The 57,671-nt window shown below is 63.6% G+C and carries 40 protein-coding genes, 2 rRNA genes and 1 pseudogene (1 of these 43 running past the window's edge); 12 read left to right on the top strand and 31 right to left on the bottom strand.

The annotated features are described in order from the left end of the window. From pgaA to A9971_RS11250, 8 genes are all read right to left on the bottom strand, one after another. Positions 1 to 1,284 carry the 5' portion of a poly-beta-1,6 N-acetyl-D-glucosamine export porin PgaA gene (gene pgaA / locus A9971_RS11285; protein ID WP_053155822.1) on the bottom strand. 1,203 nt of this gene lie to the left of the window's left edge, so only the first 1,284 of its 2,487 coding nucleotides appear in the window; its start codon is at positions 1,282 to 1,284; its stop codon lies beyond the left edge, outside the window. A gap of 275 nt (positions 1,285 to 1,559) precedes the next feature. Then, positions 1,560 to 3,062, bottom strand: coding sequence for a YdgA family protein (locus tag A9971_RS11280; protein WP_011058542.1), 1,503 nt, complete (start codon positions 3,060 to 3,062; stop codon positions 1,560 to 1,562). 223 nt (positions 3,063 to 3,285) lie between these two features. Continuing rightward, the gene (locus tag A9971_RS11275; RefSeq protein WP_015633693.1) at positions 3,286 to 3,921 is read right to left on the bottom strand and encodes a hypothetical protein; all 636 of its coding nucleotides are present in this window, start codon (positions 3,919 to 3,921) and stop codon (positions 3,286 to 3,288) included. Positions 3,922 to 4,014: 93 nt separating this feature from the next. Next, the gene (locus A9971_RS11270; protein ID WP_011058540.1) at positions 4,015 to 5,463 is read right to left on the bottom strand and encodes an efflux transporter outer membrane subunit; all 1,449 of its coding nucleotides are present in this window, start codon (positions 5,461 to 5,463) and stop codon (positions 4,015 to 4,017) included. Continuing rightward, on the bottom strand, positions 5,460 to 6,350 hold the full coding sequence (locus tag A9971_RS11265; protein ID WP_011058539.1) for an HlyD family secretion protein: 891 nt from the start codon (positions 6,348 to 6,350) through the stop codon (positions 5,460 to 5,462). Before A9971_RS11265 ends, A9971_RS11270 begins: the two co-directional genes overlap by 4 nt. Continuing rightward, entirely contained in the window at positions 6,347 to 6,556 is a 210-nt protein-coding gene (locus A9971_RS11260) for a DUF1656 domain-containing protein (RefSeq protein WP_011058538.1), read from the bottom strand. The genes A9971_RS11265 and A9971_RS11260 overlap by 4 nt, the downstream gene beginning before the upstream one ends. Continuing rightward, positions 6,553 to 8,640: an FUSC family protein gene (locus A9971_RS11255; RefSeq protein ID WP_183000610.1), complete on the bottom strand. Its 2,088-nt coding sequence runs from the start codon at positions 8,638 to 8,640 to the stop codon at positions 6,553 to 6,555. Before A9971_RS11255 ends, A9971_RS11260 begins: the two co-directional genes overlap by 4 nt. Then, positions 8,637 to 9,065, bottom strand: a complete 429-nt coding sequence (locus A9971_RS11250; RefSeq protein WP_011058536.1) for a MarR family winged helix-turn-helix transcriptional regulator — start codon at positions 9,063 to 9,065, stop codon at positions 8,637 to 8,639. The genes A9971_RS11255 and A9971_RS11250 overlap by 4 nt, the downstream gene beginning before the upstream one ends. 197 nt (positions 9,066 to 9,262) lie before the next feature. Between A9971_RS11250 and A9971_RS11245 the strand changes: the two genes are divergently transcribed. Both A9971_RS11245 and A9971_RS11240 read left to right on the top strand, forming a co-directional pair. After that, a complete protein-coding gene (locus A9971_RS11245) occupies positions 9,263 to 9,541 on the top strand; it encodes a hypothetical protein (protein ID WP_015633690.1) in 279 nt (92 codons plus the stop codon). Further along, a complete protein-coding gene (locus tag A9971_RS11240; RefSeq protein ID WP_015633689.1) occupies positions 9,538 to 9,819 on the top strand; it encodes a type II toxin-antitoxin system RelE/ParE family toxin in 282 nt (93 codons plus the stop codon). Before A9971_RS11245 ends, A9971_RS11240 begins: the two co-directional genes overlap by 4 nt. Here A9971_RS11240 and A9971_RS11235 read toward each other — a convergent pair. The 3 genes from A9971_RS11235 to A9971_RS11225 form a co-directional block, all read right to left on the bottom strand. Then, positions 9,816 to 10,061 carry a DUF2789 domain-containing protein gene (locus tag A9971_RS11235; protein WP_011058533.1) on the bottom strand — a complete coding sequence of 82 codons (246 nt, stop codon included), beginning with the start codon at positions 10,059 to 10,061 and terminating at the stop codon, positions 9,816 to 9,818. The two genes, A9971_RS11240 and A9971_RS11235, sit on opposite strands and share 4 nt — an antisense overlap. A 14-nt stretch (positions 10,062 to 10,075) precedes the next feature. Next, positions 10,076 to 10,537, bottom strand: a complete 462-nt coding sequence (locus A9971_RS11230; RefSeq protein ID WP_011058532.1) for an aminoacyl-tRNA deacylase — start codon at positions 10,535 to 10,537, stop codon at positions 10,076 to 10,078. 109 nt (positions 10,538 to 10,646) lie between these two features. Further along, positions 10,647 to 12,257 (bottom strand): glycosyltransferase family 39 protein, encoded by a 1,611-nt coding sequence (locus A9971_RS11225; protein ID WP_183000609.1) that lies wholly within the window; start codon positions 12,255 to 12,257, stop codon positions 10,647 to 10,649. A 331-nt stretch (positions 12,258 to 12,588) separates the two neighbouring features. Here A9971_RS11225 and A9971_RS11220 point away from each other — a divergent pair, with 331 nt between their 5' ends. The 3 genes from A9971_RS11220 (at position 12,589) to A9971_RS11210 (ending at position 16,461) form a co-directional block, all read left to right on the top strand. Further along, positions 12,589 to 14,781, top strand: coding sequence for an outer membrane assembly lipoprotein YfiO (locus A9971_RS11220; protein ID WP_183000608.1), 2,193 nt, complete (start codon positions 12,589 to 12,591; stop codon positions 14,779 to 14,781). Further along, positions 14,751 to 15,509 carry a DUF3142 domain-containing protein gene (locus tag A9971_RS11215; protein WP_183000607.1) on the top strand — a complete coding sequence of 253 codons (759 nt, stop codon included), beginning with the start codon at positions 14,751 to 14,753 and terminating at the stop codon, positions 15,507 to 15,509. Before A9971_RS11220 ends, A9971_RS11215 begins: the two co-directional genes overlap by 31 nt. A gap of 262 nt (positions 15,510 to 15,771) precedes the next feature. Beyond that, positions 15,772 to 16,461 (top strand): NYN domain-containing protein, encoded by a 690-nt coding sequence (locus A9971_RS11210; RefSeq protein ID WP_015633685.1) that lies wholly within the window; start codon positions 15,772 to 15,774, stop codon positions 16,459 to 16,461. Between the two features lie 17 nt (positions 16,462 to 16,478). Here the strand turns inward: A9971_RS11210 and A9971_RS11205 are convergent, their stop codons facing one another. From A9971_RS11205 to A9971_RS11140, 14 genes are all read right to left on the bottom strand, one after another. Further along, positions 16,479 to 18,944 (bottom strand): TonB-dependent siderophore receptor, encoded by a 2,466-nt coding sequence (locus tag A9971_RS11205; RefSeq protein ID WP_053148377.1) that lies wholly within the window; start codon positions 18,942 to 18,944, stop codon positions 16,479 to 16,481. Between the two features lie 98 nt (positions 18,945 to 19,042). Next, a complete protein-coding gene (locus A9971_RS11200) occupies positions 19,043 to 19,996 on the bottom strand; it encodes a FecR domain-containing protein (protein ID WP_015633683.1) in 954 nt (317 codons plus the stop codon). Next, entirely contained in the window at positions 19,993 to 20,502 is a 510-nt protein-coding gene (locus tag A9971_RS11195) for a sigma-70 family RNA polymerase sigma factor (protein WP_011058526.1), read from the bottom strand. Before A9971_RS11195 ends, A9971_RS11200 begins: the two co-directional genes overlap by 4 nt. Positions 20,503 to 20,572: 70 nt before the next feature. Then, positions 20,573 to 22,054: an efflux transporter outer membrane subunit gene (locus A9971_RS11190; RefSeq protein ID WP_015633681.1), complete on the bottom strand. Its 1,482-nt coding sequence runs from the start codon at positions 22,052 to 22,054 to the stop codon at positions 20,573 to 20,575. After that, positions 22,051 to 23,121 (bottom strand): HlyD family secretion protein, encoded by a 1,071-nt coding sequence (locus A9971_RS11185; RefSeq protein ID WP_011058524.1) that lies wholly within the window; start codon positions 23,119 to 23,121, stop codon positions 22,051 to 22,053. The genes A9971_RS11190 and A9971_RS11185 overlap by 4 nt, the downstream gene beginning before the upstream one ends. Positions 23,122 to 23,135: 14 nt before the next feature. Further along, entirely contained in the window at positions 23,136 to 24,680 is a 1,545-nt protein-coding gene (locus tag A9971_RS11180; RefSeq protein WP_053148371.1) for an MFS transporter, read from the bottom strand. A 176-nt stretch (positions 24,681 to 24,856) separates the two neighbouring features. Continuing rightward, a complete protein-coding gene (locus A9971_RS11175; RefSeq protein WP_011058522.1) occupies positions 24,857 to 25,783 on the bottom strand; it encodes a LysR family transcriptional regulator in 927 nt (308 codons plus the stop codon). Between the two features lie 215 nt (positions 25,784 to 25,998). After that, positions 25,999 to 26,865 carry an ABC transporter permease gene (locus tag A9971_RS11170; protein ID WP_011058521.1) on the bottom strand — a complete coding sequence of 289 codons (867 nt, stop codon included), beginning with the start codon at positions 26,863 to 26,865 and terminating at the stop codon, positions 25,999 to 26,001. Positions 26,866 to 26,898: 33 nt separating this feature from the next. Continuing rightward, on the bottom strand, positions 26,899 to 27,759 hold the full coding sequence (locus A9971_RS11165) for an ABC transporter ATP-binding protein (protein ID WP_183000606.1): 861 nt from the start codon (positions 27,757 to 27,759) through the stop codon (positions 26,899 to 26,901). Positions 27,760 to 27,764: 5 nt separating this feature from the next. Then, complete coding sequence (locus A9971_RS11160) at positions 27,765 to 28,802, bottom strand: ABC transporter substrate-binding protein (protein ID WP_015633677.1); 1,038 nt, start codon at positions 28,800 to 28,802, stop codon at positions 27,765 to 27,767. A 27-nt stretch (positions 28,803 to 28,829) separates the two neighbouring features. After that, positions 28,830 to 29,717: a TauD/TfdA family dioxygenase gene (locus tag A9971_RS11155; RefSeq protein ID WP_183000605.1), complete on the bottom strand. Its 888-nt coding sequence runs from the start codon at positions 29,715 to 29,717 to the stop codon at positions 28,830 to 28,832. Between the two features lie 282 nt (positions 29,718 to 29,999). Then, complete coding sequence (locus tag A9971_RS11150; protein WP_011058517.1) at positions 30,000 to 31,367, bottom strand: HlyD family type I secretion periplasmic adaptor subunit; 1,368 nt, start codon at positions 31,365 to 31,367, stop codon at positions 30,000 to 30,002. Beyond that, positions 31,357 to 33,510, bottom strand: coding sequence for a type I secretion system permease/ATPase (locus A9971_RS11145; protein ID WP_011058516.1), 2,154 nt, complete (start codon positions 33,508 to 33,510; stop codon positions 31,357 to 31,359). The genes A9971_RS11150 and A9971_RS11145 overlap by 11 nt, the downstream gene beginning before the upstream one ends. A 38-nt stretch (positions 33,511 to 33,548) precedes the next feature. Continuing rightward, positions 33,549 to 34,901 (bottom strand): TolC family outer membrane protein, encoded by a 1,353-nt coding sequence (locus tag A9971_RS11140; RefSeq protein ID WP_011058515.1) that lies wholly within the window; start codon positions 34,899 to 34,901, stop codon positions 33,549 to 33,551. 361 nt (positions 34,902 to 35,262) lie between these two features. Between A9971_RS11140 and A9971_RS11135 the strand changes: the two genes are divergently transcribed. Further along, positions 35,263 to 45,237 (top strand): retention module-containing protein, encoded by a 9,975-nt coding sequence (locus A9971_RS11135; protein ID WP_183001971.1) that lies wholly within the window; start codon positions 35,263 to 35,265, stop codon positions 45,235 to 45,237. Between the two features lie 161 nt (positions 45,238 to 45,398). Next, positions 45,399 to 45,737 carry a hypothetical protein gene (locus tag A9971_RS11130; RefSeq protein WP_011058513.1) on the top strand — a complete coding sequence of 113 codons (339 nt, stop codon included), beginning with the start codon at positions 45,399 to 45,401 and terminating at the stop codon, positions 45,735 to 45,737. Between the two features lie 93 nt (positions 45,738 to 45,830). Here A9971_RS11130 and lapD read toward each other — a convergent pair whose 3' ends face one another. Together lapD and lapG are read right to left on the bottom strand one after the other, a co-directional pair. Beyond that, positions 45,831 to 47,777: a cyclic di-GMP receptor LapD gene (gene lapD / locus A9971_RS11125; RefSeq protein ID WP_053155799.1), complete on the bottom strand. Its 1,947-nt coding sequence runs from the start codon at positions 47,775 to 47,777 to the stop codon at positions 45,831 to 45,833. A gap of 14 nt (positions 47,778 to 47,791) precedes the next feature. Beyond that, positions 47,792 to 48,484: a cysteine protease LapG gene (gene lapG, locus A9971_RS11120; protein ID WP_011058511.1), complete on the bottom strand. Its 693-nt coding sequence runs from the start codon at positions 48,482 to 48,484 to the stop codon at positions 47,792 to 47,794. 290 nt (positions 48,485 to 48,774) lie between these two features. Between lapG and A9971_RS11115 the strand changes: the two genes are divergently transcribed. Further along, on the top strand, positions 48,775 to 49,539 hold the full coding sequence (locus tag A9971_RS11115; RefSeq protein ID WP_011058510.1) for a thioesterase II family protein: 765 nt from the start codon (positions 48,775 to 48,777) through the stop codon (positions 49,537 to 49,539). 65 nt (positions 49,540 to 49,604) lie between these two features. Here the strand turns inward: A9971_RS11115 and A9971_RS33130 are convergent, their stop codons facing one another. Together A9971_RS33130 and A9971_RS33125 are read right to left on the bottom strand one after the other, a co-directional pair. Next, positions 49,605 to 50,390, bottom strand: coding sequence for a methyl-accepting chemotaxis protein (locus A9971_RS33130; protein WP_370059459.1), 786 nt, complete (start codon positions 50,388 to 50,390; stop codon positions 49,605 to 49,607). Between the two features lie 69 nt (positions 50,391 to 50,459). Then, a pseudogene (locus tag A9971_RS33125) lies at positions 50,460 to 51,485 on the bottom strand (cache domain-containing protein); the annotation flags it as partial. A 314-nt stretch (positions 51,486 to 51,799) separates the two neighbouring features. Between A9971_RS33125 and A9971_RS11105 the strand changes: the two are divergent. The 4 genes from A9971_RS11105 to A9971_RS11090 all read left to right on the top strand — a co-directional run bounded on the left by A9971_RS11105 (position 51,800) and on the right by A9971_RS11090 (position 57,155). Next, positions 51,800 to 52,300 carry a sigma-70 family RNA polymerase sigma factor gene (locus A9971_RS11105; RefSeq protein WP_053148356.1) on the top strand — a complete coding sequence of 167 codons (501 nt, stop codon included), beginning with the start codon at positions 51,800 to 51,802 and terminating at the stop codon, positions 52,298 to 52,300. Between the two features lie 5 nt (positions 52,301 to 52,305). Then, positions 52,306 to 53,310: a FecR domain-containing protein gene (locus A9971_RS11100; protein WP_019093128.1), complete on the top strand. Its 1,005-nt coding sequence runs from the start codon at positions 52,306 to 52,308 to the stop codon at positions 53,308 to 53,310. Between the two features lie 99 nt (positions 53,311 to 53,409). Further along, positions 53,410 to 55,902 carry a TonB-dependent siderophore receptor gene (locus A9971_RS11095; RefSeq protein WP_183000603.1) on the top strand — a complete coding sequence of 831 codons (2,493 nt, stop codon included), beginning with the start codon at positions 53,410 to 53,412 and terminating at the stop codon, positions 55,900 to 55,902. Positions 55,903 to 55,973: 71 nt separating this feature from the next. Next, on the top strand, positions 55,974 to 57,155 hold the full coding sequence (locus A9971_RS11090; RefSeq protein ID WP_152685855.1) for a PepSY domain-containing protein: 1,182 nt from the start codon (positions 55,974 to 55,976) through the stop codon (positions 57,153 to 57,155). Positions 57,156 to 57,309: 154 nt separating this feature from the next. On the opposite strand, the gene rrf (A9971_RS11085) is transcribed toward A9971_RS11090, so the two are convergent. Both rrf (A9971_RS11085) and rrf (A9971_RS11080) read right to left on the bottom strand, forming a co-directional pair. After that, a 5S ribosomal RNA gene (rrf, locus tag A9971_RS11085) occupies positions 57,310 to 57,425 on the bottom strand. 115 nt (positions 57,426 to 57,540) lie between these two features. Continuing rightward, positions 57,541 to 57,656: ribosomal RNA gene (gene rrf / locus A9971_RS11080) — 5S ribosomal RNA — on the bottom strand. Positions 57,657 to 57,671: the final 15 nt, after the last annotated feature.

Below are 57,671 nucleotides of genomic sequence, written 5' to 3'. Positions count from 1 at the left end.
GGCCGTGCCGTCGGCACCGGCCTGGGCCGCCAGCAGTTGGGCATCGACCCAGTCGTCATTGGGGTCGCCCACGGTTTGCCCGGTGAGCTGAATTCGCTGCGGCACACTGTCGGCCAGGTCATTGGCGAGTTTCAGCGCCTCTTCCGGGCGTTCACTTTCCAGCAGCGCGTAATACAGCGCGGTGGTGTCTTCCAGGCGGTGGTCGGCATCACCGTCCGGTGCCGAAAACACACGCCGATACAGGTCCGCGGCGATTTCCGGCTGGCGCTGGTCGAGGTAGGAAGCCGCCACCCAGCGCAGGGCATACGGGGGAATGGCCACGCCGGCAGCGGTGAGCTGCTCGTATTCGCTGATCACCTCTGCGGTGCGCGCCCGGGACTTGAGGGCGCCCAGGCGGTCGATGCGCCAGCGGGTCAGGTCGTCCTGGGCTTGAGGGTCCTTGCCCCAGGCGGCGAACAGGGTGTCGTAGTCGGCCAGGGCACGGTCGGCCACCACAAAGCGCTCTTTCTCACTGCGGCTGGCCAGCTCCGAGAGGCGCACCCGTTCGGCGGCGAGGTCGGCCTGGATGCGCCGCTGGATCACCGGGTCGATCAGCCCGGGGTGCTGCCGGGCCAGGCGCAGGGCCGGTTCCGGCAGGCGCGCCCGCTGCAGGGCGTAGATGTATTCGCGGATGACTTCGGGCTTGTCGCCAGCGCGGATAAACGCCTGGTCGTATGCGGCCAGGGCGTCATAAGGCTGGTTGGCGCGGGTCAGCGCGTAGCCCAGGGCCAGGCGCCGGTTCGGGTCATCGGGCTTGGCCGCCACCAGGGCCTTGGCCCGGGCCACGGCTTCGGCCGGCTGGCCGGCATCGGCCTGGGTCAGGGCCAGCCCCAGCTGCAGGTCGGCGTTCTGCGGGTCGCGCTGCAGGGCCAGGCGATAGATCTGGGTGGCGTTGTCCCACTGCTTGAGGTTGCGATAGGCACGGGCCGTGGCGGCCAGCGCCTGCGCCGGCAGCACCCGGTTGCGGCCCTGGGTCTCGTAGACCTTCACCACCTCGGCATCGAGGCCCGCCCAGCTGGCGATCTGCAGGTGGTCGCTGACCAGCCCGTTGTTCAACCGGTCCGCCGGCACTTGGCGCAAATGGTTCAGCGCCGGGGCGTAGCTGCCGGCCCGGGCCTGGATGATCAACTGGTCATAGGCCGCATCGGCGAACGCCAGGCCCGGCCATAACAGTTGGCTGCACAATGCCAGGCGAAACAGCGGACGAAGGCCGTAGCGGCGAGCGGGATGAACAGTGCGTTGCATTTCGTCAGCATCCTTACGTGGCTAGCCGGAGTTATGCGCCCCGCCCTTACGCCCCAGCCCGGACGATCAGAAGATCGACAGAGCGTCTGGGAGAATTCTTCCACGAAGGTTAGTTCAGAATTTGCAGCGCCATATTTATTCAGAATCAGATTCTGCGGGGCCTGCAGCCGCCCTCACCGCCTTGCTCCAGACAGCACAACGCCCGACCTGTGGGCTGCACAGGCCGGGCGTCAGGGGTTGCACAAGAAGGGCCGCGCAAAGCGGCCCGTGCACCTTTACTGCTGGGCGCCTACGCCCCCCAGCTTGCTCATGACCAAACCGATGAACTGCTCAACGGTCATTTTCTGGCCGTTGAAGTTCACTTCGTTATTGGCATAGTGCAGGGCCGACACCACGTCATTGCCTTCCAGCTTGGCCAGTTGGGTGGACAGGGCCATGGCACTGAGCATTTCTGCAGTGGCCGCGCTTTGCTCGGCGATCAGCTTGGCATCGGTCTGGCCTTCGACCTGGGCCTGCAGGGCGGCGATGTCTGCCACCATCGGCTTGGACAGCGACAGCTTGGCATCCAGCTGGCTGACCAGTTGCTTGCCCAGCTCAGCCGGCGGCAGCTCCAGGCTCTGCGGCTTGGCCAGATCCAGGCTCAGGCTGAAACGGCTTTCACCACCGGCGGTCTTGAATGCCAGGCTTTCCAGGGCGATCTGCGGCTTGGCTTCCAGGACCTTGTTCACGGCAGCCCGTACCTTGACCTGCTCGGCGTCGGACATTTGCAGTTCCGGAGCCGGTTCACCCTCGGCAGAGGCCTCGGTGGCGGCCTTCTGATACGGCTGCAGCACGTTCTGGTAGACCTGGACCAGATCGAGCATGCCCTGGCTGTCGAGGCTCTTCATGCTCCAGAGCATCTCGGCCGAACCCACGGTCTTGCCGTCGAAGGCGATTTCGCCCACTCGGTAATCCGCACGGCCCGCCACTGTGCTGCCGGTTTCTTCGCTGAAGGTCTTCTGCTCGAAGTGCTTCAGGGTCAGCACCGACTGCTTGTCGCCGAAGGTGGCCTTCAGGCCGCTGAGCTCCAGGGTGTTCTGGCCCAGGAAGTAGTCGAAGCTGCTCTTCTGCAGGTTGCTGGCCAGGGTCAGGCCGTTGATTTCCAGTTTGAGCGGGGCCTTGTCCGGCGAGCTGAGGAACAGGCTCAGGCTGTCCATATAGCCATCGACCTTGGCCTTGCGGCGATTGTCGCCGACGCTGAAAGTGGCATTCAGGCCGGAGAACTTGAGGTTGTTCAGCTCATCCAGGGCCAGTTCCATCGGAGCGAAATCCAGGGTGCCCTCCGCGGACAGGTCATAGCCGACATTGACCACGCCCTTGAACGGTGCAGCACCCTTGGTGGCGGCAAACCACTTGTCGGTCTGCCCGTTGTTCTCCAGCTCGTAATGACTGGACGCCATGACTGGCAGCCACTTGAGGCGGATCAAGCGCGAGAAAGGCAGCGGGCCGTGTTCGATATGGTCGGCGATCATCAGTTCCAGCCCACCGTTGAACACCTCGCCCTGGGTCTTGAGGCGGTAGCGGGCATTGCTGCTGAACACGCCACGCTCCAGGGACACCAGCTCCAGAGTGGCGGTGGCGTCATAGCCGATCAGCGCCGCTTGCAGCTCCTTGTTGCTTTCAATCACCTGCTGCTGCAGGACCCCTTCCAGCTTGGTGCCGGTGTACCAGGCGCCGCCGGCACTGATGGCACCTACTGCGACGACGATTCCTAACAGTACGCCTGCTGATTTATTCATGTCTGACCCGATCAATATCCGTTGTTTGAAGGTGTGGTCGTCTTCCCTGAACCCATGACGGGTTGCGGCTCGACTCCGCGTAAAACCGGCGCAGATTACCACTGGCGGCTAGGGCGAGCCCAATCTTTGAATGTGAAAAACCGTGGAGCGCGGGGAGATGGCCACGGCAGCGGCTACCGCAAACCGGCAGCCGCCGCTGTTACAGGGCCAGGGGAAGGGGCTTTTAGGAGTATTCGATTTCCAAGGCATCGAGCTGATGATCGAAGCTCTTGAGCCGGGCGCTCCAGGTGTACACCAGAACCTCGAAATCCCGGTCGATCACCGCGCTGTTGCCCCGGGATTCGCCCCGCGGGTCGCAGAAATCCAGCTGGTAGCGCTCCCGCGCCATGGCGGTGGCGACATCCGACAGCTCCCGGGCATTGCTCAGCCAGTGGTGACCGTCCTCGGCTTGCTTGTCCAGCAGCATGCACTGCTTCTTCAGGGCCTCCAGGCTCTTTTCCAGCGGGGTGCCGGTGAGTTCGCCCATGACTTCGGCGAAGGTCCGCCCCGGTTGCCAGTAACTGCCCCAGAAGTAGCGGTCGAATACGGTTTCGACCCGGCGCAAGGCCACCTTGGTGTCCCAGATGACCACCAGGGTCTTGCTCTGTTCGAGCTGTTTCTTCTTGATTTTCTGGCCCTGAAAGGAGGCCCAGGCCACCACACCGATGGCCATCACCGCGATCAACGCGCTGGCGCTGTCGAGGAACACCAGGGCCTTGTCGATCTGATGGGCCAGCATGATGCCGTAGAAGTAGGTGGCAGACAGCAGCACCAGGGCGCAGAGCGCGCACCAGAAGCCCGGAGCATAAGGGTTTTTCATTATTGGAATCCCCATGACCATCACATGCTTTGATCGGTTGGAAGGCACGTTGCACAAGGCACTTTTCCAACTGATCAAAGCATAGCAACCGCCTCAGGGTTTCGCGTGTTCCGGGCCTTGCGTTCGTCCGCTTTCCCAACCGCCGCCCAGGGCCAGGAACAGATCGATCTGGCTCATGGCTACCTGGGTGTTGGCCGCCGCCAGTTGCGCGCGCATATCGGTGTAGGTGCGGGTAGCCTGCAGGTCGGCGAGGAAGGACGCGCGCCCGGCCTGGAAGAAGCGGTGGGTCTGGTCCGCCGCCAGTTGCGCCGACTGCTCGGCATCCGCCAGGGCATCGCGGCGCTGCAGCTGCGCGCTGTACTGGGCCAGGCCGGTCTGGGTTTCGCGGATGGCGTTGAGCACCACCCCATCGAAATGCGCCAGGGCGCCCTGGCTGGCGGCCTCGGCTTCATGAATGCGCTCGCGGGCGCCATTGGCCGGCACCGTCCAGCTGATCAGCGGGCCGAAGCCCCAGCGATTGGTGGAAGGCTTGCCGAGGTTGTCGAGGATGCCCACGGTGCCGACGGTCGCGCCGATGCTGATATCCGGATACAGGGCCCCGGTGGCCACGCCGATTCGCGCGGTGGCGGCGGCCAGCTGGCGCTCGGCCTGCCGTACGTCGGGGCGGCGCTTGAGCAACGCCGCGCCATCGCCCACCGGCAACAGCTGGGTGATATGCGGCAACTGGGCGCAACTGTCGGTGCCGGCGGGCAATTGATCCAGCGGCTTGGCCAGCAGCATCGACAGGCGGAACAGGCCCGATTGGCGCGCCGCCTCATAGCGCGGCAGTTCGGCACGCAGGGATTTGAATTGGGTCTGGGAACGGGTGACCTGGGTTTCGTCGCCGCGCCCGGCATCGCGCAGGCGCTGGGTCAGCTCGGTGCTCTGGGCTTGCAGGCTCAGGGAGTGCTCGGCGATTTCCCGTTCTTCGTTGGCCGCGCAAACCTGGGTGTAGGCCCGCACCACGTCCGCCACCAGGGTGATGCGCGCGGTATCCGCCGCAGCCTGGGTCGCGTCGGCATTGGCCTGGGCCGCCTCGATGCCGCGCTGCAAGGTGCCGAACAGGTCGAACTGGTAGGAGGTGCTGATGGACAGGTTGCCGACGTTGGCCACTGGCACCTTTTCCGGCAGCAGGAAGGCTTCGCCGGATTCCTGCAGGCGCTCGACCCCGGCCTTGACCCCACCGCTCCAGCCACCGGCGGCCTGGGCTTCATCCACTTGGGCACGGGCCCGAGCCAGGTTGGCCGCCGCCACCCGCAGGTCGGTGTTGGAAGCCAGGGCCTGCTGCACCAGCTGGTCCAGGCGCGGGTCCTGGTACAGCCGCCACCAGTCGGCAGGCACCGGCGCCGACACCACGTTGGCACCCTTGGCGCTCAACTGGCCCTGCAAATCCTTGCGCTGCACCGCAGCATCCCCGGGCACCTGGTAATCCGGCCCGACCATCTGGCAGGCCGAGAGCAGCAGGCCGAGCCCGGCCAGGGCCAAACGCGCGCCGTTGTTCATTGGCCGGGCTCCTGCTTGGCCTGGTCGTCGAGGATCGACACCGTGGCGGTGCGCCCGGCGATCATGCGAAAGTCCGCCGGCACATCGTCGAAGGCGATGCGCACCGGAATCCGTTGCGCCAGGCGCACCCAGCTGAAGGCCGGGTTGACGTTGGGCAACAGGTTGGAGCCGCTGCTGCGATCACGGTCCTCGATCCCGGCGACGATGCTTTCCACATGCCCGCGCAGCCGCGCACGGTCGCCGATCACGCGGATATCCACGGCCTGGCCGACATGGATGCCATCGAGCTTGGTCTCTTCGAAATAGCCATCGATGTGGAAGGAGTTGCTGTCCACCACCGATAGCACCGGGCGCCCGGCGGTGACGAATTCCTGGGTGCGCGGTGCACGGTCGTTGACGTAGCCGTCCACCGGGCTGCGTACCACCGAGCGGTCGAGGTTGAGCTGGGCGCTGTCCACCGCCACCTGGGCCTCGGCCAGGGCCGACTGGGCACGGGCCTCGCGGGACTGGCTTTCTTCCAGTTGCTCGCGCGGCACCAGGTTGCCCAGGCCACGGTTGCGCTTGGCCTCGCGCTGGGCCTGGGCCAGGGTTTCCTGGCGGTCGGCCAGGGCCGCCTTGGCCTGGCGCAGGGCCAGCTTGAAGCGGTCCTGGTCGATGCTGAACAGCACCTGGCCGCGCTGCACCAGTTGGTTGTCACGCACCTGCACTTGCTGGATCAGCCCGGACACGTCCGGAGCGATCTGCACGATATCGGCGCGGATATGCCCGTCCCGGGTCCAGGGTGCGAACATGTAGTACATCACCATGCGCCAGACCACCACGACCGCGAAGGTCACCACCAGTAACGTCAGGACCACACGGCCAATGGTCAATAAAGGTTTTTTCATGTCATCAGGTATCGACTGAGAGAGTCCACGGCGCCCAGTAGCAGAGCGTAGAGACCCACGTTGAACAGCGCCCGGTGCCAGACCAGACGATAAAAGTGCAAGCGCGTCAGCACCCCGTGCACCAGCAGGTACAAGCCATAAGTGATGCCCATCAGCACCAGCAGCGTGGGCAGGAACACCCCGCTGATATCCAGATCACCGATCATAGGGGCGCTCCATCGATGCCATGGGGAAGGGGTTCTTCAAGCTCGCCGGTGGCGACGAATTCCACCCCCGGCAACAGCGCCAGGCGCAGGCCGCTGAGGGCGTGCAGCAGGTGCAGGCGGGTTTCGTGGTCGCCTTGCAGGCCCTGGCTGCCGAGGGCGCGGCGGGTACGGTCGAGGGTCATCAGCAGCCCGCTGGGGGCCGGCAGGCGTTCGCCGGCCTTGAGGCAGGCCTTGAAGTACTCGCCCACCTCGGCCACCACCTGGCGCAGCAGGCTCTGGGCCACGCCCTGCACCCGCGGTGCGTAGGCCAGCAGGTCCAGCATATTGAGCGCCACGCGCAACTCCCGCAGGGCTATGCCGGTGTCCTGCCCGGTCATGGCCAGGCGCGGCAGGTGCTGCATCAGGCGGTCGAGCATCTGTGCACCCATGTGCCGGTGTTCGGCCAGGGTCGCCGGTTCGCTGAGGCTGACGATGTCGCGCCAGCTGAAGCGGGTCAGGCGCTTGGCCGCCAGTTCGGAGCCGAACGGCCGGGCGATCAGGGTCCAGACAAAGGCGAACAGCAGGCCCATGGGGCCGGCCAGGTTGGAGTTGGCAAAACTCAGGAAGTCCGCGTCGTAGGCGCCCTGGATGCTGATGAAGGACGAGGTGTTGACGATGGTCAGCAGCATGCCGAGGTAGAACCGCGGCTGCACCGTCAGGGTGCCGACGCAAATGAACGGCACGGCAAAGGCCAGCACCAGCATCGGGAAGTCGTGCAGGTTGGGCAGGATCAGGAACAGGTAGAGGCTGGCGAACAGCACCGACATCGCGGTCCAGAAAAAGAACCGGTAGATCTGCGGCGCCGGGTCGTCCATGGAAGCAAAGAAACTGCAGGCCACCGCCGCCAGGATCACGGCGCTGCCGCCGTCGGTCCAGCCCAGGAGAATCCACAGCACCGAGGCGACGATGATCGCCAGGACCGTCGAGCCCGCCGAGTACAGCATCAACCCGCGATCGAGAAACGGCGTCAGCCGGCCCAGCCGCCAATGCCGGTAGACCGCGCGCCAGGGCGCCTGGCTTTCACTCTGGATGGCGTGCTGCAGGCTGCGGCAGTCCTGCCACAGGTCGATCCACTCGCCGAGGCGATACAGAGCGTTGGACATCAGCAGCTGGCGCCGGTCATCCAGGGCTTCGGGGCTTGGCTGCAAGGCTTCGAGTTCATCGCGCAGGGCCTGCCAGCGTTCCACCGAAGCATCCCGGGCGGTGCCTTGCAGCCATTCATCGGCCTTGGCCAGCAAGGGGGCGAACTGCGCCACCAGCTCCGGGGTACGCCGTTCCAGGGCATACAGGGCATCGTCCAGGGCATCCACCACCGGCAGCAGGTTGATCATCCGCCCGCGCAGTTCCTTGGTGTTGCGCACGGTCTGCGGCCGGGCGCCCTCGTGGGGCAACTGGCCGATCATCAGTTCCAGGGTGTTGAAGGTACCCACCATGGACGCGCGCAGGCCACTGACTTCCTCGGGCTGGACGTTGCGGGCCAGGAAGTGCTGGCTGTAGAGCGCGGCATCGGCGAACCACTTGGCGGCGGAATCGACGAACACCGGGGCCAGCCGCCGGGGCCAGAACATGCTGCCGATCACCGCGGCGCAAACGATGCCGAGGAAGATTTCCTCGGTCCGCGCCTCGGCGACGTCCCAGACCCCCAGGGGGTTGTCCACCACCGGCAGGGCGATCAGCGGCAAGGTGTAGCCGGCCAGCATCAGGGCGTAGTTGTTGGCAGTGCGCAGGTGCATGGACAGGAACAGCAGGATCCCGGTCCACAGGGCGATGATCACCACCAGCAGGTAGGGGCTCTGCACGAACATCGGCACGAACAGCACCGCGGCCGCCGCCCCGAGAAAGGTGCCGATCGCCCGGTACAGGGCCTTGGAACTGGTGGGGCCGACGTAGGGGCTGGAGACGATGTACACCGTGGCCATCGCCCAATACGGACGGGGCATCTGCATCAGCATGGCGATGTACAGGGCGATCATCGATGCGGCGAAGGTACGTACGCCATAGAACCAGTCCCGCGCGGGAGGCATGCCGGTAAAGAAGCCTTTCAAGATGGCAGCACCGGTACATGACTGGCGGACTCGAACGCGCGGATCACCCGCAACGCCGCTTCCAGGTCGGCGCTGCCAATGCCTTCCAGCACTTCATGGCGCAGGCGCACCAACTCGCTTTCCACCGCCTGCACCAGCTCGCGACCGGTGTCGGTCAGGCTCAGGCATTTGGCCCGGCGGTCGTGGGGGTCTTCGCTGCGGCACACGTAGCCGGCGCTGCACAGTTGATCCAGCAGGCGCACCAGGGACGGGCTTTCCATCCCTGCGGCCTGGGCCACCGTGACCTGGCGCACGCCCTCGCCCAGGCGCCCGATCATCAACAGCGGCACCGCGCAGGCTTCGGAAATGCCGAAGTTGACCAGCGTGGTCTGGCAGATCCGCCGCCAATGCCGGGACGCGACCACCATGCCACTGCTGATATTCATGTGGAGTGATTCAAGGGAGTTGGACACAAGATTGTTCGCACACTGTTAGTTTGCTAACTATCAATATGTCATTGACGGATAAATCCAGTCAAGTTTTGTAACAAATACCTCGGCCAAGCCTTGGATCCAGCGCCTGCAAAACAGAATAAGTACTGAAAAGGTATATACTTTTTCAGTACTTTTTGAGGAGAACGCTCATGCCCAAGCACGCCATCTTTACGATGAAACTGGAAACTGAACTGCGGGATCAGTTTATGGCGGAGGCACTGGCCGCACATCGCCCAGCCTCACAGATCGTGCGCGAGTTGATGCGCGAGTTCGTGCAAAAACAGCACGAATCCCGTGAGTACGAGGCCTTCCTGCAACAGAAAGTCCTGCTGGCTCGAGCCTCCGTAGACGCTCAACGCGGGCACAACCATGAAGAGGTAGAAGCAGAGTTCGCTGCCAGACGCGCTCGGGCATCGAGGCTGGAATGAAGGTTGTATGGGTTCCCGAAGCCGTACAGGACCGCATGGATATCTGGGATTACCTGCATGTGCTCAACCCGAGGGCTGCGGTCGACATGGACAGGCGCTTCAGCGAATGCGTCGACCATCTGGTCCTCAACCCGCAGATAGGCTCCACGGGACTGGTGGCAGGAACCCGCGAGCTGATTCCCCACCCGAGCTATCGCCTGGTCTATCAGATAAGCCAAGGCCACGTCTGGATCCTGGCCCTGGTCCACACCGCTCGCCAATGGCCGCCACCGACCTAGCCCCCGCGCCCCTTCCTCAACAACACATCCAACTGATCCACCACCTCGGCCCAATCCGCATCATCGAGCACTTCCGTGCGCAGAAAGTCGGCCTGGCTCTCGCTCCAGAAAAACGCGTCCGCCAGGTGCAGCTCCGGTTTGAGCGGCGAATGCGTGGCGATGAAACGCTCGATGCTCACCGGGTCGTCGGCCAGCCCCAACTGCTTGAACAACGCCGGCAGGCTGTGGGTCGGTGCTTCCATGGTCGGGCTCCTGATCAGTGCGAGACTTCGCAAACCTCGGCGTGGGGCACCAGCTTCAGGTACTGGGCCATGCTCATGTGCACCAGGTTGTGGTGGTTGCCGGCTTCCAGGTAGATGTCTTTCTGCCGGGTCAGCAGCGGGTCGATCACCACGTCCAGCCCATAGGACTCGCCCAGGGCCGGCACCGCGCCGCGCTCGCAGTCGTTGAACAGGTGGGCCAGGGTGCTTTCCCGGGTGACCTGCCATTCGCCGCTGCCGCGCACCTTGCCGAGGTCCAGGTGCCGACTGGCCGGCAACACCGCCATCAGGTAATGGCCGTGGTGATCGTCGAGGATCACCGACTTGGCCACTCGCTCCGCCGGTACCCCCGCCACCCGCGCCGTTTCCAGGCTGCTGGCGGAATGGGGATGGCTCACCAGATCAAACTCGCAAGCGGCTTGTTCCAGGCTGCGCTGCACGGTTCTTGCCATACGCATGATGCACCTCGGTGCCCCGCAAGCGGGGACAGGACTGTGACTCCTGATGCAAGTCTAGGTCGCGCTGCAAGACACAAGGCCTCGAACTTCCGAACGGCACCCTGCGCGTTCATTGCCCCGCACAGGAGGCGCCGGCTGCCGAGCCACAGAGGACAAACAAGCGGGCCCGAGTACCACCCGCGGCGAACTGACCGACTTTGTGCCACCCCTGGGGCAATGGCGCGAATTCCTCGGACTGATCGTCCGACCCCACCAGCCAATAACGCCCGCTGCCCACTGGCAAGGCGCTCAACTGATCCAGGTAAACCTGATCCGGGTGGTCGATCAGGGTGCCGAAGCCGTAGGCGTTCGGCCTGCTGGAGGCGCCGCCCGGCAGCGGCGGCGTATAGAGCATCGGCTGGGCATCGGTGCGGTTGTAGTAGAGGTAGCTCAGGTACCAGAGCATGTCGCTGATAACGATGCGGTCGCCCGCGACGTAGTGCCGGTTGACGTAGTCGACCATCACGCTGATCTGATCGTTGGCGTCGACATCGACGTTGTTTTTCAGCCCCACCGCTTCCAGCCCGACAAACCCCAGCAGCAACCCCAGCGCCACCAGCCGGGCCGATTTGAGCCAGCGATCAACGAGCACCGCGATGATCATCGGCAAACCCAGGGCATAGGCGGTCAGGTAGCGCTCGATAAACACCGGCGAGGCAAACGACACCGCAAACACCAGCAACAACGGCACCAGGGTGAAACTCGCCAGCAGCCCGCCAAACCGGGCAGGCGCACCGTCACGCCAGGCCAGCCACCCGCAGACCGCCAGCAACAGCAGCGGCATGCCCACGAACAACACCCCGGGCAGGTTGTCGCCCTCGTCCTGGATCAACAACTGCCAGACCATCGCCGGCAGCGACGACCAGGTCACCGGAGGCTCCCAGCCGACATCGCCATTGGCCTTCAACTCGTCCATGTGCCGCAGCAGGTCGAGCAACTCCGGGACCCAGGGCAGGAACAGCAGCACGATCGCCGCATTCGCCAGCCACCAGGCCGGCCGGCTTATCAGACGCCCGCCGCCCTCGGCGCGCACGCCCGAAACGGCCAGGTACAGCCAGTGCGCCAGCACGCAAAACGCCGTGAAGTAATGGGTGTAGAAGGCCAGGGTCATCAGCAGCGCGTAGCTCACCAGATAGCCCCGACGCGAGGGCTGGCGCAGCCAGTACACCAAGGCCAGGGTCGCCCCCAGCAGCAACAGGCCGAGCAGCGCATACATGCGCACTTCCTGGCTGTAGCGCACGGCCGTGGGCAGCAGGGCCAGCAGCACACCGGCGAGAATCGCCGCGCGACGGGTCGCCAGCAGCGCCACCAGCCACATGCCGAGCCCTACGGTGACTATCCCTGGCAGCGCACTGAAGGTGCGAATGGAAAAAATCCCGTCGCCGAACAGTTCAATCCAACCACGCAACAGCATGAAATACAGCGGCGGATGGACGTCGCGGGCCGCATGAAACCAGATTTCGCTCAGCGAATACTGGCTGAGCACCAGGCTGGAACCTTCGTCGCCCCAGATGGCCGCGGCGGTCAGGTCATAAAAGCGAACGGCCGCAGCCAACAGCAACACCGGCAGCAACCAATACTCCAGCGCCAAGCGCATCAGCCGCTGCACACCTTGCTCCCGAGGCACGACGGCCTGCTCTTGCAAACGCCCGATCAACTCCGGCGCTCTGCGAAAATCCATTCCTTGCTCCCCATAAACTCGCCTGATCTGGTCGCTCAAACCCCGATAGCATCGTCCTTTGCCTGGAAAACCGCAAAGCACAGACGCAAGGGTAAAAAGCCGCTCCTCGAATGCCATGTGCGACGCCTGCCGATTGCCCTCGGGTACCGCCGTCCGGGGTCAGGCCCGGCCATCACCGGCAATGGATGAACATAGACCGGAGAACAGCAAAGTCGCGTCACAGAACGGCGGATTTTCTAACCAGCGACGTAGGTGCCAGCCGGCGCCTTCTGTATGATTTTCGCCACACTCGGAACCTGCCCTCATGGCTTTTCTGAATTAAGGACAATTCATGCGCAAGCTTCTGCTCTCGGCCTTGACCCTCACCGCCCTATGCACCGGCCAGGCCCAGGCCAGCTCGGACGACATCTGCTCACCGACCTGGAAGCTCTACGCCAACCAGTCGGACAATTGCAGCAACCTGCCCTTTCTCAGCCCGGGCAACGACAGCCGGGTCAACCTGCGGCTGCTGCTGGCCGACCAGGGCAGCCTGCCCATGACGCCCCGGCCCCTGATTCAGGGTGAAGTAGGCCTGGGCTATGGTCCCGTGCCCTTCATGCACTATCGCCTGCACCCGGCGCAGCCCGAGCTCGACCCCGACACTGGCAACCCACCCAAACCCGGCCCATCGCCCGCGACCGAGCAGCTCGACAGCCTGCTGCAGGCCGTGGGCCTGCGTCGCGCCAACCAGAAAACCGCCGGCGACGGCTTTCTCTCCGGAGAAGGCAGCCGCTGCCGCAGCAACTCGGACGCCAGTGCCCTGGCGTTTGTCGAGCAGCTCGACCAGGCGCCACTGAGCCCCGAAGAACGCCAGGCCCTGGCCGAGGCCCGGGTGCAACTGCTGGCCAGCTGCGACTGGAACGCCAGCGAAATGAGCAAGCTGCTGCCGGCCAACCTGAACTCGGCAGCGGCCAAGGCGTTCGCCGGCTACCTGCAGGCCGCCGCCGACTTCTACAGCGGCCGCTTCAACGAAGCCGGCAACGGTTTTGCCGCGCTCAAGGACAATCCCCAGCCCTGGCTGGCCGAAACCGCGGCCTACATGAGCCCGCGCACCCTGCTCAACCTGGCCCAGCAGAACGCCTTCGATGAATGGAGCATGGTCAATCTGGAGCATGTGGACAAAGCCGTCCTGCAACAGGCCGGCGCCGGTTTCGAGGCCTACCTGAAGACTTATCCACAGGGCCGCTACGCCGTTTCCGCCAAGGGTCTGATCCGCCGTGTGCACTGGCTGACGGGCGACACCCAGGCCCTGGCCGAGGACTACGCCTGGCAACTGACCCAGGCTCCCGGCACCCCGCGCAACATGCCTCTGGACGACCTGGTGGAAGAAGTCGACTACAAACTGCTGAGCCTGCCCGAAGACCACTTCAAGGCTCCGCTGCTGCTGGCGGTCAAGGACCTGATGCGCATGCGCGACGCCCCATCGGCGCCCCTGACCCGGGACGCCCTGCAACAGCAGAAGGCCCTGTTCGCCAGCCAGCCGGCGCTGTTCGACTACCTCCAGGCCGCTTTCAGCCTGTATGTCGAAAAACAACCGGCGGCGGCGCTCAAACAATTGCCCAGCCAACTGCCTGCGCAACTGGACTACCTGAGCTTCAGCCAGCAGATCCTGCGTGGCCTGGCCCTGCAGGCCCAGCAGGACTGGAAAGGCGCCGAGGCGCTGTGGCTGCAATTGCTGCCCCTGGCCCAGCAACCACTGCAACGCGAACAGCTGGAACTGGCCCTGGCCTACACCTACGAGCGCAGCGGGCAACTGGCCAAGGTGTTCGCCGACGGCTCGCCGATCAAGACCGCCCAGGTGCGCGCCATTCTCCTGCGCCAGGTGGCCTCTCCCCAACTGCTGCGCCAGCAAGCGCAGAAGGCCGAGTCACCAGCGGAACGCAACGCCGCGCGTTTTATCCTGCTGTACAAGGACCTGACCCGCGGCCAGTACGCGGCCTTCGGCAAAGACTTCGAGCAACTGCCGCCCACCCTGCCCGACGCTAGCCTTGCCGCCAGCCTGGGCTACATCTACCTCGTTACCCCGCCGTTGCAGGACTTCCACTGGAATGGCCCACAGCCCGAAGAAGAAAAACCCGACTACCGCTGCCCAAGCCTGTTGGAGACGGCCGCCCTCCTGCAGCGTGACCCGAAAGCCCCGGCCGGGCTGCTCTGCCTCGGCGAGTTCATGCGTTTCAGCGGCTTCGACCGCATGCCCCTGGACACCCCGCCACCGGCCCAGAACCTGGGCGGCACCCAGGACACGTTCCCGGGCAAGCCGTTCTCGCGGCTCGACGGCTATCAGGTGGTAATCAACAACCCCAAGGCCAGCCGTGACGATCGCGCCTACGCGCTGTACCGAGCCATCAACTGCTACGCCTCCTCGGGCCATAACAACTGTGGCGGTGCCGGTGTCGAGCCCGCCGTGCGCAAGGCCTGGTTCCGCCAGTTGAAGACCAAGTTGGGGGATACCCAGTGGGCTCAGTCGCTGCGTTACTACTGGTAGGCAAGCGCCTGGGCTATGGCCTGCTGCCGCTGTGGCTGTGCTGGGCAACACCGGCCAGCGCGGCAGTGGACGCCGCCGACTACGACGCCTTCTGGCTGTGGAGCGGGGTCAAGACCCAGCCGGTGCTGGGCCAAGCCAGGAACCTGTACCTCCTCCAGGGCCAGATCAGCCGTTCGCGGCGCCATCCGGCCAGCGGCGTCCAGCTCATCGCCCAGGGCCTGCCGGTGTCGCGTCTGCGCCAGGAGCAGGTGTGGGTGGTCTACCGCGCCCACACCCTGGCCTGGCCCGAACCGCTGTATGACCAGTTGCTGGGCCAGGTCCGGCGTTGGCAGGCCACGGGCACCCAGGTGGTGGGCATCCAGATCGATTTCGACAGCAGCACCCACGACCTGGAGCGCTATGGCCACTTCCTGCGCGACCTGCGCCAGCGCCTGCCGGCGCACTACCGCCTGAGCATCACCGGGTTGATGGACTGGGGCAGCAACGCCGACCCGCAAGCCATCGGCCAGCTCAAGGGCGTGGTGGACGAAGTGGTGGTGCAGACCTACCAGGGGCGCCGCAGCATCCCCAACTACGCCAGCTACCTGCCGCGCCTGGACCGCATGGGCCTGCCCTACAAGGTCGGCCTGATCCAGGGCGGTGAATGGCAGGAACCCCAGGCCCTGCGCGACAGCCCCTGGTTCAAGGGCTACGTGGTGTTCTTGCAGAATCCTCAGCCCGGACCCTGAGAGCGGTGCAATAAGTGCTCACAGTAATGCCCATCAGTGCCCTTGATCCTCGAAGCCTGCTGAGGCAAAACGGTTCCCGCGGAGTTGATATGCCAAGCAGCCATTGGTGATACCTCTCTCGTCGGACAAGGATTGACCTCGACGAATACAGGCACTAGGCTCGACCTCACAACTCAACCCCGTACGCAGAGATTAAGTTCGCTGGCCGTTGGGGTGAAAAAACCGGCCCAGGCCGGTTTTTTCGTTTCCAGGGAATGGAATAGTGCGCACGGCCTTCTTTGTCGATGGCTACAACCTGTTCTACGGGTTGCTGGCCGACACCCCATTCAAGTGGCTCGACCTGCCCGGGTTGCTGACCCATATCGTGCAGATCGAGAACCCCGCCAGCCGACTGGCCTCGGTGGACTACTTCACTTCTTCAGTCAAACCCCGGCTGGCCACCCGCGGCCGGGCCTCCAAGGAAGCGCAAGACACCTACCTGCGCGCCTTGAAGGCGTCCCAGGTCAATGTGCACCTGGGGCGCCATCAGCTTGAACCGGCCAAAGCCCCACGCTTCATCAATAAAGCCGTAGGGGCTTCACGCCAGGACACGGTGGACATCTGGAAACTTGAGGAAAAGGAAACCGACGTCCATCTGGCGATCAGCATGTACCGCCTCGCAGCCAGGCAAGCCCTGCATCCTCCAGATGAACGCATCGAGCAACTGGTGCTGGTCTCGGGAGACACCGATATGGCACCAGCGCTGCGGGCCATTCGCGAAGACTTCCCGGACTTGACCCTTGGCGTGATCCTGCCTCACCGCCCGCAGTATCAGCGCCCGCAACCCGGCTCACTGAAAGCCCAGGCCCACTGGATGCGCCGGGTCGTCAGCGCAGAGGAACTGTGCAAGCACCAGTTCCCCGAACGAGTGGCGACCCGCAAGGCGCCCGCGATCAAGCCGGACTACTGGTGAGCCCAGCTGCTGCGGCCTTACCAGTCATAAGTCAGGCTCGAGACCATGGTCCGGCCTTCGCCGTAGTAGCAGTCCCAGATGCTGGTGCATTTGGCGACGTAGGTCTTGTCGGTGAGGTTCTTCACGTTCAGCGCCAGCTTCACGCCCTTGAGCTGCAACGGCGACTTTTCAAGGTCGTAGGTCAGGCCGGCGTCGTACACGGTGTAGGAAGGGATCTGGAAGGCGCCGTCGTAGTCGGTGCCGTAGCTGCCCTTGACGTAGCGGGCGCCGACGCCCGCTCCCAGGCCTGCCAGGGGGGTGTCGCCCAGGATGGTGTAGTTGAGCCACAACGCAGCAGTCAGGGGTGGCATGCCCGCCGGGTGGCGACCCTCGCGGCCATCGTTGTCCTTGGTGTACTTGATGTCGTTGCGCGATGCCGAGGCAATCACGTCCAGCGATTCGCTGAGGCTGGCCTTGGCTTCAAGCTCGATACCCCGGGAGCGCACCGCGCCGCTCTGGATACTGAACCCGGGGTTGGCCAGGTCGGTGGTCAGAATGTTCTCCTGGTCCAGCTGATAGGCCGATACCTGGACGAAGCTCTCCTGGCCCGGAGGCTGGAATTTCACCCCCACTTCGTACTGCTTGCCGGTGGAAGGCTCGAACGCGCTGCGCTGGAAGCTGGTGCCGCTCAACGGCAGGAAGGATTCCGAGTAGCTGACAAAGGGCGCCAGCCCGTTGTCGAACAGGTACACCAGCCCCCCGCGCCCGGTGAAGGACTGGTTCTTGACGTTGGTATGGGCCCCACCCAGCGGCGCCTTGTTGTCGGTTTCCGCCCAATCGTTGCGACCGCCCAGCACCAGCACCCACTTCTCGTACTTGATCTGGTCCTGCACGTAGAGGCCGGTCTGGATGATGGTGTTGTCCCACTGGTAAGCGTTGCCGAAATTCAGCGACTGGCCGTAGGTGGGGGTGAACATGTCGAGAATCGGCGGGTTGTAGTCGTACTTGCCGTGGTATTTCGAATTGAAGTGGTAGTAATCCAGTCCCACCAGCACCGTGTGGTTGAACGGCCCGGTGTCGAATTCGGCCTGGGCGATGTTATCCACGCCGAAGACCTTGTTGTGCTGCTTCCAGTCGACCCCGTAGCGGGTCATGTAGCGCTGGTCGTCGAGCCCGGTCTTGGGGTTGGTGACGAACTTGTAGCCGTGCAGCGGCGCACGGTAACGGTCGTCGACGTCGGCATAGCGGGCATTCTGCTTCAGGGTCCAGACATCGTTCAGGCGATGGGAGAACTCGTAGCCCACGACGAACTGGTCACGGTCGTAGGCATTGACCCCGGGCTCGCCGAGAAACAGGTCGCGGTCGATCTTGCCGTTGGGGTTGGCGAACACCGTGCCCACGCTGGGCAGGCCCTGGGCCTCGGGCACGTCGTTGTCCTTCTGGAACTGGGCAAACACCGTCAGTTGGGTGTCGTCATCCGGCCGCCAGGTCAGGCTCGGGGCAATGAACTGACGCTGGCGCTGCACGTAATCGATGGCGTCCTGGCTGTCGCTGGCCAGGCCGGTCAGGCGATAGAGGAACTGCCCCTGCTCATCCAGCGGGCCGCCCAGGTCCAGGGCGATGCTCTTGTGGTCGTAGCTGCCGGCTTCCACTTTCAGCTGATGCACGGGGGTCTCGGTGGGCCGCTTGCTGACCATGTTGACGATCCCGCCCGGCTGGTTCTGCCCGTAGAGCACCGAGGCCGGGCCCTTGAGCACTTCGATGCGCTCCAGGGAATAGGGCTCGATCTGCAGGGCACCACCGGTACTGCCACCGCCATAGGGCAAGTGCAGGCCGTCGAGGTACAGCGGAGTCGGTGAAAAACCACGGGAGGTGGGTTCGTCGAAAATCTTCACCCGGTCGGAAAAGCCGCCGCCGGTCATGCCCGGGGTATAGAGCAGCGCCTCGGTCACGCTCTGGGCACCACGGGCGCTGATTTCCTTGGCGCCGATCACGTTGATGGTCTGCGGAATCTCCACCAGCGCCGAGTCGGTCTTGCTGCCGGTGGCGCTGCGCTTGGCCACGATCCCCGGCACCGCGCCCCACGCATTTTCATCCACTTGGGTGGCGCCGATGCGGGTTGGCCCCAGCTCCAGCGCAGCGCCCTGGGCCACTGGCTGCAGCCCCCAGCTGGCGCCACTCTGGGTGGCTTGCAGGCCGGTCCCCGCGAGGAGCTGGTGCAGCCCTTGCGCCACTTCGTAGCGGCCTTGCAGGCCCTGGCTGTGCTTGCCGGCCGTCATGCTCGCATCCACCGACAGGAGAATGCCCGCCGCACTGGCAAAGCGGTTCAGCACCTGGTCGAGGTTGCCGGGGGCGATCTGGTAGTCGCGGGCCTGGCTCTGGCTGCCCGGCTCGGCCTGGACAATGCCTGGCAGCACGGGTGCCACCGCCAGCAGCGCAACAAAGGCTCGGCGGCGCGCGGTAGCGCCCAGGGTCAAAATGGATGCAGCGGTCTGGTAAGGCATTCCTGAACTCCCCATGAGAATGCGTCTTGATCGGCTTTCATGGGGTATCCCGAACGGCGCGCCGGAACCGACAACCGCCTGACAAAATATTTTTGCATTCAGCCTCGCGGCTTGAGGGTTACCCAGTAGCGGGTCACCGCATGGGCCCGTACCGGTAGCGAGCGCTCCAGGGCGGCGAGCACCGCATCGCTGTCGGCCAGGGGAAAGACCCCGGTCAGCAGCAAGCCCGCCACCTGCTCATCGCAGCGCAGCACCCCTGGCCGATACCGTGACAGCTCAGCGACGAACTGCCCCAGGGGCTGGCGTTCGGCAATCAACCGGCCCTCGCTCCAACTGCTGGCATTGACCTGGGCCACTTGCCGGGCCGACACCCGGCCGGCGTCGAACCACAGGCGTTCGCCGGCATTCAGTTGCAGGGCCTGGGTGTGACGGGGGCTGATCCGCAGGGCCCCTTCGTAAAGATCGACCCGGGTGCCGCCGTCCAACTCGCGCACGGCGAAACGTGTGCCCAGGGCCTGGATATCGCCGGCGGGGGTTTCCACGATCAGCGGCCGCGACGGGTCATGCCCGCTGGTCAGCAGGATCTCGCCCTGGATCAGGCGGATGCGCCGTTCGCTGGCGCTGAACAGCAGGTCGACGGCGCTGGCGCTGTTGAGGTCCAGGCGGCTGCCGTCGCTCAGGGTCAGGTGGCGTATTTCCCCGGTGGCGCTGCGCTGCGCGGCGAAGGCCGCTCGCCAGGGCTGGCTGTCCTGCACCAGGTAGCCGCTGCCACCGGCCACCAGCAGCAAGCCGAGCAGCTTCAGTGCGGCGCGGCGCTGCTGGTCCGGCGCCTTGGCCAACAGCACATGAGTGCTGTGTTCCGGCACGCCTTGCAGGGTCTGCTGCAGTTGCTGCAAGCGTTGCCAGGCTCGCTGGTGCTCGGGATCGGCCTGCTGCCAGGCGTCGAAGGCGCTGCGCTGCTGCGCGCTCAACTCGCCGCCCCAATGCAGCATCAGCCACTCGCTGGCCTGCTCGACAACGCTGGGGGCAATGGGTGCTTGATGAGGTTTCATTCTGCGTAGAGCACCTGGTAACAGGCCTGGATCGCACGGGTCATATACTTCTGCACCGAGCTGACGGAAACCTCCAGGCGCTCGGCAATCTGCGCATAGCCCAGCCCCTCGAACTGCGACATGACAAAGGCCTGGCGCACCTTGTCCGGCATGCGGTCGAGCATGGCGTCGATCTGCATCAGGGTTTCGAGAATCAGCGCGCGGCTTTCCAGGGAGGGGGTCTGCGGCTCCGGCAAGTGGGCGATGCTTTCCAGGTAGGCGCGCTCGATGCGCGCGCGCCGCCATTGGTCGACCACCAGGTTGCGGGCGATCTGCGCCAGGTAGCTGCGGCTTTCCTGCTGCCCGGGAAAACGCCCCGAGAGCAAGAGGCGCAGGAAGGTGTCCTGCGCCACGTCCGCGGCATGCTCGCGATCGCCCAGGCGCTTGCGCAACCAGCCCTGCAACCAGCCGTGATGATCCTGATACAGACGATGGAGTTGAGCGTTGCCGTCAGTGGTGGCTTGCATGAATGAAACTGCGCACATGATTGAGAGCAATTATCATTACACTTTTTTCTCAATCCAGGCAAAACGCTTTTCAACCTGGCTGGCTGGCTGCCTGCAATGGGTAGACCGACTGCCAACCACCCCCCAGCGCCTTGTACAGGCCAACCATGGCCAGGGACACTCCGGCCGAGCTTTCCACCAACTGCTCCTGGGTTGCCAGCAAGGCCCCCTGCACCGTCAGCACGTTGACAAAATCCACCACCCCTTCGATGTACTGCTGCTGTGCCGTGCGCAGGGCGATCTGGTTCTGCCGCACCGCTTCGGCCAGGCTGTCGCGGCGCAACTGGCTGGCGTTGTAGCGGGTCAGTTGGTCGTCGATTTCGTGCCAGGCCCGCAGCACCGTCTGCTGGTAGGCCAGGGCTGCTTCCTGCTGCTGGGCCTCGCGCAACTGGAGCATGCCCCGCAGGCGGCCGCCATCGAACAGCGGCAGGCTGAACTGCGGGCCGATGCCGAACTGCCGCGAACTCCAGGAACCGAAGTCCGCCAGTTGCAGGGCCTGGGAGCCGAAGTTGCCGGACAGGGTAATGCGCGGATAGAAATCGCCCTTGGCCACACCAATGCTGGCCGTGGCTGCATGCAGGCGCGCCTCGGCCTGGCGGATATCCGGACGCCGCTCGGCCAGTTGCGAAGGCAGGCCGATAGCCACCTGGGATGGCGGTTGCGGCACTGGCGCATCGCTGGCCAGTTCCTGGTGCAAGGCCTGGGGTGGCTCCCCCAGCAGCAGGCTCAGGGCATTGATCAACTGCGCCTGGCGCTGTTGCAGCTCCGGCAGTTGCGCCTCGATGGTGGCGACCTGGGCGGCGGCTTCGGCCACGTCCAGGTCGGTGGCCACGCCGTCGGCCAGGCGCAGTTGCGAGAGTTTCAGGCTGTGCCGGGCGACCTCGAGGTTCTGCTCGGTGACCGCCCGGGTGCTCTGCACGCCGCGCAGTTGGATGTAGTCCTGGGCGGTTTCCGCCAGCACCGACAGCAGCACCCCGCGCCGGTCGTTCTCCGCCACTTCCAGGGTCGCATCGGCGGCCTCGGTTTCGCGCCGCACCCGGCCCCAGAAATCCAGCTCCCAGGAGGCGGAGAAGCCCGCTTCCCAGAGATTGAAGGCCGATTTTCCGTTGTTCCCCGAAGGGTCGTTCAGGCCCTCGGCACTGTTGCGCTTGCGCCCGTAGCCGCCATTGGCCGAGGTGCTCGGATAGCGTTCGGCAGTAATGACCTGGCGCGCCGCCCGGCTCTGCTGCAAACGGCTGGTGGCCAGTTGCAGGTCGAGGTTATCGCTCAGGACGCGACGGCTCAGGGCCGACAGTTGCGGGTCGTTGAACACCTCCCACCAGCGCTCCTGCATGGCACTGTCCACCGCCTGGCTGGCAGCGGCCTGGGCCGGGGCGGACCAGGCCTGGACCTGGGTCGCCTGGGGCCTCTGGAAATCCGGGCCGACATTGCACGCGGCCAGGGACAGCAGGCTCAGCGCCAGCAGAGTGCGGAGCCCGTGGGAGCGTCTGTGACGGCTGCGTTCGCGGCTCATCGCTGGGTCACCTCGCGGGCGCTGGTGGCAGAGCTGTGGGTGTCCACGCTGGCTTCCACCGACATGCCCACCCGCAACCGCTCGGCCAACGGCTGGTTGGGTTCCAGAAGGATCTTCACCGGAATGCGCTGCACCACCTTGGTGAAGTTGCCGGTGGCGTTATCCGGCTTCACCGCGGCGAAGGTCACACCGGTGGCCGGGGCCAGGCTTTCCACCCGACCATGCAGGGTCTCGCCGCCCAGGCTGTCGACCCGCACCTCCACCACCTGCCCGGCATGCATGGCCGTCAGCTGGGTTTCCTGGAAGTTGGCCAGTACATAGGCCTGCTGCAGCGGCACCACGGCAAGGATCTTGCTGCCCGGGGTGACATAGGCACCGACCCGCACCGCGCGCTCGCCGACCATGCCGTCCACCGGCGCCACGATGCGCGTGTAGGACAACTCGTAGCTGGCCATTTCCAGGGCCGCCTGGGCACGTTTCAAGCCGCCTTCCGCGGCGTCGCGCTGAGCGGTGAGGATCTCCACCTGCTTGCGCTCCGCCGCCAGGGCTGCGGTGGCGGTGGCCAGCCGGGCGCTGGCCTGGTCGATGCGGGTCCGGGCCTGCTGGGCGTTCTGCACCGTGCCGGCGCCGACCCCGGCCAGGTGGTTGTAGCGGTTCAGTTCATGCTCGGCAAAGGCTCGCTCGGCCTGGGCCGCGCTCAAGGCAGCCTGGGCCTGGGCGATCACCGAACTCTGCCGGTCCAGGGTCGCCCGGGCGTTCTGCAACTGCGCCTTGGCCACCAGGGTCTCGGCATCCGCCGCCTGGGCCGCGGCGCGCAGGTCACGGTCGTCGATCAGCGCCAGCAGTTGCCCGGCCTTGACCTGCTGGTTGTCCTCCACCAGCACTTCCTTGATGAACCCCGCCACGCGCGGGGCCACCAGGGTGTAGTCGGCGGCGATGAAGGCGTCGTTGGTGGTCTGCTCGCCGGCGCGGCCGAACAGCCCCGGCAGCGCCAGGTAGGCCAGCACGCCAAGGGCCGCCACTGCCGCTACCGCAATGGCGATTTTGTGTTTGTTCTGGGTCGTCATGACAAAGGTCTCGTTCAAGTCGGCGCCCGCGGTGGGTAGATCCGCGTCGGCAGCCAGAAAATCAGCAGGATCAGCACAGCGGCCAGCCCTGCCATGCAGTAGTAGAGGTCGGCGGAGGTCAGCACCACGGCCTGCTGGTGCAGGCGCCGGGCCAGGCCGGCGACGCCGTCGTCCACCAGAGGCGAGTTGCCCAGGCTGTCCACCAGCATGGTCGAATGAAAATGCAGGCGGCGGGTGGTCAGCACATCCAGCACACCGGTGGCAATCACCGCCGCCAGGCCTTTCACGGTGTTGAACCACGCCGAGGCAAAAGGCCCTTCCATCGGGGTGATACTGCCGGTGGAAAGCATCAGCAATGGCAGCACTGCCATGGGCTGGCCGAAGATCTGCAGCAGTTGCAGCACATAGAAGTCGTCACGGATCCAGGCCGAGGTCAGGTGCGTACCGCCCAGACAGGACAGCACCAGCATGCCCAGGCCGATCCCCAGCACCCAGCGGCAATCGACCCAGCGCAGGTTGCACAGTGCTGCCACCAGGGGCAGCGCAAGCAGTTGCGGCAGGGCCATCACCAGCATCACCGGCGCGGTCTGCAACGGCCGGTAGCCCTGGACCTGAGCCAGATAGGCGGACGGGATGATGATCACCGCCGTCAGTACCACCAGCACCCCGGCCAGGGTCAGCAGGGCGAAGGACAGGTTGCGGATGCCGAGCATCTGCAGCTTGAAGAAGGGAATCGGCTGCGACCACTCGTTGATCATGAACAGCACCAGCAGCACCAGGCCGCCGGCCAGCAGCACACAGATCAGCGGCGACTCGAACCAGTCCAGGCGGTTGCCCTGCAGGATACCGATCACCAGCATGCAGATCGCCGGAAAGCCCAGCAGCAGGCCGCGCCAGTTGAACTGCTTGAAACGCTCCAGGCGCAGCGGGTCCTGGGGCAGGCCGTAAGCCACCGTCGCCATCGCCAGTAGGCAAGGCAGCACCACCTGCCAGAACGCCCATTGCCAGCCCACGTACTCGGTCCAGAGTGCCGCCAGGGGCGTGCCCAGGCTAGGACCGAAGGTGGCGGTCAGGGCATAGCCGGCCAGGCCGTAGAGCTTGACGTTGGCCGGCAGGAACCGCAGGGCCACGGTCATCAGCATCGGTGGCAGCGCGCCGCCGGCCAGGCCTTGCAGGGTGCGCAGCAGCAACAGGCTTTCGTAGTTCGGGGCGAAGGGGCACAGCACCCCCAGCAGGGTGAACAGGCCAATGGCACACAGGGTGAAGCGCCGCAGGGAAAAGGTCACCGAACACCAGGGCGCGAAGGCCATGGCCGCCACCGAGGTGGCGGTGTAGCAAGCCACCAGCCAGGTGCCTTCGTCGTAGCCGATGAACAGCGCACCACGAATGTCCGCCAGGGCGATCTTGGTCACCATCTCGTTGAGGCCCGAGACCAGCACCGCCAGCAGCACGCCCACCAGGCCGATGATGATCCGCGGCCCGAACACCGGCGGTGCAATGGCTGCCGGCTTGCTGGCGGCTTCAACCGAAGCAGGCGCAGCGACAGCGAGGGAACTCATGGAAATACTGCTCCAGACAAGAAAACCAGAGCAGTTTATGAACAGCCGATGCTGACGAAAACTGACTTATCGACAGTTTATAAGTGCGCCAGACGCAATGATTCACCCTGTTGACCGTAGGAGCTGGCTTGCCAGCGAAGGGGCCCTCAAGACCGCTTGCGCCGGCAAGCCGGCTCCTACGAGGAGGTCGGCTGGGCTTCTTGCCAGGTGGCCTGGCAGGAGGTGCGCAGGGTTTCGCGAAACCACTTGTGCGCCGGGTCCTTGTCGTAGCGCGGATGCCAGGCCTGGGTCAGGACCAGGGTCGGCAGGGAAATCGGCAGCACGAACGAACGCAAGCGCAGGCCCAGGCGCGAGACGCTGAGCAGGGTTTCCTGGGGCACCGGCAAAATCAGGTCCGAATCCGGCAGCATGAACATGGCGGCGTGGAAGCTCGGGGCAATCAGCGGCACCCGGCGCTCCAGGCCCTGCTCGGCCAGGGCCGCATCGATAGGTCCACGGGCTATGCCCCGGCGAGACATGCTGATATGGGGAAACGCGGCAAAACGCTCGGCGGTGATGTCTTCGTCCAACAGCGGGTGGCCTTCGCGCACCAGGCCGACAAAAGCGGTGGTGAACAGGTTCTGCACCTTGACTTCCGGGGTCAGGGGCCGGGTGTTGCTAATCCGCAGGTCGATCCTTCCCTCCCGCAGGGCCTCGTCATCGCCATCGCCTTCGGGCACGAAGCGCAGCTCGCACAAGGGCGCCTGACGCTCCAGGGTATCGATGAGGCGACCGCCATACACGCCGACGAAAAAATCGTTGGCGCGCACGTTGAAGCGCCGCTGCAGGGAACCCAGGTCGACCTTGTCCGCCGAGCGGAACACCAGCGCCGCCTGCTCCACTACATCGCGCACCTGGCTGCGCAGTTCCAGGGCCTTGGGGGTGGGCACCAGGCCCCGTCCGGCACGTACCAGCACCGGGTCGCCGAGGGCGTCGCGGATCCGCGTCAGGGTCCGGCTCATGGCCGCCGGGCTGAGGTTCATGCGCCGCGCCGCGCCCACCACGCTGCCCTCGTCGAGCAGGGCGTCGAGGGCCACCAGAAGGTTCATGTCCGGAAGTTGCATGCTGAGCACTCGTGACTGGTCAGGGATGATCCAGGCGCAATGCTAGCAGGCTTGGCGCCTAGGAAAATGAGGGAGATCAATCCTTACCCGTGAACCCACTAGCCGCGTAGGAGCCGGCTTGCCGGCGAATGGGCCCTCGAACCTTGCATAGCCCTTGAGGACGCTTTCGCTGGCAAGCCAGCTCCTACGGTCGGGGGACTGGCGGACGAGGTAGCTCAGCGCTGCATGCCCCAGCGTTTTACCGTGATCCGCTCCAGGGTGTCGAAGATCAGGTTTTCCACCAGCAGGCCGATGAGGATCACCACTGCCAGCCCGGCAAACACCTTGTCGGTGTACAACTCATTGCGGTTCTGGAAGATGTACCAGCCCAGGCCACCCTTGCCGCTGGTGGCGCCGAACACCAGCTCGGCAGCGATCAGGGTGCGCCAGGCGAAAGCCCAGCCGATCTTCAACCCGGCGAGAATCGACGGCAGCGCCGCCGGGATCAGGATGAACAGCACCAGGCGCAGGCCCTTGAGGCCGTAGTTGCGCCCGGCCATGCGCAGGGTTTCGGAAACCCCGAGAAACCCGGCATAGGTGTTCAAGGCCAAAGCCCAGAGCACCGAATGCACCAGCACGAAGATCAGGCTGTTCTGCCCCAGGCCGAACCACAGCAGCGCCAGGGGCAGCAGGGCAATGGCCGGCAGCGGATTGAACATCGAGGTCAGGGTGCTCAGCAGGTCACGGCCAAGCCGGGTCGAGACCGCCAGGGTGGTCAAGGCAAACGCCAGGACGATGCCGATCAGGTAGCCCTTGAGCAGCACCACCAGGGAAATGCCCACCTTGCCCAGCAATTCGCCGCTGAGCAGGCCCTGGTAAAGAGCGCTGGCAGTTTGCAGAAAACTCGGTAGCAGCAGGTCGTTGTTCTGGTAACGGGCCACGGCTTCCCAGAGCAGCGCCAGCAGGACCAGGATCAGGCTCTTGCGCAACCAGCCTTGTTGCCAGAGGCGCTGCCCCAGGGGCAGCTCGCGCTCCAGGGGCACTTGCAGCAAGGGCTGCAGGACAACTTCGTATTCCTCGCGCGCAGGGGATGAGTGGCTCATCGGGCATTCCTCGTTCAACGGTGGCCTGACGGCTCAATAAGCGATACGGATATCGGCGAAATCCAGCTCGGTTTCAGTTTCCGGCGATTGGCCTTCATCGAACAGCAAGCGGTGGATGCGCCGCGCGGTCTGCTGAAAGGCCACGCCACCGAGGCTCTGCAGGTCGTACTGGTGGCTGTGGACTTCCGCCCGCACGCACCCCGGATGAGGCGACAACAGGAGGATGCGATTGCCCACCACCAGCGCTTCCTCGATGGAGTGAGTGACGAACAGCAAGGTGAAGCGCACCTCCTCCCAGAGCCGCAGCAACTCCTCCTGCATCTTGCGTCGGGTCAGGGCGTCGAGGGCGGCGAAAGGTTCGTCCATCAGCAGGATCTTCGGCTGCATGGCCAGGGCGCGAGCGATCGCCACCCGGGCCTTCATGCCACCGGACAGGGTATGCGGATAGGCATCGGCGAAAGCCGCCAGGCCGACTTTTTCCAGGTATTCCAGGGCACGCTCTTCGGCCTCGCGGCGGCCGAGGGTCTTCGACGCCAGCAAGGGAAACATCACGTTCTGCTTCACGGTTTTCCAGGGGGGCAACTGGTCGAACTCCTGGAACACCACGATACGATCCGGCCCGGGCTGGCTGACGCGCTGGCCTTGCAGGCGAATCTCGCCCTCACAGGGCTGAATGAACCCGGCCACGGCCTTGAGCAGGGTCGACTTGCCGCAGCCTGAAGGCCCCAGCAGGATAAAGCGGTCGGCCGGATCAACCTCGAAACTCACCTGGTGGGTGGCCCGCACCACCCGCTGCGGGGTGCGGTATTCCAGGCTGACTTGCTCCACCGCCAACAGCGCCGGGGCGATGGCAGCGCGATTGCTGGCCGTGTGGCCTGGCAAGGGGGCGTTCATGGCGATCAGCTCCCCTGCAACGGTTTGGCATCCTGGAAGAAGTAGTCCTTCCACGACTCGGGCTTGTTCTTGATCGCACCGACCCGGTAGAGGAATTCCGCCAGTGGGTAGGTGTTTTTTGGTGTCACGCTGAACTCGAACTGCGGGTTGTCGATGATCTTCAGCAAGGCGGCGCGGTCGATCTTGGCCTTGGTCACGCGCAGGTAGGTATCGGCGGCTGCGCCCTTGTCGTGCTGGGCGAACTCGGCCGCTTCGGCCAGGGCTTCGACGAAGGCCTTGTAGGTCTTGGGGTTGTCGTTGCGGAATTTCTCGGTGGCGAACAGCACCGTCGGTGAGTTGGGCCCCAGCAGGTCGTAGGTATTGAGCACCACGTGCACATTGGGGTTCTCCAGGGCCTGGTCCTGGAATGGCGGGTTGGAGAAGTGCCCGGTCAGTTCGGTGCCGCCGGCAATCAGCGCGGCGGTGGCGTCCGGGTGGGGAACGGCGATGGTGTACTTGTCCAGGCGATTGAATTCCTTGTCGCCCCATTGCTTGGCGGCGGCGTATTGCAGGAAGCGCGACTGCACCGAGACCCCCACCGCCGGTACCGCAATACGGTCCTTTTCGGTGAAGTCGGCGATAGTCTTGACCTTGGGATTGTTGCTCACCAGGTAGTAGGGAAAGTTACCCAGGGAGGCTACGGCCTTGACGTTCTGCCGGCCGTGGGTGCGATCCCAGATGGTCAGCAGCGGCCCGACGCCGGCCCCGGCAATGTCGATGGAGCCCGACAGCAAGGCGTCGTTGACCGCCGCGCCGCCGGACAGCTGGGTCCAGTCGACCTTGATGTCGATGCCCTGCTCCTTGCCGTGCTTTTCGATCAGGTTCTGGTCGCGCACCACATTGAGCAGCAGGTAGACGATACCGAACTGTTCAGCGATGCGGATCTCGCCTTCGGCCTGGGCCGGCGCAGGCGCGACCAGGCTGCCGGCCAGCAGGCTGAAACCCAGGCCGATGGCCGTGGCCAGTCTGCCGAGGCGGGGAATGAAGGGAATGGATAAGGACATGCTGGTTCTCCTGCCGTGCCTGGCTGATCAGTAAGGGGCGTCGCCCTGGATGGTGGTGCGATACAGCTTGCGGCGCAGATGGCTCGGGCAACCGGCGGCCAGGTGGATCAGCGAGCGGTTGTCCCAGAACACCAGGTCGTGGGGCTGCCATTGATGGCGGTAGATGTTGTCCGGCAGCACGCTGTGGGCATACAGTTCGGCCAGCAACTGGGCGCTTTCGTCTTCCGGCAGGCCAACGATACGGGTGGTGAAACCCTCGCTGACGAACAACGCCTTGCGGCCGTTTTCCGGGTGAGTGCGCACGACCGGGTGCACCACCTCGGCGACCTGGGCCAGTTGCTCCGGGGTCAGGGTCGGGCGCCAGTTGCCCTCGAACTTGGTCTCGCTGTAGCGCGCCGTGTAGGAGTGGGCGGCGCTGCGTCCCTCGACCGCCTTGCGCAGCGCCTCGGGCAAGTTGTCCCAGGCCTGGTGCATGTTGGCGAACAGGGTGTCGCCCCCTTCGGCTGGCAGTTCCTGGGCGTGCAGCATCGAGCCCAGACTCGGCAGCTCCTTGTAGGAGAGGTCCGAGTGCCAGAACTTGCCGGCGTCCCCCAGGCCGATGGACTGGCCGTTCTCGATGATGTTGGAAACGATGAGGATTTCCGGGTGCCCGGCCAGCAGGAACTGCTTGAGCACATGAATCTGCAACACACCGAAGCGACGGCTGAAGGCAATCTGCTGTTCGGGGCTGATGCGCTGGTCGCGGAACACCACTACGTGATGGGCCAGGTGGGCGCGGTGGATGCGGGCGAAGTCCTGGTCGTTGACTGGCCGGGACAGGTCGAGGCCGACGATCTCGGCGCCGACAGCCCCATTCAAGGGCCGGATTTCGAAAGCTTGTGCGGCAATGGAGGCGGCACTGGCTGATGCAGACATGACTGAAACTCCCGCGCAGGCGCGCCCAGGGCGCGCGCGTCGATCAGAAACTCACGGAGATCCCGTGTGGGTTCATTTCGTGCGGCGCGCCGATTGGTCGGCAGGTACGCAGGGAGTCAACTTTATAGATATAAGAAAACTAATTTAAATACCGTTAGCGAATAACGATATGTTGATTCAACCGATGGACCGCTTGGGGACGGTACGCCGACGAAGGCGCTCTCAAGGCCCCTTCGCTGGCAAGCCAGTTCCTACAAGGCTGGCTGGTGGTTTTTAAAGGGATCAGCGTTCGTGCAGGGCTTCGGCGCGGGCGCGGATGATCGGCTTGAGCAGGTAGCTGAGGATGCTTTTCTTGCCGGTGATGATGTCCACCGAGGCCACCATCCCGGGGATGATCAACAGCGGCTTCTCATCGGTGCCCAAGTGGCTGCGGTCGGTGCGCAGCTTGATCATGTAGTAGGTGGTCTTCTTGTCTTCATCGGTGATGGTATCGGCGCCGATCTGTTCCAGGCGGGCCTTGAGGCCACCGTAGATGGTGTAGTCATAGGCGCTGAACTTGACCACCGCTTCCTGCCCCGGATGCAAGAAAGCAATGTCCTGGGGACGGATCTTGGCTTCCACCAGCAGGGTGTCGTCCAAGGGGACGATTTCCACCATGTCGCTGCCCGGCTGGATCACCCCGCCGATGGTGTTGACCATCAGCTGCTTGACGATACCGCGTACCGGCGAGGTCACCAGGGTGCGGCTGACCCGGTCTTCCAGGGCCTTGCCGGTGGCGCTGGCCTTGTTCAGTTCGGTGCGCGCTTCGTTGAGCTGGGTCAGGGCCTCGCTGCGGAACTTGCCGCGGGTTTCATCGATCTTGCGCTGCACTTCCTTGATCGCCGATTCGGCGCGGGGGATCGCCAGGGTGGTGGCGTCCAGCTGGCCACGGGTTTCCACCTCGGCACGCTTGAGCCGCAGCACTTCCACCGGCGACACCGCGCCCTGGGCCACCAGCGGCTCGGACATGGCGATTTCCTGGCGCTGCAGGCCCAGTTGCTGGCGGTATTGCGCCTGCTTGGAGGTGAACTCGCGCAGTTCCTGCTGCTTCTGGATCAGCTGTTCCTGGAGGCCACCGATCTCGTCATGCAGTTGCTGGCGACGGCTCTGGTACAGGGATTTCTCACTGGCCGCCTGGCCCGGCGCTTCCTTGACCGCCTCGGCGGGGAAATTCAGCTCGCGTTCATCCACCTCGGCGCTCAGGCGCTCGACCCGCAGCAGCATGGACAGGCGCACGGTCTCGGTCTCGCCGACGTTGGACTGGAAGCGCGTGTCGTCGAGGCGAATCAGCGGCGCGCCGGCCTCGACTATCTGGCCTTCCTTGACGTACAGCTCGGAGACGATGCCGCCTTCCAGGTTCTGGATCTTCTGCAGCTTGGAGGAAGGAATCGCCTTGCCCTCGCCCTTGGTTACCTCGTCGATCACCGCGAAGTTGGCCCACAGCACCAGGAACAGGAAGAACGCGATGATGCCCCAGATGGTCAGGCGGATAACCCGCGGCGCATCTTCGATCAGTGCCTTGTTGACCTCGGGCAGCGGCTGCCCCTGGAGCGAATCGGTGCCTTTGAAATAGCGACGGATCGAGTCCTTGAATCCCGACTTAAGCAACACTGATCTGCCCCTTCTTCAACGCTTCCATCACCACCGCTTTCGGGCCATCGGCCAGGATTTGTCCACGGTCCACCACCAACAGCCGGTCCACCAGCGACAGCAACGACGCCCGGTGGGTGACCAGTACCACGGTCTTGCTCTGCACCACCGCCTCCAGGCGCTGTTTCAAGCGCTCTTCGCCGGTGTTGTCCATGGCGCTGGTGGGCTCGTCGAGCAGCAGGATCTGTGGGTTGAGCAACAGCGCGCGAGCCAGGGCGACGTTCTGCCGCTGGCCACCGGAAAGGTTCTGCCCGCGCTCGCCCACCTGCAATTCATAGCCCTGCGGGTGCAGCCTGGCGAACTCATGGACCCCCGCCAGTTCCGCGGCCTGCAGTACCAGTTCGTCCTCGACGTAGCGGGCACCGGAGGTCAGGTTGTCACGCAGGGTACCGGCCAGCAGCTGGATGTCCTGGGGCACGTAGCCGATGTTGTGACGCAGTTCGCTGACGTCGATCTGGCGGATGTCCACGCCGTCTACCAGCAGGGCACCGGAGTCCGGCTGGTAGAGCCCCACCAGCAGCTTGGCCAGGGAGCTCTTGCCGGAACCGCTGCGGCCGATGATGCCGACCTTTTCCCCCGGCTTGATCATCAGGTTGATGTTCTTCAGCGCCGGGTTCTGCTGCCCCGGGTAGGTAAAGCTCAGTTGCCGGCACTCGATGGCGCCCTGCAGCACGCTGCGGCTCAGGGGGCGCTCGTCGAAATTGCGCTCCTGGGGCAGCTCCATCATCTGGTCCACGGAGGTCATGGTGACCCGCGCCTGCTGGTAGCGGGTCAGCAGCCCGGACAGCGAAGCCAGCGGGCTCAGGGCCCGACCGCTGAGCATGTAGCAGGCGATCAGGCCGCCCATGCTGAGGTTGCCGTCGATGATCTGGTACACGCCGAAGATGATCATGATCACCCCGGCCAGTTGCTGGATCAGCAAGGTGATGTTCATCGCCAGACTGGACAGCATCTTCACCCGCAGCTCAAGCCGGCTGAGGGTGCCGATGGTCTGCTCCCACTGGTACTGGCGCTCGCTCTCGGCGTTGTTGACCTTGACCGCGTCCAGCCCGGCCAGGGTCTCGATCAGGCTCGACTGGCGCTCGGCGCCCAGGGCCATGGTCTTTTCCATGGTCGCCACCAGGGGCTTCTGCAGGGCATAGCCGATGCACAGGGCAATCGGGAAGGCCAGCACCGGAATCCACACCAGATGCCCGCCAAGGATGGCGATCACCAGGAAGATCAGCAGGGTGAACGGCAGGTCGATCAGGCTGGTGAGGGTCAGGGATGCGAGGAAGTCCCGCAGGCTCTGAAACTCATGGATGTTCTGGGCGAAGCTGCCGACCCGTGCCGGGCGGTACTTCATGGCCATGCCGACGATGCGCTCGAACAGCGTGGCGGAAATGATCAGGTCGGTCTTCTTTCCCGCCAGGTCCAGGCACAGGCTGCGCAGGCCCTTGAGGATCAGGTCGAAGATGTAGGCGCCAATGATGCCGATGGACAGCACCCACAGGGTCGAGGTGGCCTGGTTCGGCACCACCCGGTCATAGACGTTCATCACGAACAATGGCGCGGCCATGGCGATGATGTTGATCAGCAGGCTCGCGGCAATGGCGTCGGCATACAGCCAGCGCGAGCGCTTGAGGGTGTCGCGGAACCAGGAACGGGCGCGAGGGATCAGCGACCCGTGGTTGACGTCGAACTTGTGCTGGGGCTGGGCGAAGAACACCTGGCCGCTGTAATCGTCGGCCAGCAACTGGCGGTCGACACAGACTTCGCCGCCATCGCTTTCGCTGAGCAGCAGCCGCGCCTGGTCTTCACCCTGCCAGCCCAGCAGCACCGCGCTGCGACCGTCCTTGAGCAGCAACAGGGCGGGCATGGCGATGGCTGGAATCTGTTCGAGCTTGCGCCGCAGCACCCGGCCCTGCAGCCCGGCCCGGGCCGCGGCCCGAGGCAGCAGCTCGGCGCTCAGGCGCTGGGATGGCAAGGGCAGGCCGGTGGTCAGCATCGCCGCACTGGCGGGCTTCTGGTGCAGAAAGCAGAGGGTCAGCAAACCATCCAGAAGGGGATCGTCATGCATGCCGCGTGGATCATGACTGAGTTGCACACTGACTTCTGATTCCACGCTCGACACTCTTGACTGGCTGGTTGGATGAAATTAGCTCAATTCATCCCGGGCAGCTGGACCTTGGGCTTCACATCGCTTTGCACGACGGAGGCCATAGGTGCCACCACTCCCTGGCTTTTGAGCAACTCGCCCATGGTCGCCTTGATTCGATACTGAGTAAATAACTGAATGTTCTGGATCTCGGCCAGGCGCCGGGAGGCGGTGAACAACTCGTTTTCACTGTCGAGCAAGTCCAGCAGGGTACGTTCACCCAGGCTGAACTGCTTCTGGTAGGCGGTCCGCACGCTGGTGCTGTGATCCACATATTGCTGGGCGATCGGCACCTGGGCGTTGGCGTTGTTCAAGGCGTTCCAGGCTAGGCCCAGTTCCTCGTTCAGCACCCGCAGGGCGTTGTTGCGGATATCCAGCGCCTGGTTGGACTGATAGGCCTTGGACTCCAGGTCGGCCTTGTTGCTGCCGCCGGCGAACAGGTTGAAGCGCATGCGCAGCATGGCCTGCCATTCATTGTTGTGGCCGTTCTGGCCGTCCAGGTCGTTGTCGGCAGTACGCCCCAGCTCCGCGTCGAAGCGCGGATAGAACGCCGACTTGGCGGCATCGTACTGCTTCTCGGCAGCGACGATATCGGACTCGGCGGAACGCAGGATCGGGCTGTTTTCCAGCATCTGGTGCCGGGCCTCGTCGAGGTTGGCCGGCAACAGCGCCATAAAACTGGCAGGGCGTTCCAGCTGGTCCGGCATTTCTCCGACGGCACTCAGGTAGTTGGTCTGGGCGTCGGCGAGGTTGGTCTGCTCGGTGATCAGGTTGTTGCGGGCCTGGGCCATCCGCGCTTCAGCCTGGTCAAGGTCAGCGCCGCTACCCACGCCACGCTGGGTACGCAGCTTGATCTGGTCGTAGATACGCTCGTGATTGCGCAGGTTGTCTTCCGCCAGTTGCACGAATTGACGGCGGGTCAGCACATCCAGATAGACCTGGGCCACGGTCAGGGCCGTGCGCTCGGAGGTGCCCAGCAGGGAGTAGGCGCGGGAGTTGACGGTGGCTTGTTGACGCCCGACTTCGCTGGACGTGGCAAAACCGTCAAAAACCATCTGTTGCAGACGCAAACTTGACTCGCCGCGGTTCAAGGTTTCCCAGTGATTGCTGCCTGTACCCGCACGGGTCGTAGGGTTATCCGTCCCTTCACGACCATAGCCAGCTAGCATGTCCACTCGTGGCAGATAGCCACCTTTCGCGGCTTTCAACTGGTAGTCAGCAGCCAGACGGCTGTTCACGCCGGCTTGGATTTCCGGGTGCACATCCAGTGCTTTCTGCATGGCTTCAGGAAGGGTTTGAGCCTGCACAAAGCTGGCGGCTAAGGCAAAGGGCAGGGCCTTGAACAGATGAAAACGCATGGTAAGAATTTCCCTCGGACAGCGTGTCCAGAATCACGTCAGAACGTGGCACCACATCGATTTATTACAACCAAAACAACCGTCCGTCGGAAAGTTCAAACTAAGAACTGGTTCACATACTTCAAGTCAGGTTACCGCGTGAATATCAATGTGACATTAATTCGGCGATTGTTTAGGATGGCGTCCATAAGGTCAATAGTTTGGCATAAAGTTAATACCCAAAAAATATAGCCAAACTTTTGACGATAGATCTGTCAATTACCCGTTCCCAATTACACACCTAGTACGTCCTGACTGAGTTGCGGCCCGCGCCCAAGCCGGTACATGGAAGTCGACTGAGCGGTACACCGGAGAGTCCCCAATGAGCAGTGTTGTTGCCATCGTCAAAAGCATTGTCGGCCAAGTTTTCGTGGTTTCCCCGGAAGGGATCCGACGCGTACTCATTGAAGGGGACCGCCTGTTCGTGGGTGACCAGGTAGACACCGGCCCGGCCGGGGCCGTCACCCTGGAGTTGACCGACGGGCGCACTCTGGACCTGGGGCGTGACACCCAGTGGAGCGGTGCAGCACCGGACTCCAGCACGGACCTGGCACAGGCCACCGCTCAGGCCGCCCCTTCGGTGGCAGAACTGCAGCAGGCCATCGCCGCCGGCGCCGACCCGACCACCGACCTGGAAGCCACCGCCTCTGGCCCGACCGCCGCGGGGAATGGCGGCGCGGCCGGTGGTGGCCACAGTTTTGTGCAGTTGGAAGAGACTGCGGGCCGGGTCGACCCGACCATCGGTTTCCCCACCGCTGGCCTGGGGCTGGCCAACTCGACCCAGGACAACACCTTTGGCGGCCTGACCAACAATGGCGGCCTGGGCAATGGCAACGGCAATGGCAGCGGGAGTGACTCCCTGCGCCCGGCCACCCTGACCCTGGGCGCCACCCCAACCATTACCGAAGCCGGTGGCACCCTGGTGTACACCGCGACCCTGACCCAGGCGCCACTTACCGACCTGACTGTGACCCTGTCCAATGGCGCGGTCATCGTCATCAGCGCCGGCCAGACCACTGGCAGCGTGCAGGTGCCCCTGGCGCCTCAGGACAACGTCTATATCGACCCCGGCCAGATCAGCGTCAGCGTGACCGGCACCACCGGCGGTGGCGGCCTGCTGGTAACGGTCAACCCGACCCCGGCGGTCACCCAGGTCACCGACACCATCGACACCACCACCGTCAGCCTGACCGCTGATGCCAGCGTTACCGAGGGCGGGCAGATCACCTACACCGCCACCCTCACCAACCCGGCACAGACTCCGGTAACCATCACCCTGTCCAACGGCTCGGTGATCACTATCGAAGCGGGCAAGTCCAGTGGCTCGATCGACGTCCCGGCGCCAGCCAATGACGTCTACAAGAACGGCGACACCATCGAAGTCGGTATCACCAAGGCTGAAGGCGGCAACTTCGAGAACCTGCAACCCAGCCCAGACAAAGCGGTCACCACCGTGACCGACAGCATCGACGACACCGGCCTGAGCCTGTCGGCCACCGATACCGTGGCCGAGGGTGGCTCCATCGTCTACACCGCGACCCTGACCAACCCTGCGGGCACCCCGGTCACCGTGACCCTGAGCAACGGCGCGGTAATCACCATCGCTGCCGGTGCCACTTCCGGTACTGCCACCGTCGCCGCCCCTGCCGATGACGTCTATAAAGACGCCGGCAAGGTTGAGGTCACCATCACCAAGGCCGATGGCGGCAATTTCGAAAACCTGGTCACCGACCCGGCTCCGGCAGTTACCGACGTCACAGACACGATCGATACTTCGACCGTCAGCCTGACCGCAACACCAAGCGTGGCTGAGGGTGGCACCGTCGTTTACACCGCATCGGTGACCGCGCCAGTGACCGGTTCGCCGGTCGTCGTCACTCTGTCCAATGGCCAGACCATCACCATTCCAGTAGGTGAGTCGTCTGGCAGCGTGAATTTCACCGCACCCAACGATGCATTGGCGGGCGGCAGTTCGCTCAGCACGACCATTACCAAGGCGGACGGCGGTAACTACGAGAAGCTGGAGGTCAGCGACAAGCCCGCTGAAACCTCGGTAACTGACACACCAGACACCACCACTCTGAGCCTGAGCGCTACCGAGTCCGTGGCTGAAGGCGGCTCCATCGTCTACACCGCCACTCTGACTAATGCCGCAGGTACTCCGGTCACCGTGACGCTGTCCAACGGCGCAGTGATCACCATCGCCGCAGGCGCCACTACCGGCACCACCACCGTCGCGGCCCCGGCGGATGATGTCTACAAAGACGCCGGCAAAGTCGAAGCCACCATTACCAAGGCCGAAGGCGGTAACTTCGAGAACCTGGAGACCAATCCAGCCCCGGCAGTCACCGACGTCACAGACACGATCGATACGTCGACGGTCAGTCTGACCGCAACACCAAGCGTGGCTGAGGGTGGCATTGTTGTTTACACCGCGTCGGTCACTGCTCCGGTAACCGGCTCGCCAGTGGTGGTGACCCTGTCCAACGGACAGACCATCACCATTCCAGTGGGTGAATCGTCCGGCAGCGTGAACTTCACCGCACCCAACGATGCGTTGGCGGGCGGTAGCTCCCTGAGCACCACCATCACTAAGGCCGACGGCGGCAACTACGAAAAACTGGAAGTCAGCGACAAGCCCGCTGAAACCTCCGTCACCGATACCCCGGACACCACCACTCTGAGCCTGAGCGCTACCGAGTCCGTGGCCGAAGGCGGTTCGATTGTCTACACCGCCACTCTGACCAACGCAGCCGGCACCCCAGTAACCGTGACTCTGTCCAACGGCGCAGTGATCACCATTGCTGCCGGTGCTACCTCGGGCACAGCGACCGTCGCAGCCCCTGCCGATGACGTCTACAAAGACGCCGGCAAAGTCGAAGCCACCATTACCAAGGCCGAAGGCGGTAACTTCGAGAATCTGGAGACCAATCCAGCCCCGGCGGTAACTGATGTCACTGACACTATCGACATCAGCACTGTTTCCCTGACTGCTACGCCGAGCGTGGCTGAAGGCGGAACCGTGGTTTACACCGCCTCCGTGACCGCACCAGTAACCGGCTCGCCGGTCGTAGTGACCCTGTCCAACGGCCAGACCATTACCATTCCGGTGGGTGAGTCGTCCGCCAGCGTCAACTTCACCGCGCCAAACGATGCCCTCGCTGGCGGCAGCTCCCTGAGCACCACCATCACCAAGGCGGATGGCGGTAACTACGAGAAGTTGGAAATCAGCGACAAGCCAGCCGAGACTTCGGTTACCGATACCCCTGACACCACCACTCTGAGCCTGAGCGCTACCGAGTCCGTGGCCGAAGGCGGTTCGATTGTCTACACCGCCACATTGACCAATGCTGCCGGTACTCCGGTCACCGTGACCTTGAGTAACGGTGCCGTGATCACTATTGCTGCCGGTGCCACCACGGGTACCACCACCGTGGCCGCACCTGCCGATGACGTCTACAAGGACGCCGGTAAAGTCGAAGCCACTATTACCAAGGCCGAAGGCGGCAACTTCGAGAACCTGGAGACCAATCCAGCGCCAGCGGTGACTGATGTCACTGACACCATCGACACTTCGACTGTCAGTCTGACTGCAACACCAAGCGTGGCTGAGGGTGGCATTGTTGTTTACACCGCGTCGGTCACTGCTCCAGTAACCGGCTCGCCAGTCGTGGTGACCCTGTCCAACGGCCAGACCATCACCATCCCGGTGGGTGAGTCGTCCGCCAGCGTGAACTTCACCGCACCCAACGATGCCCTCGCTGGCGGCAGCTCCCTGAGCACTACCATCACCAAGGCGGATGGCGGTAACTACGAGAAGTTGGAAATCAGCGACAAGCCAGCCGAGACTTCGGTTACCGATACCCCTGACACCACCACTCTGAGCCTGAGCGCTACCGAGTCCGTGGCCGAAGGTGGTTCGATTGTCTACACCGCGACCCTGACTAATGCCGCTGGTACTCCAGTCACCGTGACCCTGAGCAACGGCGCAGTGATCACCATCGCCGCAGGCGCCACTACCGGCACCACCACCGTCGCGGCCCCGGCGGATGATGTCTACAAAGACGCCGGCAAGGTCGAAGCCACCATTACCAAGGCCGAAGGCGGTAACTTCGAGAACCTGGAGACCAATCCAGCGCCAGCGGTGACTGATGTCACTGACACCATCGACACTTCGACTGTCAGTCTGACTGCAACACCAAGCGTCGCCGAAGGCGGCACTGTGGTGTACACCGCCTCCGTGACTGCGCCAGTGACCGGTTCGCCGGTAGTCGTCACTCTGTCCAACGGCCAGACCATCACCATTCCAGTAGGCGAAAGCCAGGGCTCGGTGAACTTCACCGCACCCAACGATGCGTTGGCTGGTGGTAGTTCCCTGAGCACCACCATCACCAAGGCGGACGGCGGTAACTACGAGAAGCTGGAGGTCAGCGACAAGCCCGCTGAAACCTCGGTAACTGACACACCAGACACTACCACCCTGAGCCTCTCGGCTACTGAGTCCGTGGCCGAAGGCGGTTCGATTGTCTACACCGCCACATTGACCAATGCTGCCGGTACTCCGGTCACCGTGACCTTGAGTAACGGTGCCGTGATCACTATTGCTGCCGGTGCTACCTCGGGCACAGCGACCGTCGCAGCCCCTGCCGATGACGTCTACAAAGACGCCGGCAAGGTCGAGGCAACGATCACCAAAGCCGAGGGTGGCAACTTCGAGCACCTGGAGACCAACCCGACTCCAGCTGTGACTGATGTCACCGATACCATCGACACCAGCACCGTTTCCCTGACTGCCACGCCGAGCGTGGCTGAAGGTGGAACCGTGGTGTACACCGCCTCCGTGACTGCTCCAGTAACCGGCTCGCCAGTCGTGGTGACCCTGTCCAACGGCCAGACCATCACCATCCCGGTGGGTGAGTCGTCCGCCAGCGTGAACTTCACCGCACCCAACGATGCGTTGGCGGGCGGTAGCTCCCTGAGCACCACTATCACCAAAGCGGACGGCGGTAACTACGAGAAGTTGGAAGTCAGCGACAAGCCGGCAGAGACCTCGGTTACCGATACTCCAGACACTACAACCCTGAGCCTCTCGGCTACTGAGTCCGTGACCGAAGGTGGTTCGATTGTCTACACCGCGACCCTGACCAATGCTGCGGGTACGCCTGTTACTGTCACGCTCTCTAACGGCGCGGTGATTACTATCGCCGCCGGCGCCACCACGGGTACCACCACCGTGGCCGCACCTGCCGATGACGTCTACAAGGACGCCGGTAAAGTCGAAGCCACCATCACTAAAGCCGAAGGCGGTAACTTCGAGAACCTGGAGACCAATCCAGCGCCAGCAGTCACCGACGTGACTGACACCATCGACAACTCCACCGTGTCGCTCAAGGCCACGCCTTCGGCGGCCGAAGGTGGCAACGTCACCTACACCGCTACCGTCACTGCTCCAGTGACCGGCTCACCTGTAGTCGTGACCCTGGCCAATGGCGAGAAGATCACCATCCCGGTCGGCGAAACCACCGGCTCGGTAAGCATCAGCGCGCCGAACGATGTACTGGTCGGCCATACCCCGCTGACCAACTCCATCACCAATGTCAGCGGTGGTAACTACGAGAATCTGGTCGCCGACAAGACTCCGGTCAGCACCACCGTGACCGATACGGTCGACACCACCAGCGTCAGCCTGACTGCCACTGGCACCGTCGCTGAAGGCGGCCAGATCACCTACACCGCCACCCTGACCAACGCCGCCGGCACTCCGGTGACCGTGACCCTGAGCAACGGTGCGGTAATCACCATCGCCGCCGGCGCCACTACCGGCACCACCACCGTCGCGGCTCCAGCCGATGACGTGTACAAGGACGCCGGCAAGGTCGAGGCCACCATCACCAAGGCCGAGGGCGGCAATTTCGAGAAGCTGGTGCCGAACACCACGCCGGCCGTGACTGACGTTACCGACACCATCGACAACTCCACCGTATCGCTGAAAGCCACGCCTTCGGCGGCCGAAGGTGGCAATGTCACCTACACCGCCACCGTCACCGCTCCAGTGACCGGCTCGCCTGTAGTCGTGACCCTGGCCAATGGCGAGAAGATCACCATCCCGGTTGGCGAAACCACCGGTTCGGTAAGCATCAGCGCGCCGAACGATGTGCTGGTCGGCCATACCCCGCTGACCAACTCCATCACCAATGTCAGCGGTGGTAACTACGAGAACCTGGTCGCCGACAAGACTCCGGTCAGCACCACCGTGACCGATACGGTCGACACCACCAGCGTCAGCCTGACTGCCACTGGCACCGTCGCTGAAGGCGGCCAGATCACCTACACCGCCACCCTGACCAATGCCGCCGGCACTCCGGTGACCGTGACCCTGTCCAACGGTTCGGTGATCCATATCGAGGCCGGAAAAACCACCGGGACGGTCACCGTTCCGGCGCCGGCAGACGACGTCTACATCGACGCAGGCAAGGTCAACGCCACCATCACCAACGCCACTGGCGGCAACTTCGAGAAGCTGGTCACGGACACCACGCCAGCGGTGACCAACGTCACCGATACACTGGACACCACTTCGGTGGGTATCAGCGGCAGCGCCTCGGTCACCGAAGGCCAGACCGCCAGCTACACCGTGAGCCTGACTCACCCGGCGCAGACCGAAGTCACCCTGAAGATCAGCTACAGCGGCACCGCCACCGACGGTTCGGACTTCAGCGGCGTGTACACCGTGAAGATCCCGGCCGGCGCCAGCAGCGCCACCTTCAACGTCGCCACCATTGACGACAAGATCACCGAAGGCACCGAGAACTTCACGGTCAAGATCGACTCGGCCACTGGCGGCAACTTCGAGAATCTGGTGGTGGGCAGCAACAACAGCGTCACTACCTCGATCATCGATAACGACGCTCCGCCGGTCATCGACCTGGATGCCAACAACTCCAGCGGTGCTACCGGGGCCGACTACAAGGTCACCTTCACCGAAGGCACCACAGGCCCTGGCGTGTCGATCGCCGACACCGACCTGAGCATCACCGACCCGGACAGCACCCTGCTCACCGGCGCCACCATCGTGCTGACCAACCGCCAGCCGGGGGACTCGCTGAACCTGGGCAACAGCGTCAACGGCATCACCATCAATGCCAACAGCAAGGACGGTTCGATCACCCTGACCCTGTCGGGCAGCGCGACGCTGGCCGACTACATGCAGCAGATCAAGAACATCACCTTCACCAACAACAGTGAAGACCCGAGCACCACGCCACGGACCATCACCGTGACCGTGACCGACGGCGGCAACTACTCCAACGTCGCCACTACCACGGTCAACGTGGTGGCGGTGAACGACGCCCCAACCGCCACTGGCGGCGCCGTGACCGGCAACGAAGACACCCCGCTGGCACTGACCTGGTCGAACTTCGGCGTCAGCGACGTCGACAGCCCGGCGTCCAGCCTCGGCGTGAAGATCACCCAGCTGCCCAGCGACGGCAAACTGCAATATCTGGACGGTTCGACCTGGAAGGATGTGGCCAACAACCAGACCTTCAGCAAGGCCGATATCGATGCCGGAAAACTGCGTTTCACACCGGACGCCAACGAATCCGGAACCAATGGCTACGGCGGTAACGGCGTGGGCAACCAGCAGGCCGATTACGCCCAGATCAAGTTCCAGCCAACCGACGGCCAGGCCCTGGGCAACACCGGCACGGTGACCGTCGACATCACCCCGGTAGCCGATGCGCCGACCCTGAGCGTGGCCGGCAACAGCGTGAATTCGGTGGGCCTGCTCAAGGAAGTCTGGACCGGCCTCAGCGGCCTGGGCACCGACGGCAGCGGCGCTTCCGCCAGCACTCTGAAATCGGTGATCGACGCTGCCGGCACGCCTAACAGCAGCAGCCTGGCGACCAACGTCCAGTCCGACGGCAACATCACGCCGGGCACTGCGTCGAAGACCTCAGGCCTGATCTACCTGGAAGCAGGCAAGGCCTATACCTTCTCCGGCACCGGCGACGACAGCCTGCTGGTGACCATCGGCGGCAAGAACGTGGCCAGCACCACCTGGGGCGCGGGCGGCAACCTCAACGGTACTTTCACCCCGACCACCAGCGGCTACTACACCATCGATATCTACCACCACAACCAGAGCGGCCCGGGCTCCTACGACGTCAACCTCTCGGTCAACGGCGGGGCTGCGGTGGACCTGAGCAACGCCGGCGTGCCGCTGTACACCGGCGTCACCGACCTGACCAACGCCGGAGTCTCGGTGTCCGACCTGCACGGCACCAACGGTGAAGGCTACTACGACGGCTTCAAGCTCAACGAGGGCGGCGAAGGCGGCAGCGTGCATCTGTCGAAGATCAGCACCGGCCTGACCGATACCGACGGCTCGGAAACCCTCAGCGTGAAGATCAGCGGCATTCCGGCAGGCTCGGTGCTCAGCGATGGCGCCGGGCACACCTTCACCGCCACCGCAACTTCCGGTGAAGCCAACGTCACCGGCTGGAACCTGGGCAACCTGACGGTCACGCCACCGCCGTACTACAACGGCACCTTCAACCTGAACGTGACCTCGACCTCCACCGAGTCACTGGGCGGCTCTGCCAGCACTTCGGCGCAGATCCCGGTCAAGGTCTACCCGGCGGTCTACAACTCGGTGGTCGCCACCTCCGGCGACGACACCGTCACCGGTACCGATGGCAACGACATCGTGGTCGCCGACATCGGCGGCCTGACCGTGGTCCCGGGCACCAACTACAACATCGCCTTCATGGTGGACAGCTCGGGCAGCATGAGCAGCGCCTCGATCACCGCGGCCAAGAATTCCCTGACCTCGGTGTTCAATACCCTGAAGAACAGCATCGGCAGCGCCGGCTCGGGTACCGTGAACATCTTCCTCGCCGACTTCGATACCCAGGTCAACAAGTCGGTGTCGGTTAACCTCAACGACCCCACCGCCCTGGCCCAGCTCAAGGCGGTGCTGGATTCGATGACGTCCGGCGGCGGCACCAACTACGAAGACGTGTTCAAGGCCACGGCCAACTTCTTCCAGAGCAGCCAGGCCACCGGCAACAGCAACGCCACTAACCTGACGTACTTCATCACCGACGGCCAGCCGACCTACTATCAGAGCGGCGAGCAGACCAACCCGACGCTGTACGGCAACGTGCGCCTCGACGATGTGGTGACCACCAGCAACTACAAGCTGGGGGAGACCTTCAGCACAACCATCGACAGCAACCACATTCTCAGCGTGAGCAGCAACGGTACGGTCAAGCTTCAGACCTACAGCACCAACTGGTGGGGCGGTGGCTCCTGGAATACTGCAACTCTGGGCACCCTGCACGCACAGGGTGACGGCACCTACGAGTTGTCGAACCTGGCGGGTACCGGCAGCAGCACGGACTACTACACCTCCACCAACTCCAGCAGCGGCTTTGCCTTGCTGAGCGGCCTGTCGAACGTCGAAGCCATCGGCATCAACAACGGTGTCAGCCTCAACGACCTCAAGCCCTATGACAGCGATGGCAAGCCGCAGACCAACATCGATCCGAATGACCTGGCCAACTCGATCATCGGTCACACCGAAGCCACCATGCCGGGGGCCGACAAGGTCAGCGGCGGCGACGGCAACGACATCCTGTTCGGCGATCTGGTGAGCTTCAACGGCATCGCCGGCGAGGGTTACCAGGCCATGCAGGCCTATGTGGCCAAGCAGAGCGGGGTCGATGTGAGCAAGGTCACCACCAGCAACGTGCACCAATACATCACCGAGCACTACAAAGAGTTCGATGTGTCTGGCAGCCACGACGGCAACGACACCCTGCTGGGCGGCGCCGGCAATGACATTCTCTTCGGCCAGGGCGGCAACGACCTGCTGGACGGCGGCAAGGGCAATGACATCCTGCTGGGAGGTACCGGCAACGACACCCTGATCGGTGGCCAGGGCAACGATATCCTGATCGGCGGTTCGGGTGCCGACACCTTCGTCTGGAAGGCCGGCGACACCGGCAACGACGTGATCAAGGACTTCAAGGCCAGCGAAGGCGACCGCATCGACCTGCGTGACTTGCTGCAGGGCGAGAGCGCCAGCACCATCGACAACTTCCTCAAGATCACCACCGTGGACGGGGTCTCGACCCTGCAGGTCAGCTCCGAGGGCAAGCTCAACGCCGCCGGGGGCCTGGCCAACGCCGACGTGACGATCAAGCTGGAAGGCAACAACTGGTCCAACGCCAACATCAATTCGTTGATCGCCGGCAGCGACCCGACCATCAAGATCGATCACAACAACAGCTGACCGGCCCCTAGCGGCCACCCCCCGGGGTGGTCGCCGGGCCCCGGCAGGCAGCCCGCGGCGTGACGAGCGCCGCGGCGCACCGCATACTCGCGCTCTGAATGCTGCGTTGGCCTATGCTGCTGCCTGCCTGACGCCGGAAACACATGCCTGAGGGATTCGCCATGTTCTACGTGCAACGCGATGCACAGGGCCAGCTGATTCGCGTGGAAGCCGCCGCTTACGCCGAGGCCACCGAGACGCTGCCCGCCGACCACCACGAGATCCAGACCTGGTACGCCAACGAGGCGGTGGAAGTCAGTCTCAAGCAACTCAAGCAAAGCGACCTGGAAATGATCCGGGTGCTGGACGACCTGATCCAGCTCCTGACCCTCAAGGGCGTGATCCGCATCACCGACCTGCCGGCCGCGGCCCAGGCCAAGCTGATGGATCGCACCCAGGCCCGCGAGGCGCTGGGCGGTTTGAGCCGGTTGATCAATGACGATGAAACCGGATTGATCTGAACCCTTTTCGCCAGCCGACTCCTACTGTAGGAGCCGGCTTGCCGGCGAAAGCGGTTTAAAGGCCTGTAAGCAGGACCGCCGGCGAAAGCGGTTTCAACCCCAGGGAGCCGGCTCGCCGAACAGCTGGCCCTGCACCCCGTACAAGCCCATCTCGCGAATCACCTGCAACTCGCCCTCGGTCTCGACCCGTTCGGCAATCAGCGGCAGGTCGATGCTGTGGGCCGCGCGCTGGATGGCTTCGATAAACAGGCGCTTGTCGCTTTCCTGATCGATGTCGCGGATGTAGCTGCCATCGATCTTCAGGTAAGCCAGCCCCAGGCGCGCCAGGTTGCCGATCATGCTGAAGCGCCCACCGAAGCGTTGCAGGCTGAGGGAGAAACCCAGCTCGCGCAGGCGCCGGGTCAGCTGTTCCAGCATGGCCTGCTCGGGTAATTGCTCTTCACCGATCTCCAGGGTCAGGCGCGGACCCAGGTCGGAATGCTGGCGCAGGATCTCGAACACCCGATTCAGGGCGTGCGGGTCCGCCAGGGTCGCCGCCGACAGATTCAGCGCCAGGCAGTCTTCGTGGCTCGCCATCTGTCTCAGCACCTGTTCGAGCATCAGCAGATCCAGGCGCGAGGTCCAGCCGAAACGCTCCAGCCACGGCAGGAAACGCCCGGCCGGAATGGTCTGGCCCTGTTCATCCAGCAGCCGCGACAGCACTTTGTAGTGCAGCACCAGGTGGGTGTCCCGAGCGGCCACCACCGGCTGGAAATACAGCTGGAAGTGCTGCTCCGACAGCGCCCGGTCCAACAGTCGGTGCCAGGCATGGTGGTCATCCCCGACCTGGGCACTGGCGCCTTGATCGAGGCAGGCCCAGCTGGTGTCACCCTGGGCTTCGGCCTGGGCCAGGGCCTGGTCGCCGAGGCTCAGCACCGCTTGCGGCGAATCACCGTGAGCAAACGCCGCCAGGCCGATGGAGGCCACTGAGGCAACATCGGTGGCGCCGGTGGCGTGCAGGTTGCCCAGGGCACTGTCCAGGCTCTGGGCCAGCTGGATGGCTTCCTCACGCACCAGCCCCGGCGCCAGCACCGCGAACTCGCCACCACGGACCCGGGTGACCAGGTTGTGGGTTTCCGGGTACTTGTCGCACTCGCGCAGCAGTTGTTCACCCACCGCCTTGAGCAACTGGTCGGTGCGCTGGCCGCCCAGGCGCTGGTTCAGCCCGGCCAGGTCCTTGACCCGCAACAGCAACAGGTAGCCGGAACTGGCCTGCTCGGGGTTGCTTACGCGGGCGTGCAGCTGCATTTCGAAATAACGCCGGTTGGCCAGCCCGGTCAGGCTGTCCTGATAGGACTCGGTGCGCAGTTTCTCGCTGCGCTCGGCCTGCTCCTGGAACAGCGCCTTGAGCTTCTCGACCATCTGGTTCATGGCCTGCACCACCCGCCGCAGCTCCGGAGTCCGGGGCAATTGCGGCAGGCTGAGGAATTCACGACGGGCAATGGCGTGGGACTGCTGGACCATGTAGTCCAACGGCTTGAGCTGGCGCCGCAGCAGCAGGGCGCCGAGCACCGCGCTCACCGCACCGCAGATCAACAGCCAGCCCAGGCTGCCCAGGGCGCTCTGCCAGAGCTTGGCCACGGCAAACATCGGGTGGCTGAGCACCTCGACCCGAGCCGCCTGTTCCCAGCCGCGGCTGACGATGGCATCGCCACCCGCCGGTTCCAGGCCGATCAGGCTGACAAACCACTGCGGCACGTTGCCGACTTCCGGGATGCCGCTGCGCTCGACAAGGGTCTTGTCGGTGGCCAGGTCCACCACCCGGATACTGGCGTAGTAGCCACTGTCGAAGATCGAGCTGACCATCAGCTCGACCATCGCCGGGTCGTCGATGTTCGGCGTCAGCGACAGTGCCAGGGCAGTGGCGGCATCCTGGGCATGGGAGCGCAGCTGATTGACATACTGGGTGCGCGAGCTTTCCAGGCTGACCATGAAGCTGCCGCTGAAGGCGACCACCAGGAACACACAGATTGCGATCAACAGTTGTTTGAACAAAGACATCTGAGCTCGTGCTCCTAGTTAGTCGTCTCGACCGGAAAACCTTCGGCCTGCATTTTTTTCAACACGTCCTGCCAACGGGACAGGCGCTTGGTGTCGCCCACCCGCTTGTTGCCTTTGGCCCCCGGCAGCCACAGACCCTCGGCATTGAAGGAGTACACCGGCAACAGGTCGGTACGCTCGCTGGCCGGGCGGATCGAGTCTTCCAGGCTGTCGAGCACCAGAGGCATGGCCTCCGGGCTGGAATAGTAGGTCAAGACCATGTGCGCACGGTTCTGGCGCAGGGCCTTGACGTAGGTGATGCGCAGTTTGTCACTGGAAACCCCGAGGTGGCGCAGGCTGAAATACTTGGCGATCGCGTAGTCCTCGCAATCGCCGGCGCCTTTCCACAATGCCTCGATCGGCGTTTCCCAATAATCCACCTGGTGCCACAGGTCGATGTCTTCCACGTAGCGCATGTTCTTGTTGAAGAACAGGTTGACCACCTTCAACTGTTCGCGCTCGGGCACCTGCTTTTGCGTGGCCAGCAGGTGCTGCCAGGCATCGATGCGCGGCTGCCCTTCGCCCAGCGGACCGTAGAGCGCCGTGGCACGGCGGCTGATCAGGGAGAAATCCCAGTCGGCGTGCAGGCTGCCCAGCAGTGCGCCGGCCAGCAGCAATGCCGCGCAGAACCAGCGCAGGGTCCGAGAAAGAGCTAAACGTGCCGCCAATGCAATGCGTCCATGGGAGCTGTCGTAAATCGGCTGATGGTGAAGGCTGGCCCGGCAAAAAACAATGGCACCTTACAATCACCAGCCGCCGGAAAAGAGCCGGCGCGAAACATTCAGAGCATAGCCGCAAGCCGCGTTCCGGCGACCGACAGCAACCGCCCGCCCGGCCCGGCACACACGTGCCTTCACGGACGACAGGCACTATGTTAGAAACCATCCGCAGACTGCGACGCCCTCTTCAGGCTGCCTCTGGCCGGCGCAGTGCCGGCCCACTTGCTTAAGGAAAAGCTGTGTACACCGACACCCGACAATGGACGCTGGTGATCAAACCCGGGCAAGCCACCCGGATCCGCCTGATCTGCTTTCCCCAGGCCGGGGCGGCAGCCGAGCAAATGCGGGTCTGGTCCAGTGGCCTGGCCGATCATATCGAGCTGGTGGTGCTCAACCTGCCGGGGCACGGTCCGCGCCGTGACGAAGCGCCCTGCGACAACTGGCCCAGCCTGCTGGAAAACACCTTCACCGCCCTCGACCCCTGGCTCGGCGAGCCCCATGCGCTGTTCGGCCACGGCCTGGGCGCGCTGCTGGCCTACGAGACCAGCAAGCATGCCCAGGAACGCTTTCCCCAGCAGACCCGCCACCTGTTCGTCTCCGGCTGTCGCAGCCCGGATAGCCTGCCGCGCCGGCCCTTGCTCCACTCCCTGCCCATCGCCGCGTTTCGCGAGGCGATCCTGACCCTCGGCGCCAGCCCCCTGGAGATGCCCCGCGGGCAGAACGACCTGCAATCCTACGAACGCCTGCTGCGCAACGGCCTGAAGCTTTTCGAAACCTGGTACGACACCTCCAGCGGTTGCCTGGATGTGCCGTTGACGGCCTTCTACGGCAGCGAGGACCCGCTGGCCACGGCCAACCTCATGCTCAACTGGCGCGAGTTCACCGGCCGCGAGTTCGAGCTGATCGAAGTGGCCGGCAATCACTTCTTCATCAAGTCCCAGCGCCAGCGCCTGTTGCAGGTGATCAATACTCACCTGGGGCTGCTGGGCGACCACCCGGCCTGATCGGTGCCCATGAAAAAGCCCGCCCTGCCGTGAGGCGGGAGCGGGCTTGAAAGTGACGCGAAACCTCAGATCTTGAAGCTGTCCACCAGCTGCTTCAGGCGGCTGGCCTGCTGCGACAGGGCATCGCAATCCTTCAGGGTTTCGTTGAGGTTGGCCACGCCCTGCTGGTTCAGCAGGTTGATCTGGTTGATGTCGACATTGAGGGTCTCCACCACGGCCGTCTGCTCTTCGGTCGCCGCCGCCACCGACTGGTTCATGCCATCGATCTCGCCGATCCGCTGAGTCACGCTGACCAGCCGCGCACCGGCCTGGTTGGCCACTTCGACGCTCTCTTCGCTGGACGCCTGGCTGGCGTTCATGGTCGACACCGCTTCACGGGAGCCGACCTGCAAGGAGGTGATCATCTTGTGGATCTCTTCCGCCGACTCCTGGGTACGATGAGCCAGGTTGCGCACCTCGTCGGCCACCACGGCGAAGCCACGACCGGCTTCGCCGGCACGGGCCGCTTCGATGGCCGCGTTGAGGGCCAGCAAGTTGGTCTGCTGGGAGATGCCCTTGATCACGTCGAGAATGTGCCCGATGTTGTCGGTGCTGGCGTTCAGGGTCTCGATCTGAGTGCAGGACAGGCTGATCTTCTGCGACAGCTCGGTCATGGCCTGGATGGTCTGTTCCACCACTTGGCGACCGTCGTCGGCCTGTTCGCTGGCGCCACTGGCATGCTGCGAGGCATCGGCGGCGTTACGGGCGATTTCCTGGGTTGCGGCCCCCAGTTCGTTGATCGCGGCGGCCACGCTGTTGGTGCGAGCGCTCTGCTCGTCGGAACCGATGATCGAAGCGTTGGACGAAGCCATCACGCGCTGGGACAGGTCGTGTACCTGGCGGGTGGCCGAGGACACTTCGGAAATCGAGGCATGGATCCGCTCGACGAACTGGTTGAACGAGCTGCCCAGTTCGCCGAATTCGTCCTTGCTCTCCACCACCAGGCGCCGGGTCAGGTCGCCCTCGCCCTGGGCGATGTCCTGCATCGCACGGCCCATGGTGATCAGTGGGCGCATCAACACCTGGATCAGCAGGGTCAGCAGTACGGCGATCACCGCCACGGCGATAAACATCGCGATCAAGGCGGAAGTACGGAATTGGCTCAGCGGTGCGTAGGCCTTGTCCTTGTCGATGGACAGACCGATGTACCACTCGGCATTCGGCAAGCCGGTCACCGGGGTGAAGGAGAGGATGCGCTCCTGTTTGTTCAGGACCACTTCCTGGTTGCCGTTTTCGATCCGTACGTTGGCGCCGGGGTAGATGTCCTTGAGGTTCTTCATCACCTGGTCCTTGTCCGGGCTGACGATCACCTGACCGTCGGCACTGACCAGGAAGGCGTGGCCCAGGCCACCGAAATCCACCGAGTTGATGATCTTCACCAGGGTTTCCAGGCTCAGGTCGCCACCAACCACGCCCAGCAGTTCACCCTGCTTTTTCACCGGCATGGCGATGGTCACCACCAGGCCACCGACAGCCGCCATGTAGGGCGGGGTCAGCATGGTCTTGTCGGCGGCGACGGCCTGCTTGTACCAGGGGCGCTGACGCGGGTCGTAGCCGTCGGGCATCTTCGCGTCAGGGCGCTGGGTGAAGGTGCCGTTGGCCTGGCCGACGTAGGTGAACTGGAAGTTCGAGGTAAAGGCCGGTTGGTCCACCAGCCCTGGGAAATCTGCGTTCTGACCTTGGTGAGCAACGTTCTGCGCGAGGTTCTCGAGCACCAGGATCCGCCCGCTCATCCAGTTCTGCACACTGCTGGAGGTGAGCTCACCGGCCTGCTGGATAGAGGATTCGAGGTTCTGTCGGATGGTGTTTCGCTGCAGGTAGTCGTTGTACAAGGTGAACAACGCAAAAGCCAGAACCACTACGCCGGAGGCGGCCAAAAGGATTTTATGGCTGAACTTGAGATTCATTTCATGGGACTTCTTATGCCGAAAGTGGGGATGCGTCCGTAATGCAACATTCCATGTAACAGCGCAGGCGATGTTCTCTGACCGCTCTACTTTGGTGCACGCATGTCTTATCAGTCTTTCGGCAAGAATCTGCGAACCCTTAGAGATTTTTCTGAATTACTCGCCTGAATTTGCCTAATCCCGCCGAACGGTGTTCCAGAGCATCCGTGGCACATTTTCAGATGACCGACAGTGCGCTGCTTATTGCCAAATCGATAAAGCCTCAATGACAATGCGACTAATTATCATTAGTGACACTCAGGCAGTCCGCGTCCATGTCATCACCCGAGTTCGCCGTACAGACGCTCTACAGCCATCACCATGGCTGGCTCAACAGCTGGCTGCGCCAGCGCCTGGGCAATGCCGCGGATGCTGCCGACCTGGCTCAGGACACCTTCGTACGCCTGCTGCAGAAAACTGAACGTCTGGAACTCAAGGCCCCCCGGGCTTTTTTACGCACTATCGCTCGGGGGCTGGTAATCGATCACTGGCGCCGCGAGGAAATCGAACGTGCGTATCTGGAAACCATCGCCCACTTGCCCGAAGCCCAAACACCCGGCGCTGAAGCTCGGGCGTTGATTCTGGAGCTGCTGGAAAGCATTGCGCGGATGCTTGAAGGGCTGAAGCCGAAAGTACGTCAGGCTTTTCTCCTGGCTCAGTGCGAGGAACTTACCCACAAGCAGATTGCTCAGCAGATGGGCCTATCCCTGCGTACCGTCGAGCGTTATGTCGCCCAGGCGCTCTACCATTGCTACCTGCTGCGCTACGAGAGCTGAAGCCTGTGGATAACTTTCCCGCCAGCCTGCCGCTCAAACCCAATCCCGATCACCTGGTGGTCAAGCAAGCAATCAACTGGTTGCTGCGCCTGCGCAACAACGGTGCCAACCCCAAGCTGCAGCAACAGTGCGATCTGTGGCGGGCGGCGCACCAGGAGCACGAACTGGCCTGGCAGCGGGTGCAATCGTTGCAGCAGGAACTCACGGCCAACCTGCGTTCAGTGCCGGGGGCTCAGGTGGCCTTGCATACCCTGGAACACAGCAGTCAGCGCCTGGGCCGGCGCCAGGCCCTGAAACTGCTCAGTGGCGCCCTGCTCCTGGGCTCCAGTGCCTGGGTCGGCAAGGATCTGCTGGGCTGGCAACAATGGAACGCAGACTTTGCCACCGCCGTCGGCGAGCAGCGAGGCTTCCAGTTGCCCGATGGCACCCGCCTGGAACTCAATACCGACAGCGCGGCGGACCTCAACTTCAATGCCGAGCAGCGCCTGATCAAACTGCGCCGGGGCGAGATCATGGTGTCCTGTGGAGCCGATCACGGCCCTGCCCGCCCGCTGCTGGTGGAGAGCCGCCACGCCCTGCTGGAAGGCTTCGACGCCCGCTTCGTGGTGCGCGTGGAGGAACGCTGCACGCGCCTGAGCGTGACCCACGGCAGCGTGGCCATTCATGCGCCGCACACCGCCGACGGCCGTAGCGCCCGGGTGGAAGCAGGTCAGAGCTATCAGATCAGCCATGGCCTGGCCGAACCTGCGGCCCCCCTGGCGATGGACGTCGGCGCCTGGGCCGATGGCCTGATCGTTACGCGCAACATGCGCCTGGACGACTTCCTCCAGGAGGTCGGCCGCTATCGCCATGGCTATCTGGGCTGCTCGGCAGCGGTTGGCAATCTGCGCCTTTCAGGTGTGTTCCGCCTGGAAGACACCGACAAGTTGCTGGCCATCCTGCCCCAGACCCTGCCAGTGCAGTTGCGCTACCGCACCCGTTGGTGGGTGACCTTGGGGCCAGTGGCTTGAAATTCACTGGGGTGATTTTTTTTGGCGGGTTTTGCCAGGACGTCCGGCTTAGTCAGTAAGCACTTCAATCTGCTTCCTGCGACTTCAACGGAACCTACCATGACTCTGCGCGACACCCGCCCAAGCTCACCCTGCGCCCGCCCCTTGCGCCAAGCCATCCGCGCCGCCCTGCTGTGCTCCAGCATCGGCCTCGGCACAGTGGCGCCCCAGGTGCTGGCCGCCGCTAGCGCTGTTGATGCCCCGCGTCACAGCTACAGCGTGGCCCCGGGCAACCTCGGCGATGCCCTCAACCAGTTCGCCCGGCAGGCCGGGATCACCCTGTCCACCACCCCGGCCCTGACCCAGGGCAGGCAGTCCCCCGGACTCCAGGGCGACTACTCCATTCCCCAGGGCCTGAACCAGCTGCTGCGGGGTTCGGGACTGGAGGCGGTCAGCCAGGACGGCGGCAACTACGTACTGCGGCCCCTGCCCCAGGGCAGCGCCCTGACCCTGCCCGCCACTGAGGTCAAGGGCTTCGCCCTGGGCAACGCATTGGGCAGCATGGAGGGCTACAACGCGACGCACAGTCAGATCGCCACCAAGACCAGTACAGCGTTGCTGGAGACCTCGCAAAGCGTCTCGGTGGTCACCCGTGAACAGATCGACGACCAGGGCGCGCAAACCGTCGCCCAGACCATGCGCTACACCCCCGGCGTGCTGACCAATCCCTATGGCGCCACCCATCGCTACGACTATGTAGCGATGCGCGGCTTCAACGATGGTTCGGTGGACAACATCTACCTCGATGGCCTCAAGTCCATGGGTGACAGCGGCACCTACAGCAGCATGCAGGTCGACCCCTACTTCCTCGAACGGGTGGATATTCTCAAGGGCCCCTCATCGGTGCTTTATGGCCGCAGTTCCCCTGGCGGCCTGGTGGCCCTGACCAGCAAAAAGCCTCTCTACGAGCCCTATCACCAGATTCAGGCAACCGTGGGCACCCAGGGCAAACAGGGCCTGGGGTTCGACTTCAGCGGCCCGCTCGATGACGACAAGCGCGTTGCCTATCGGTTGATCGGCCTGACGGACAAGTCCGACACTCAGTTCGACCACGCGAAGGAAAAACGCTTCGCCCTGTCGCCGACCCTGAGTATCGACTTCAGTGAAGACACCTCCCTGACGCTCCAGGCCTATTTGCAGAATGACCCCGATGGCGGCTACCACGGCGGCATGCCGGCCAACGGCACCCTGAACCAGCGCAATGGCCAGCGCATTTCCGAGCATTTCTTCGAGGGCGAGCCGGGCGTGGATGGCTACAAGCGCGATCAACAGTCCTTCGGCTATCAGTTCGAGCATCGTTTCAACGACACCTTCACCGCCCGCCAGAACTTCCGCTACCTGGACTCCAAGGTGAAGCTCGACCAGGTCTATGCCTATGGCTGGACCAATGCCACCAGCAATGACCTGAACCGCTATTACTCGGGTGGAGATGAGAAGCTCCACTCCTTCATCGTCGATAACATGCTGCAGGCCGAATTCCTCACCGGCGACGTCAAGCACACCTTACTGCTGGGAGCCGACTATCAACGGCGCAAGACCGTGGTCGACTGGGACCAGGGAACCCTGCAGCCGATCAATGCATTCAACCCGGTCTATGGCAACTCGACGATCAACTACTACAGCCACACCAGCTATTTGCGGCGCCTGGAACAGACCGGTGTGTACTTGCAGGACCTGATCGAGCTGGACAAATGGCGCTTCTCCCTGGGGCTGCGCCAGGACTGGGTGGAGACCTCGGATGAAAACCGCCTGGCTGAAGCCCAGCGCCCACTGGGCACCGAAATCAGCGACAAACGCACCAAGCTCACTGGGCGTGCGGGCGCGCTCTATCTGTTCGATAACGGTCTGGCGCCTTACGTCAGCTATTCCGAGTCATTCAACCCCAACTCCTACGCAGACAGCGCAGGCAATCCGCTGCCACCTACCGACGGCACTCAATGGGAAGTCGGGCTGAAATATCAGCCACCAGGTACGGACAACTTGTTCACTGCCTCGTTGTTCCGCATCGACCAGGAGAACCTGGCGTCGAAGCTGCCCCAGGAAAACTTCTATCGTGCGGTGGGTGCTGTTCGCTCCCAGGGGCTGGAGCTGGAAGCCCACATGCAGCTGACCGACAACCTGAAACTGCTGGGCAGCTATACCTTCACCGACATCCAGTATTCGAAGTCGATGACCAGCACCCTGAGCAGCGCCACCAACCTCATCGAGAACAAGGGCAACTCGCCTACTCAGGCACCTCGGCAGATGGCGTCGCTGTGGGCCGACTACAAGTTCGACAGCGCGACGCTGGATGGCCTGCGCCTGGGCGGCGGTGTGCGCTATGTGGGCTACAGCTGGGCCGATGCCGAGAACACCATGAAGGTACCGGCCTACACGCTCTTCGATGCCTCCATCGGCTATGACCTGGGCAAGCTGGGCCTCAAGGGAGTGGATGTACGGCTCAATGCCAACAACCTGACCAACGAGTCCTACGTCGCCTCCTGTGCAAGCTTGAGCTACTGCTACCTGGGCGAAGTTCGCAATGTCGCCGCCACGGTGAGCTACCAGTTCTGATCTAGGTTGACTCCAACAAAGCCAGCGCCTGTCAGCAGCCGCTGGCTTTGTCGTCTCTACGGAAAAATGTCATGCGCGCCATTCTGGTTCTATTGCACCGCTACATGGGCCTGGCCACCGCAGTGTTCCTGCTGCTGGCCGGGCTGACCGGGAGTGTCCTGGCCTTTCATCACGAGCTGGATGAGTGGCTCAACCCCGAGTTCTATCACACGCCTGGCAAGGGGCCGGTGCTGGCCCCCGGCGCACTGGTGGATAGCGTTCAGGCCGAGCACCCGAGGCTGCAGGTCTGGTACATGGAATATCCACAAGAAGCCGGGCATGCCGCGCTGCTGGCAGCGGTGCCACGCACCGACCCGGCCACCGGCCAACCGTATACCGAGCGCAATCAAGTATTTTACTTGGACCCGGTTACGGCCCATCAGCAGGGGCAGCGCTTTTGGGGCGCCTGCTGCTTCCAGCGGCAGAACCTGGTGCCTTTTCTGCTGGAGTTCCACTACAACCTGAGCCTGCCCGGCAATTGGGGGCTGTGGTTGATGGGGCTGGTGGCCATTGCCTGGGTCATCGACTGTTTTGTTGCCTTGCTGCTGACCCTGCCTCGTGGACGGCCGTTCTGGCACAAGTGGGCCACGGCCTGGAAGATCAAGGGCGGCCATGCCTATCGGCTCAACTTCGACCTGCATCGCGCCGCAGGCTTGTGGTTATGGCTGCTCCTGCTGCCGATCGCCATCAGTAGCGTGGCCATGAACCTGCCGAGCCAGGTGTTCAAACCCGTGGTGTCATTGCTCTCGTCCATCGAACCCAGCGTCTATGAAGCTCGGGGACGAGTACCGGCGGCAGAGCTGGGGATAACCCGGCTGACTTATCAACAGGCCTATGAACGGGCTCTGGAAGAGGGGCAACGGCTGGGCTTGAAGGAGACGATTGGTGAGTTGTATTACAGCTTTGAATACAACTTCTATGGAGCAGGTTTTGGTCGGCATGACAGCCAAGCCCATGGTAAGTCCTGGCTGTTCTTCCACGGTACGGATGGGCGCTTGCTGGGGCAGGAGATAGCGGGGCAAGGCACCCTCGGAGAGCGCTTCTACCGACTGCAACTGCCCATACATGGAGGCAGGATCATCGGTACCACGGGGCAGGTGATCATTGCTCTATTGGGCGTTCTGATTGCCGTGCTGGCACTGACCGGCATCTATATCTGGTGGCGTAAGTTAATCGCCCGTAGAAGCAGCAAGATGCGTAAGAACAGGGCGTAAGAGGCAAACAAATGTGGTCTTGATGACTGCTTACTCGATGCTGATGAAGCCCTGAATCCACCCTGCAATCTGCTTCTGCCACACAGCACAGGCTTTATAGCGCACAAAAACAAAACCCCTCTCTGCGTGAGCAGACAGGGGTTTTGGAATTTGATCTTGACGATGACCTACTCTCACATGGGGAAACCCCACACTACCATCGGCGATGCATCGTTTCACTTCTGAGTTCGGGATGGGATCAGGTGGTTCCAACGCTCTATGGTCGTCAAGAAATTCTGTGGCCGATCCGTTCAACTTGAAAGTAGAACGTGTCAGCAAAAAATCAGTAACTCCTATATAAAAACAAAACCCCAACTGCATGCGCAGTTGGGGTTTCGGAATTTAATCTTGACGATGACCTACTCTCACATGGGGAAACCCCACACTACCATCGGCGATGCATCGTTTCACTTCTGAGTTCGGGATGGGATCAGGTGGTTCCAACGCTCTATGGTCGTCAAGAAATTCGGTAGCCAG

It is taken from the genome of Pseudomonas sp. UME65 (genome assembly GCF_014170225.1).
Taxonomy (GTDB): Bacteria; Pseudomonadota; Gammaproteobacteria; order Pseudomonadales; family Pseudomonadaceae; genus Aquipseudomonas; species Aquipseudomonas protegens.
This window is presented reverse-complemented; position numbering and strand designations above follow the sequence as displayed.

What these genes read in the sequence shown, in the direction of transcription:
- A9971_RS11205 (WP_053148377.1), bottom strand. Translation starts at nt 18,944, where the DNA reads ATGCCTTACCAGACCGCTGCATCCATTTTGACCCTGGGCGCTACCGCG.
- A9971_RS11280 (WP_011058542.1), bottom strand. Translation starts at nt 3,062, where the DNA reads ATGAATAAATCAGCAGGCGTACTGTTAGGAATCGTCGTCGCAGTAGGT.
- A9971_RS11180 (WP_053148371.1), bottom strand. Translation starts at nt 24,680, where the DNA reads ATGAGTTCCCTCGCTGTCGCTGCGCCTGCTTCGGTTGAAGCCGCCAGC.
- A9971_RS33130 (WP_370059459.1), bottom strand. Translation starts at nt 50,390, where the DNA reads ATGGCTTCGTCCAACGCTTCGATCATCGGTTCCGACGAGCAGAGCGCT.
- A9971_RS11235 (WP_011058533.1), bottom strand. Translation starts at nt 10,061, where the DNA reads ATGGAAGCACCGACCCACAGCCTGCCGGCGTTGTTCAAGCAGTTGGGG.
- A9971_RS11155 (WP_183000605.1), bottom strand. Translation starts at nt 29,717, where the DNA reads ATGTCTGCATCAGCCAGTGCCGCCTCCATTGCCGCACAAGCTTTCGAA.
- lapD (WP_053155799.1), bottom strand. Translation starts at nt 47,777, where the DNA reads ATGTCTTTGTTCAAACAACTGTTGATCGCAATCTGTGTGTTCCTGGTG.
- A9971_RS11240 (WP_015633689.1), top strand. Translation starts at nt 9,538, where the DNA reads ATGAAGGTTGTATGGGTTCCCGAAGCCGTACAGGACCGCATGGATATC.
- A9971_RS11230 (WP_011058532.1), bottom strand. Translation starts at nt 10,537, where the DNA reads ATGCGTATGGCAAGAACCGTGCAGCGCAGCCTGGAACAAGCCGCTTGC.
- A9971_RS11275 (WP_015633693.1), bottom strand. Translation starts at nt 3,921, where the DNA reads ATGAAAAACCCTTATGCTCCGGGCTTCTGGTGCGCGCTCTGCGCCCTG.
- A9971_RS11130 (WP_011058513.1), top strand. Translation starts at nt 45,399, where the DNA reads ATGTTCTACGTGCAACGCGATGCACAGGGCCAGCTGATTCGCGTGGAA.
- A9971_RS11265 (WP_011058539.1), bottom strand. Translation starts at nt 6,350, where the DNA reads ATGAAAAAACCTTTATTGACCATTGGCCGTGTGGTCCTGACGTTACTG.
- A9971_RS11140 (WP_011058515.1), bottom strand. Translation starts at nt 34,901, where the DNA reads ATGCGTTTTCATCTGTTCAAGGCCCTGCCCTTTGCCTTAGCCGCCAGC.
- A9971_RS11200 (WP_015633683.1), bottom strand. Translation starts at nt 19,996, where the DNA reads ATGAAACCTCATCAAGCACCCATTGCCCCCAGCGTTGTCGAGCAGGCC.
- A9971_RS11270 (WP_011058540.1), bottom strand. Translation starts at nt 5,463, where the DNA reads ATGAACAACGGCGCGCGTTTGGCCCTGGCCGGGCTCGGCCTGCTGCTC.
- A9971_RS11090 (WP_152685855.1), top strand. Translation starts at nt 55,974, where the DNA reads ATGCGCGCCATTCTGGTTCTATTGCACCGCTACATGGGCCTGGCCACC.
- A9971_RS11195 (WP_011058526.1), bottom strand. Translation starts at nt 20,502, where the DNA reads ATGCAAGCCACCACTGACGGCAACGCTCAACTCCATCGTCTGTATCAG.
- A9971_RS11170 (WP_011058521.1), bottom strand. Translation starts at nt 26,865, where the DNA reads ATGAGCCACTCATCCCCTGCGCGCGAGGAATACGAAGTTGTCCTGCAG.
- A9971_RS11175 (WP_011058522.1), bottom strand. Translation starts at nt 25,783, where the DNA reads ATGCAACTTCCGGACATGAACCTTCTGGTGGCCCTCGACGCCCTGCTC.
- A9971_RS11185 (WP_011058524.1), bottom strand. Translation starts at nt 23,121, where the DNA reads ATGACGACCCAGAACAAACACAAAATCGCCATTGCGGTAGCGGCAGTG.
- A9971_RS11250 (WP_011058536.1), bottom strand. Translation starts at nt 9,065, where the DNA reads ATGAATATCAGCAGTGGCATGGTGGTCGCGTCCCGGCATTGGCGGCGG.
- A9971_RS11095 (WP_183000603.1), top strand. Translation starts at nt 53,410, where the DNA reads ATGACTCTGCGCGACACCCGCCCAAGCTCACCCTGCGCCCGCCCCTTG.
- A9971_RS11135 (WP_183001971.1), top strand. Translation starts at nt 35,263, where the DNA reads ATGAGCAGTGTTGTTGCCATCGTCAAAAGCATTGTCGGCCAAGTTTTC.
- A9971_RS11260 (WP_011058538.1), bottom strand. Translation starts at nt 6,556, where the DNA reads ATGATCGGTGATCTGGATATCAGCGGGGTGTTCCTGCCCACGCTGCTG.
- A9971_RS11165 (WP_183000606.1), bottom strand. Translation starts at nt 27,759, where the DNA reads ATGAACGCCCCCTTGCCAGGCCACACGGCCAGCAATCGCGCTGCCATC.
- A9971_RS11160 (WP_015633677.1), bottom strand. Translation starts at nt 28,802, where the DNA reads ATGTCCTTATCCATTCCCTTCATTCCCCGCCTCGGCAGACTGGCCACG.
- A9971_RS11225 (WP_183000609.1), bottom strand. Translation starts at nt 12,257, where the DNA reads ATGGATTTTCGCAGAGCGCCGGAGTTGATCGGGCGTTTGCAAGAGCAG.
- A9971_RS11190 (WP_015633681.1), bottom strand. Translation starts at nt 22,054, where the DNA reads ATGAGCCGCGAACGCAGCCGTCACAGACGCTCCCACGGGCTCCGCACT.
- A9971_RS11220 (WP_183000608.1), top strand. Translation starts at nt 12,589, where the DNA reads ATGCGCAAGCTTCTGCTCTCGGCCTTGACCCTCACCGCCCTATGCACC.
- A9971_RS11105 (WP_053148356.1), top strand. Translation starts at nt 51,800, where the DNA reads ATGTCATCACCCGAGTTCGCCGTACAGACGCTCTACAGCCATCACCAT.
- A9971_RS11245 (WP_015633690.1), top strand. Translation starts at nt 9,263, where the DNA reads ATGCCCAAGCACGCCATCTTTACGATGAAACTGGAAACTGAACTGCGG.